This window comes from Plantactinospora mayteni (genome assembly GCF_016862935.1).
Taxonomy (GTDB): domain Bacteria; phylum Actinomycetota; class Actinomycetes; order Mycobacteriales; family Micromonosporaceae; genus Plantactinospora; species Plantactinospora mayteni.
In genome coordinates, this window is record NZ_BONX01000031.1 from 55,906 (window position 1) to 113,456 (window position 57,551).

General features: G+C 72.2%; 54 protein-coding genes and 1 pseudogene (2 of these 55 only partly in view). 29 read left to right on the forward strand and 26 right to left on the reverse strand.

Going from position 1 to position 57,551, the window contains the following annotated elements:
• On the forward strand, positions 1-569 hold the 3' end of the coding sequence (locus Pma05_RS22490; protein WP_203859431.1) for an ABC transporter substrate-binding protein. Its footprint begins 643 nt before the window's first position; only the last 569 of its 1,212 coding nucleotides appear in the window; its start codon lies beyond the left edge, outside the window; the stop codon is at positions 567-569.
• Between the two features lie 30 nt (positions 570-599).
• On the opposite strand, the gene ddaH is transcribed toward Pma05_RS22490, so the two are convergent.
• Positions 600-1,424: a dimethylargininase gene (gene ddaH, locus Pma05_RS22495; RefSeq protein WP_203859432.1), complete on the reverse strand. Its 825-nt coding sequence runs from the start codon at positions 1,422-1,424 to the stop codon at positions 600-602.
• Positions 1,425-1,491: 67 nt separating this feature from the next.
• Here ddaH and Pma05_RS22500 point away from each other — a divergent pair, with 67 nt between their 5' ends.
• Entirely contained in the window at positions 1,492-1,950 is a 459-nt protein-coding gene (locus Pma05_RS22500) for an Lrp/AsnC family transcriptional regulator (RefSeq protein WP_203859531.1), read from the forward strand.
• Between the two features lie 194 nt (positions 1,951-2,144).
• On the forward strand, positions 2,145-4,178 hold the full coding sequence (locus Pma05_RS22505) for a beta-propeller domain-containing protein (protein WP_203859433.1): 2,034 nt from the start codon (positions 2,145-2,147) through the stop codon (positions 4,176-4,178).
• A gap of 13 nt (positions 4,179-4,191) precedes the next feature.
• Here Pma05_RS22505 and Pma05_RS22510 read toward each other — a convergent pair whose 3' ends face one another.
• A complete protein-coding gene (locus Pma05_RS22510; RefSeq protein WP_203859434.1) occupies positions 4,192-5,298 on the reverse strand; it encodes a T3SS (YopN, CesT) and YbjN peptide-binding chaperone 1 in 1,107 nt (368 codons plus the stop codon).
• Between the two features lie 131 nt (positions 5,299-5,429).
• Complete coding sequence (locus tag Pma05_RS22515) at positions 5,430-6,326, reverse strand: extracellular catalytic domain type 1 short-chain-length polyhydroxyalkanoate depolymerase (protein ID WP_203859435.1); 897 nt, start codon at positions 6,324-6,326, stop codon at positions 5,430-5,432.
• A gap of 82 nt (positions 6,327-6,408) precedes the next feature.
• Here Pma05_RS22515 and Pma05_RS22520 point away from each other — a divergent pair, with 82 nt between their 5' ends.
• Both Pma05_RS22520 and Pma05_RS22525 read left to right on the forward strand, forming a co-directional pair.
• The gene (locus Pma05_RS22520) at positions 6,409-7,032 is read left to right on the forward strand and encodes a PadR family transcriptional regulator (protein ID WP_203859436.1); all 624 of its coding nucleotides are present in this window, start codon (positions 6,409-6,411) and stop codon (positions 7,030-7,032) included.
• A 310-nt stretch (positions 7,033-7,342) separates the two neighbouring features.
• Entirely contained in the window at positions 7,343-8,560 is a 1,218-nt protein-coding gene (locus tag Pma05_RS22525) for an MFS transporter (protein WP_203859437.1), read from the forward strand.
• On the opposite strand, the gene Pma05_RS22530 is transcribed toward Pma05_RS22525, so the two are convergent.
• Both Pma05_RS22530 and mobA read right to left on the reverse strand, forming a co-directional pair.
• Entirely contained in the window at positions 8,557-8,850 is a 294-nt protein-coding gene (locus Pma05_RS22530; protein ID WP_203859438.1) for a DUF6457 domain-containing protein, read from the reverse strand. The genes Pma05_RS22525 and Pma05_RS22530 overlap by 4 nt on opposite strands.
• A complete protein-coding gene (mobA, locus tag Pma05_RS22535) occupies positions 8,847-9,626 on the reverse strand; it encodes a molybdenum cofactor guanylyltransferase (RefSeq protein ID WP_203859439.1) in 780 nt (259 codons plus the stop codon). The genes Pma05_RS22530 and mobA overlap by 4 nt, the downstream gene beginning before the upstream one ends.
• Before the next feature lie 60 nt (positions 9,627-9,686).
• Here mobA and fdhD point away from each other — a divergent pair, with 60 nt between their 5' ends.
• Complete coding sequence (gene fdhD, locus Pma05_RS22540) at positions 9,687-10,544, forward strand: formate dehydrogenase accessory sulfurtransferase FdhD (protein WP_203859440.1); 858 nt, start codon at positions 9,687-9,689, stop codon at positions 10,542-10,544.
• A 180-nt stretch (positions 10,545-10,724) separates the two neighbouring features.
• Positions 10,725-11,159: a nuclear transport factor 2 family protein gene (locus tag Pma05_RS22545; RefSeq protein ID WP_203859441.1), complete on the forward strand. Its 435-nt coding sequence runs from the start codon at positions 10,725-10,727 to the stop codon at positions 11,157-11,159.
• Between the two features lie 38 nt (positions 11,160-11,197).
• Here the strand turns inward: Pma05_RS22545 and Pma05_RS22550 are convergent, their stop codons facing one another.
• Together Pma05_RS22550 and Pma05_RS22555 are read right to left on the reverse strand one after the other, a co-directional pair.
• A complete protein-coding gene (locus tag Pma05_RS22550; protein WP_203859442.1) occupies positions 11,198-12,310 on the reverse strand; it encodes a DUF4192 domain-containing protein in 1,113 nt (370 codons plus the stop codon).
• 82 nt (positions 12,311-12,392) lie between these two features.
• On the reverse strand, positions 12,393-12,854 hold the full coding sequence (locus Pma05_RS22555; RefSeq protein WP_239312876.1) for a hypothetical protein: 462 nt from the start codon (positions 12,852-12,854) through the stop codon (positions 12,393-12,395).
• Positions 12,855-13,124: 270 nt separating this feature from the next.
• Here Pma05_RS22555 and Pma05_RS22560 point away from each other — a divergent pair.
• Positions 13,125-13,903 (forward strand): annotated as a pseudogene (locus Pma05_RS22560) (helix-turn-helix domain-containing protein).
• Complete coding sequence (locus Pma05_RS22565; protein ID WP_203859444.1) at positions 13,894-14,085, forward strand: DUF397 domain-containing protein; 192 nt, start codon at positions 13,894-13,896, stop codon at positions 14,083-14,085. Before Pma05_RS22560 ends, Pma05_RS22565 begins: the two are co-directional and overlap by 10 nt.
• Positions 14,086-14,110: 25 nt before the next feature.
• Here the strand turns inward: Pma05_RS22565 and Pma05_RS22570 are convergent, their stop codons facing one another.
• Positions 14,111-14,428, reverse strand: a complete 318-nt coding sequence (locus tag Pma05_RS22570) for a type II toxin-antitoxin system PemK/MazF family toxin (protein ID WP_307836879.1) — start codon at positions 14,426-14,428, stop codon at positions 14,111-14,113.
• 29 nt (positions 14,429-14,457) lie between these two features.
• A complete protein-coding gene (locus Pma05_RS22575; protein ID WP_239312881.1) occupies positions 14,458-14,967 on the reverse strand; it encodes a GNAT family N-acetyltransferase in 510 nt (169 codons plus the stop codon).
• Between the two features lie 79 nt (positions 14,968-15,046).
• Between Pma05_RS22575 and Pma05_RS22580 the strand changes: the two genes are divergently transcribed.
• From Pma05_RS22580 to Pma05_RS22600, 5 genes are all read left to right on the forward strand, one after another.
• A complete protein-coding gene (locus Pma05_RS22580) occupies positions 15,047-15,937 on the forward strand; it encodes a fructosamine kinase family protein (RefSeq protein WP_203859446.1) in 891 nt (296 codons plus the stop codon).
• A 17-nt stretch (positions 15,938-15,954) separates the two neighbouring features.
• On the forward strand, positions 15,955-17,040 hold the full coding sequence (moaA, locus tag Pma05_RS22585) for a GTP 3',8-cyclase MoaA (RefSeq protein ID WP_203859447.1): 1,086 nt from the start codon (positions 15,955-15,957) through the stop codon (positions 17,038-17,040).
• 2 nt (positions 17,041-17,042) lie between these two features.
• A complete protein-coding gene (locus Pma05_RS22590; protein ID WP_203859448.1) occupies positions 17,043-17,300 on the forward strand; it encodes a MoaD/ThiS family protein in 258 nt (85 codons plus the stop codon).
• Positions 17,301-17,311: 11 nt separating this feature from the next.
• Positions 17,312-18,595, forward strand: a complete 1,284-nt coding sequence (locus tag Pma05_RS22595) for a metallophosphoesterase (protein WP_203859449.1) — start codon at positions 17,312-17,314, stop codon at positions 18,593-18,595.
• Between the two features lie 186 nt (positions 18,596-18,781).
• Complete coding sequence (locus tag Pma05_RS22600) at positions 18,782-22,048, forward strand: UvrD-helicase domain-containing protein (RefSeq protein WP_203859450.1); 3,267 nt, start codon at positions 18,782-18,784, stop codon at positions 22,046-22,048.
• Between the two features lie 33 nt (positions 22,049-22,081).
• Here the strand turns inward: Pma05_RS22600 and Pma05_RS22605 are convergent, their stop codons facing one another.
• A complete protein-coding gene (locus Pma05_RS22605) occupies positions 22,082-22,975 on the reverse strand; it encodes a prepilin peptidase (RefSeq protein ID WP_203859451.1) in 894 nt (297 codons plus the stop codon).
• Positions 22,972-23,958, reverse strand: a complete 987-nt coding sequence (locus tag Pma05_RS22610; protein ID WP_239312883.1) for an EamA family transporter — start codon at positions 23,956-23,958, stop codon at positions 22,972-22,974. The genes Pma05_RS22605 and Pma05_RS22610 overlap by 4 nt, the downstream gene beginning before the upstream one ends.
• Positions 23,959-24,211: 253 nt before the next feature.
• Here Pma05_RS22610 and Pma05_RS22615 point away from each other — a divergent pair, with 253 nt between their 5' ends.
• From Pma05_RS22615 to Pma05_RS22625, 3 genes are all read left to right on the forward strand, one after another.
• The gene (locus Pma05_RS22615) at positions 24,212-25,123 is read left to right on the forward strand and encodes an LppU/SCO3897 family protein (protein WP_203859453.1); all 912 of its coding nucleotides are present in this window, start codon (positions 24,212-24,214) and stop codon (positions 25,121-25,123) included.
• A gap of 856 nt (positions 25,124-25,979) precedes the next feature.
• Positions 25,980-26,378: an LppU/SCO3897 family protein gene (locus Pma05_RS22620; RefSeq protein WP_239312885.1), complete on the forward strand. Its 399-nt coding sequence runs from the start codon at positions 25,980-25,982 to the stop codon at positions 26,376-26,378.
• 284 nt (positions 26,379-26,662) lie between these two features.
• Positions 26,663-27,925 carry an ATP-binding protein gene (locus Pma05_RS22625; RefSeq protein WP_203859454.1) on the forward strand — a complete coding sequence of 421 codons (1,263 nt, stop codon included), beginning with the start codon at positions 26,663-26,665 and terminating at the stop codon, positions 27,923-27,925.
• A 53-nt stretch (positions 27,926-27,978) separates the two neighbouring features.
• On the opposite strand, the gene Pma05_RS22630 is transcribed toward Pma05_RS22625, so the two are convergent.
• On the reverse strand, positions 27,979-28,518 hold the full coding sequence (locus tag Pma05_RS22630) for a GNAT family N-acetyltransferase (RefSeq protein WP_203859455.1): 540 nt from the start codon (positions 28,516-28,518) through the stop codon (positions 27,979-27,981).
• An 83-nt stretch (positions 28,519-28,601) separates the two neighbouring features.
• Here Pma05_RS22630 and Pma05_RS22635 point away from each other — a divergent pair, with 83 nt between their 5' ends.
• Complete coding sequence (locus Pma05_RS22635) at positions 28,602-29,147, forward strand: DoxX family membrane protein (protein WP_203859456.1); 546 nt, start codon at positions 28,602-28,604, stop codon at positions 29,145-29,147.
• A gap of 295 nt (positions 29,148-29,442) precedes the next feature.
• Positions 29,443-30,888, forward strand: a complete 1,446-nt coding sequence (locus tag Pma05_RS22640; RefSeq protein ID WP_203859457.1) for a glycosyltransferase 87 family protein — start codon at positions 29,443-29,445, stop codon at positions 30,886-30,888.
• A gap of 80 nt (positions 30,889-30,968) precedes the next feature.
• On the opposite strand, the gene Pma05_RS22645 is transcribed toward Pma05_RS22640, so the two are convergent.
• The 7 genes from Pma05_RS22645 to Pma05_RS22675 all read right to left on the reverse strand — a co-directional run bounded on the left by Pma05_RS22645 (position 30,969) and on the right by Pma05_RS22675 (position 36,707).
• The gene (locus Pma05_RS22645; RefSeq protein ID WP_203859458.1) at positions 30,969-31,484 is read right to left on the reverse strand and encodes a molybdenum cofactor biosynthesis protein MoaE; all 516 of its coding nucleotides are present in this window, start codon (positions 31,482-31,484) and stop codon (positions 30,969-30,971) included.
• Between the two features lies 1 nt (position 31,485).
• Positions 31,486-32,754, reverse strand: a complete 1,269-nt coding sequence (locus Pma05_RS22650; protein WP_203859459.1) for a molybdopterin molybdotransferase MoeA — start codon at positions 32,752-32,754, stop codon at positions 31,486-31,488.
• A gap of 133 nt (positions 32,755-32,887) precedes the next feature.
• Entirely contained in the window at positions 32,888-33,370 is a 483-nt protein-coding gene (locus Pma05_RS22655; protein ID WP_203859460.1) for a MogA/MoaB family molybdenum cofactor biosynthesis protein, read from the reverse strand.
• Entirely contained in the window at positions 33,367-33,882 is a 516-nt protein-coding gene (gene moaC, locus Pma05_RS22660) for a cyclic pyranopterin monophosphate synthase MoaC (RefSeq protein WP_275414736.1), read from the reverse strand. Before moaC ends, Pma05_RS22655 begins: the two co-directional genes overlap by 4 nt.
• A 208-nt stretch (positions 33,883-34,090) precedes the next feature.
• Entirely contained in the window at positions 34,091-34,735 is a 645-nt protein-coding gene (locus Pma05_RS22665; RefSeq protein WP_203859461.1) for a hypothetical protein, read from the reverse strand.
• Positions 34,732-35,988: a hypothetical protein gene (locus tag Pma05_RS22670; RefSeq protein WP_203859462.1), complete on the reverse strand. Its 1,257-nt coding sequence runs from the start codon at positions 35,986-35,988 to the stop codon at positions 34,732-34,734. Before Pma05_RS22670 ends, Pma05_RS22665 begins: the two co-directional genes overlap by 4 nt.
• Positions 35,985-36,707 carry an ATP-binding cassette domain-containing protein gene (locus Pma05_RS22675; RefSeq protein ID WP_203859463.1) on the reverse strand — a complete coding sequence of 241 codons (723 nt, stop codon included), beginning with the start codon at positions 36,705-36,707 and terminating at the stop codon, positions 35,985-35,987. Before Pma05_RS22675 ends, Pma05_RS22670 begins: the two co-directional genes overlap by 4 nt.
• Positions 36,708-37,651: 944 nt before the next feature.
• Between Pma05_RS22675 and Pma05_RS22680 the strand changes: the two genes are divergently transcribed.
• From Pma05_RS22680 to Pma05_RS22710, 7 genes are all read left to right on the forward strand, one after another.
• Positions 37,652-40,174, forward strand: coding sequence for a putative bifunctional diguanylate cyclase/phosphodiesterase (locus Pma05_RS22680; RefSeq protein WP_203859464.1), 2,523 nt, complete (start codon positions 37,652-37,654; stop codon positions 40,172-40,174).
• Between the two features lie 205 nt (positions 40,175-40,379).
• Positions 40,380-41,795 carry a glycosyltransferase 87 family protein gene (locus Pma05_RS22685; RefSeq protein WP_372441530.1) on the forward strand — a complete coding sequence of 472 codons (1,416 nt, stop codon included), beginning with the start codon at positions 40,380-40,382 and terminating at the stop codon, positions 41,793-41,795.
• A complete protein-coding gene (crcB, locus tag Pma05_RS22690; RefSeq protein ID WP_203859465.1) occupies positions 41,792-42,268 on the forward strand; it encodes a fluoride efflux transporter CrcB in 477 nt (158 codons plus the stop codon). The genes Pma05_RS22685 and crcB (Pma05_RS22690) overlap by 4 nt, the downstream gene beginning before the upstream one ends.
• A 19-nt stretch (positions 42,269-42,287) precedes the next feature.
• Entirely contained in the window at positions 42,288-42,656 is a 369-nt protein-coding gene (gene crcB, locus Pma05_RS22695; protein WP_203859466.1) for a fluoride efflux transporter CrcB, read from the forward strand.
• Between the two features lie 341 nt (positions 42,657-42,997).
• Positions 42,998-43,633, forward strand: a complete 636-nt coding sequence (locus tag Pma05_RS22700; RefSeq protein WP_203859467.1) for a phosphoribosyltransferase — start codon at positions 42,998-43,000, stop codon at positions 43,631-43,633.
• A gap of 19 nt (positions 43,634-43,652) precedes the next feature.
• On the forward strand, positions 43,653-44,060 hold the full coding sequence (locus Pma05_RS22705; protein WP_203859468.1) for a TFIIB-type zinc ribbon-containing protein: 408 nt from the start codon (positions 43,653-43,655) through the stop codon (positions 44,058-44,060).
• 169 nt (positions 44,061-44,229) lie between these two features.
• Positions 44,230-44,946 (forward strand): maleylpyruvate isomerase N-terminal domain-containing protein, encoded by a 717-nt coding sequence (locus Pma05_RS22710; protein ID WP_239312901.1) that lies wholly within the window; start codon positions 44,230-44,232, stop codon positions 44,944-44,946.
• 32 nt (positions 44,947-44,978) lie between these two features.
• On the opposite strand, the gene dnaB is transcribed toward Pma05_RS22710, so the two are convergent.
• Positions 44,979-46,409, reverse strand: a complete 1,431-nt coding sequence (gene dnaB / locus Pma05_RS22715; protein ID WP_203859538.1) for a replicative DNA helicase — start codon at positions 46,407-46,409, stop codon at positions 44,979-44,981.
• Positions 46,410-46,948: 539 nt separating this feature from the next.
• On the opposite strand from dnaB, the gene Pma05_RS22720 reads away from it, so the two are divergent.
• Positions 46,949-49,348 (forward strand): hypothetical protein, encoded by a 2,400-nt coding sequence (locus Pma05_RS22720; RefSeq protein ID WP_203859469.1) that lies wholly within the window; start codon positions 46,949-46,951, stop codon positions 49,346-49,348.
• An 86-nt stretch (positions 49,349-49,434) separates the two neighbouring features.
• Here the strand turns inward: Pma05_RS22720 and rplI are convergent, their stop codons facing one another.
• The 4 genes from rplI to rpsF all read right to left on the reverse strand — a co-directional run bounded on the left by rplI (position 49,435) and on the right by rpsF (position 51,101).
• Complete coding sequence (gene rplI / locus Pma05_RS22725) at positions 49,435-49,884, reverse strand: 50S ribosomal protein L9 (protein WP_203859470.1); 450 nt, start codon at positions 49,882-49,884, stop codon at positions 49,435-49,437.
• A 14-nt stretch (positions 49,885-49,898) separates the two neighbouring features.
• Positions 49,899-50,138 carry a 30S ribosomal protein S18 gene (gene rpsR, locus Pma05_RS22730; protein WP_007073789.1) on the reverse strand — a complete coding sequence of 80 codons (240 nt, stop codon included), beginning with the start codon at positions 50,136-50,138 and terminating at the stop codon, positions 49,899-49,901.
• Positions 50,139-50,182: 44 nt separating this feature from the next.
• Positions 50,183-50,737 carry a single-stranded DNA-binding protein gene (locus Pma05_RS22735; RefSeq protein WP_203859471.1) on the reverse strand — a complete coding sequence of 185 codons (555 nt, stop codon included), beginning with the start codon at positions 50,735-50,737 and terminating at the stop codon, positions 50,183-50,185.
• 73 nt (positions 50,738-50,810) lie between these two features.
• The gene (gene rpsF / locus Pma05_RS22740) at positions 50,811-51,101 is read right to left on the reverse strand and encodes a 30S ribosomal protein S6 (protein ID WP_101368798.1); all 291 of its coding nucleotides are present in this window, start codon (positions 51,099-51,101) and stop codon (positions 50,811-50,813) included.
• A gap of 1,043 nt (positions 51,102-52,144) precedes the next feature.
• Between rpsF and Pma05_RS22745 the strand changes: the two genes are divergently transcribed.
• Both Pma05_RS22745 and Pma05_RS22750 read left to right on the forward strand, forming a co-directional pair.
• On the forward strand, positions 52,145-52,924 hold the full coding sequence (locus Pma05_RS22745; RefSeq protein ID WP_203859472.1) for a deoxyribonuclease IV: 780 nt from the start codon (positions 52,145-52,147) through the stop codon (positions 52,922-52,924).
• A 13-nt stretch (positions 52,925-52,937) separates the two neighbouring features.
• Positions 52,938-55,181, forward strand: coding sequence for a hypothetical protein (locus Pma05_RS22750; RefSeq protein WP_203859473.1), 2,244 nt, complete (start codon positions 52,938-52,940; stop codon positions 55,179-55,181).
• Between the two features lie 43 nt (positions 55,182-55,224).
• Here Pma05_RS22750 and Pma05_RS22755 read toward each other — a convergent pair whose 3' ends face one another.
• The gene (locus tag Pma05_RS22755; protein WP_203859474.1) at positions 55,225-56,727 is read right to left on the reverse strand and encodes a glycosyltransferase family 87 protein; all 1,503 of its coding nucleotides are present in this window, start codon (positions 56,725-56,727) and stop codon (positions 55,225-55,227) included.
• A 164-nt stretch (positions 56,728-56,891) separates the two neighbouring features.
• Positions 56,892-57,551 carry the 3' portion of a transglycosylase domain-containing protein gene (locus tag Pma05_RS22760; RefSeq protein WP_203859475.1) on the reverse strand. The gene runs 2,208 nt beyond the window's last position, so 660 of the gene's 2,868 nt are visible here — the last part of the coding sequence; the start codon falls outside the window, past its right edge; it ends in the stop codon at positions 56,892-56,894.

Genomic DNA, 57,551 nt, shown 5'->3' on the forward strand with positions numbered 1-57,551 from the left:
CCGAGTACTTCCCCGGCAAGCCGGCCCGGAACGCGTTCGCCCCATACATCAGCCAACTGGTCGACCGCGATCCCGCCGCGATCTACTGCTTCTTCTCCGGCGAATCGGCGATCGAGTTCCTCAAGAAGCTGCGCCAGGCCGGCTACCGCAAGCCGATCTACGCGCCGGGTTTCCTCACCGAGGGGCCGGTGCTCGGGCAGCTCAGGTCGCGCGAGGCCGAGGGGATCGTCACCTCGCTCAACTACTCCGCCGACCTGAACAACGCGGCCAACCGCCGGTTCGCCTCCGCCTTCCGCAAGGCGCACGGCTCGACCCCGACCACCTACGCGATGGCCTCGTACGACGCGGCACAGGTGCTCGGCAAGGCGATCCGGATCGCCGGCAAGGACCTCAGCCCGTTGCAGCTCAACCTGGCGCTCGGCCGGATCGGGCAGATCGACAGCCCGCGTGGCCCGTGGCAGTTCAACCAGCCGCGTACCCCGCAGCAGAAGTGGTATCTGCGCGAGGTGCAGCTGGACGGGCAGGTGCTGTCCAACGTACTGGTCAGCGAGCTGGCGACGCTCGGCTGAGCCACCCGGCAGGGTCAAGCGGCCGTCGACTCAGTCGCGTAGTTCGGCGACGCAGCACTTGACGCTGCCGCCGCCCTTCTTCAGCTCGGAGAGTTCGACCGGGACCGGCAGGTAGCCGGCGGCGGCGACCTTGGCAGCCATCCCGCTGGCCTCAGCGTTCAGCACCACGTGCCGGCCGTCGCTGACGAGGTTCAGCCCGAACCCGAACGCGTCGACCTCGTCCGCCCGGACCGCGTCGGGGAAGAGCTGGGCCAGTACCCGCTGGGCGGCGACCGAGAACGCCTCCGGGAAGTACGCGATGTTGCCGTCGTCGAGCGGGGCCAGCGCGGTGTCCAGGTGGTAGAAGCGCGGGTCCACCAGGCGCAGCGAGACGACCGGTCGGCCGAGTACCTCCTGCGCCTCGGCGTGTGCGGCCGGCTCGGTCCGGAAGCCGTACCCGGCCAGGATCAGGCCGCCGTGCGCCGCCGGCAGGTAGGTGAAGTCGCCCTCGCCCTCGTTGGTCTCGGCGGGCGCGACGAACCGCCAGCCGTGCGACTCGTAGAAGGCCCGGTGCGCCGCCGCCTCGGCGGTCCGCTGCGGGTGCCGGAACCGGGCGCCGTAGACGGTGCCGTCGACCACGAAGGCGCCGTTGGCCGCGTAGACCATGTCCGGCAGGCCGGGTTCCGGGCCGAGTTCGTGCACCGTGTGACCGAGGCCGAGCAGGGTCTCCCGCAACCCGTGCCACTGCTTGACCGCCAACTCCCGGTCGACCGGGGTGGCGGTGTCCATCCACGGGTTGATCGCGTACTCCACGGTGAAGTACTCCGGCGGACACAGAAGATATGTCCGCTTTCTTGGGATCCTCGGCTGGTTCACGGATCCAAGGGTAGGTACGGTACAGGTTTACTAACAGCCAGAACCATTGCCTGAGAGAGGCGGAACGTTGCAGATCGACGGCGTAGACCAGCGAATCATTGCGTCGCTCGTCGCCGACGCCCGAGCCTCGTACGCCGAGATCGGCGCCCGGGTCTCGCTCTCCGCCCCGGCGGTGAAGCGGCGGGTCGACCGGTTGCGGGCGGCCGGGGTGATCCGGGGATTCACCACCGTCATCGACCCGGCGGCGGTCGGCTGGAGCACCGAGGCGTTCGTGGAGCTCTTCTGCACCGGCCGGACCACCCCGGCCCAGATCACCGTGGCGACCCGGCGGCACCCGGAGGTGGTCGCCGCCTACACGGTCTCCGGCGAGGCCGACGCGCTGGTGCACCTCCGGGCGGCCGACATCGCCCACCTGGAGCAGGCCCTCGAACGGCTCCGGGCCGAGCCCTTCGTCACCTCGACCCGCAGCATGATCGTGCTGTCCCGGCTGGTCGACTCGCCGACCGTCGTACCCGCCCCGACCTGACCGCGACCGCCCTCTCCGGACGGACCCCCTGCCGCCGGGGACCGACGACGCGCCGCCGCCCCCGCCCGTCCGGACGGATCCCCTGCCGCCGGGACCGACAACGCGCCGAAGTCCCGGCCCGTCCGGGGCACCGGGCGGCAGCGCCGTGCACCGGGGCGGGAACCGTGGGCGCGGGTCGGCGCGTCGAACCGCGCATGACACCCGCACGGGGAACTCGATCCGGCGCCACCGTCGGTACGGCGTTCGTGGCCGGCCTGGCGCTGACCGGCACGCTGCTCACCGGCTGCACCTCCGAGCCGGATCCCACTCCGTCGCCGCCGCCACGCGACTCCGGGGTACCCGCCAGCGGGCTGCGGCTGGTCGCCTTCGACTCCTGCGCGAGCGCGCTGTCCGGGCTCCGCTCCGCCACCAAGGCGTACGTCGGGCCGTACGGCCTCGCGGGCGGTGGCTGGGGCCGCCCGGAGTTCCAGGCCACCGACGGTGGAGCCGAGCGGGCCGCCGGTGCCGACGCGCCGGCCGCACGCGACAACGCCGGCGCGTCCGGAGCCGGATCCGGCTACTCGGGGACCAACACCCACGAGGCCGGGGTGGACGAGCCGGACCTGGTGAAGACCGACGGCCGGCGCATCGTGACGGTCAGCCAGGGCACGCTGCGGGTGGTCGATCCGGCGAGCCGGCGGTTGACCGGCAGCCTGAAGCTCGACTCCGGCCCGGACGTCGGCTGGGCCGAGACCAACCTGCTGCTGCACGGCGACCGGGCGCTGGTACTGGCCCGGGAGTTCCGCAGCCCGATGCCCGGGACGAGCCGGCGGGACCGGCCCGGCGTACCGCCGATCGACGAGCAGGCCATCGTCGGTCCCCGGCTGATCCTGGTCGACCTGGCCGGCGCCCCGAAGATCGTCGGCGACTACCGGACCGACGGTGCCCTGGTCGACGCCCGCCAGGTCGGCCCGACCGCCCGGGTGGTGGTCCGCTCCGGGCCCCGGCTCGACTTCCCGATGTACAAGGGAGCGGGGCCGGCCGACGAGAAGAAGAGCCTCGCCGCCAACCGGAAGATCGTCGACCAGGCACCGATCGACGCCTGGCTGCCCCGCTACGAGACCAGCACCGGTGGGCAGACCAGCACCGGGCGGGTCGGCTGCGACCGGCTGAGCCGGCCGGCGGTCTACTCCGGCACCTCGCTGGTCACCGTGCTCAGCTTCGATCTCGGCGCCGCCACCCTCGGCGACGGCGACCCGGTGACGGTCGCCGCCGACGGCGACACCGTCTACAGCAACGGCTCGCGGCTCTATCTCGCCAACGACCAGCGCTGGCGGGTGCTGCCGGGGCTGACCGCCGGCGACCGGGCGCCCGACCCGAAGGACGAGCAGACCGACATCTACCAGTTCGACACCGCCGGCCCGGGCCGCCCCCGCTACGTCACCGCCGCCACCGTGCCCGGCTGGCTGGTCAACCAGTACGCGCTCTCGGAGTGGGACGGGCACCTGCGGGTGGCCACCACCACCGGGCGTACCTGGGGGCAGAACCCGAAGTCCAGTTCCGCCGTGTACGTGCTGCGCGCCGACGGGCAGACGCTGACCGAGACCGGCCGGGTCACCGGGCTGGGCAAGGGCGAGCGCATCTACAGCGTGCGGTTCGCCGAGGGGACCGGCTACGTGGTGACCTTCCGGCAGACCGATCCGCTCTACACCGTCGACCTGCGCGATCCCGGGAAGCCGAAGGTCACCGGCGAGCTGAAGATCACCGGGTACTCGTCGTACCTGCACCCGATCGGGGGCGGGCGGCTGATCGGGGTCGGTCAGGAGGCGAACCGGCAGGGGCGGACCGAGGGCAGTCAGGTCTCCCTCTTCGACGTCTCCGACCTGACCAAGCCGACCCGGATCGCCCAGCACCACGTCCGGTACGGCCACTCCGAGGCCGAGTTCGACCCGCACGCCTTCCTCTACTGGCCGGCCACCAACACGCTGGTGGTGCCGTTGACCACGTACGAGCCGGCCGGGATCGACGGCAGGGGCACCTCCGGCAGCGGCGCACTGGTGCTGCGGGTGGGCGACGGCGGTTTCACCGAGGCGGGGCTGGTGGAGCACGCCGAGGCGCGGACCAACGAGTCGAGCGGGATGATCCGCCGCTCGCTGATGGTCGACGGGGTGCTCTGGACCGTCTCCGACGGCGCCATCAAGGCGACCGACCTCGGCACCCTGAACACTCTCGGCGTGATCCGGATCTAGCCCTCGGCAGGGGTCACAGGTACATCCCGGTCCGGTGTTCGCCCGCGTCCCGGTGCTGCGGCTTGTCGCCCTCGCCGAAGAACCGCCGACCGCCGAACTCGCCGTGCAGCCGGTCGTCCAGCTCGTCGGCGAGCCCGGTCATCACCTGTACGGCCAGCATCAGGTGGGTCGCCTGGAAGTTCCGCCCGAAGACCGGGATCGACGCCCAGACGGTGTCGTTGGTGCAGTAGAGCCGGCCGATCGGCATCCGGTTGGTCAACTCGGAGAGCTTGACGTAGAGCTGCTCGGTCGGCTCGACCTCGGTGAGCACCGGGGAGAAGACGTCGACCAGCGGCGGGTTGTCCCGGACCCGGACGAAGACCATCGCCGAGCCGGCCCGAATGCCGATGTCGCCGTCGGAGTCGACCTGGAGCTGGTCCGCCGACGACTTCAGCATCGCCGAGACCACCGTCCGGACCCGCTCCTCCAGGGCCAGCGCGTCGTTGCCGCTCTGCGCCGCCCGGGCCGCCGCCAGCGCCTCGTCGAGGTCGAGGTCGGCGGTCGGATCCTCGGCGACCTCGGGCCGGGCCGTGCCGAGCGGTTCGACCGGGAGCGGCTCGTCTTCCTCGTCGTGGACCAGGAAGACGAGGAAGGCCGGGTGTGGTGCGCCGTACACGTCGCGCAGGGTCCGCGACACGGTGGTGGCGAGCCGGACCGCCTCGGTGGTGTTGGCCCGCATCCCGAAGTGCCCGCCGGAGCCCTCGACCACGCCGGGCGGCGACCAGCCGAGCGCGATCATGTCGGCGATCGCGGCCCGATCCAGCCGGTACCCCTGGGGCAGGGCCGCGTTGCCCACCGCCCGCAGATCGATCTGGCCGTCCTCGCCGACCTCGATGCTCACCGAGTAGACGGCGTCCCCGGTGCCGGATGCGGTGGGGTCGAGGGTCAGCGCGATCTGCGTACCGGTCGGCTGGCTGCGCAGTTGGCCGGCGAGGGCCCGGGCGAACTCCTGCCACGCCTCGGTCACCTTCACCCGGAGGTCCGCGGTGGTCGGTTCGTCGAGAAGGATCGACTCGTAGTGCTCGGCCGGGTTCCCCTCGGTCACTTCATCCCCCGGCGCCTCAGGGTTGTCAGCCGCCATAATCGCCTCCGTCCGTAGGGCACCGCACACCCTACCCAGCCGACCGGTAGGCCGGGATAGTGCGGACCCCGATCAGACAGTAGAGGGGTTGCCCCGGGTACCCGGGGCAGAGCCTTTCGGCGGGATCGTCACTAACGGCGGGGATTCGCCACGAAGAACTCCCACATCGCGGCGGTGGCGTCGACGGCGGTCCGGTAGCCGGTCGCCGACGGCCAGGCGTGACCCATCCCGTTGACCGTGTAGTCGACGACCTGGCTGCCGTCCGGGCAGGTGCTGGCCGTGCGGTTCACCGTCCGGTCCGCGTCGACCCAGACCGGCTTCCCGACGGTGCAGCCCAGGTTCTTCTGCCAGCGGGACAGCCCGCCGTACATCCGGGAGGAGCTGCGGTCCTCCCGGCCGATGAAGGTGATCAACGAGACCGGTCGGCTCGGCTTGTAGTTGGGGTCACTGGCGGCCGGGCTACCGGCGAAGGCCCCGCTGACCGGCGCGATCGCCGCGAACACCTCGGGTGCCTCGACCCCGAGCGCGTACGTCATCTCGGCGCCGGAGGAGAAGCCCGTCGCGTAGACCCGGGCCGGGTCGACCGACCACTCCTTGACCAACGTGTCGACCAGCGCCCGGACGAAGTTGACGTCGTCGCCCTGCTCGGCCGCCCGGCTGAACTCGTTGTTCAGCGACTTCGGATAGGCGACCAGGAAGCCTTCGGTGTCCGCGAGGGTGTCGAGCCCGCTGATGTCCCGCAGCCGCTCGGGGCTCTGGCCGGTGCCGTGCACGGCGACCACCAGCGGGATGGGCGTGCCGGGGCGGTACCCGGGCGGGGCGTGCAGCGCCCAGGTCCGTTCCTTGCCGGCCCGGTCGATCGCCAGGGTGTGGTCGCCGGGGGCCGGGGAGACCGCCGGCCGGGCGGCCCGGGACGCACCCGGGTCGGTCTCCGTACCGGTGTCGTCTTCCGCGCCGCAGGCCGTGGTCGTGCCGATGACCGCCGTCAACGCGATCGCTGCCAGGATGGATCGTCCAATGCTGCGCATCAGTTCCCCGTTCGATGTGCGGCTGCTCGTCGGGAGACTATGTCAACATAGACATAGTCGGGCCGCTCCGGGAGATAACAGTTTGGCTACCGTCAGTGCGCTGGGTTACGCCCTGCTCTGCGCCCTCCACCGTGGCCCGCTCACCGGCTACGAGCTGGTCCAGCGGATGCGCAAGCCGATCGGCTACTACTGGACCGCCCAGCAGAGCCAGATCTATCCCGAGCTGGCCCGGCTGTCGGCGAGCGGGCTGATCGAGCACGACGCCGAGGCCGGGCCGGGCCCACGGCAGCGCAAGACCCACCGCCTCACCGCCGCCGGCCGGGAGGCGCTGGCCGCCTGGCTGGTCGAGCCGCCCGCACTCCGGGCCTTCCGGGACGAGGCGATCCTCAAGACGTACGCGCTGGCCGCCGCCGATCCGGACGGGATGCGCGAGTTCTATCTCGCCGAGGCCGAGACGTACCAGCGCCGGCTGGACGACTTCCAGGCACAGCACGCCGACCTGCTCTCCGGGCACGCGGACGATCCACTCCATCCGCAGTTCGGCGCCTTCGCGACCCTGGAACTGGCGCTGGCCGGCACGCCGCCCCGGATCCGCTGGTGCCGGTGGATGGCCGAGCGGATGACCGAACTCGCCCGGCTCCGGCGCGAGTCGACCCCGGCGGAAGGGTCCACGCCGGCGTCGCGGACGAGCCCGCCGGACGGGTAGCCGGCGAGGTCGGCTGCTGGTCGCGGTCGAGGAGGTGGACTTCCGCGCGACGAACACCGGCGGCGGCCGCGACAGGTCGGCGACAGCGGAATGAAAGCGCACTCGCCTTAATCTCGTGCTGCCCTGGCCGACCGGCAGGGCCCGTACGAGGAGGTTGGTATGCGCACCAAGGACCAGTGAGGTACGGCTTCATCCGACTCTGATCCGCAGGAGCCTGGTTCCGGTCCTGGTCGGCCGTTGGTCGCCCAGGACCGGACCGGCCCGCGACATCGACGATGGGACCAGATTGCTTGAGGTTTCGTCGCCCCGGGTGACCTTTCGCGAGGTCCTCCGCATTCCGGAATTCCGGGCGGTGTGGCTCGCGGAACTGCTGTCGGTCTGTGGCGACCAGTTCGCGCGCGTGGCGTTGTCGGTCATGGTCTTCCAGAGCACCCGCTCCGCCGCACTCACCGCCCTGACCTACGGACTCAGCTATGCGCCGTCCCTGATCGGCGGGATTCTCCTGACCGGCATCGCGGATCGGGCGCCACGCCGCAGGGTGATGGTGGTGGTCGATCTGCTCCGGGCCGGCCTGATCCTGCTGGTGGCGATCCCGGGGCTGCCGTTCTGGGCGTTGTGCGTACTGGTGGGCTCGGTCTCGCTGCTGAACCCGGTCTTCAAGGCGGCGCAGTTGTCGCTGCTGCCGCACGTACTGTCCGGCGATCGCTTCGCGGTCGGCATGGCGATCCGCAGCATGACCGGACAGACGGCGCAGTTGCTCGGCTTCGCCGGTGGGGGATTCCTGCTCGCCGTGGTGACACCGTCGACAGCGCTCGTGCTGGACGCGGTGACGTTCGCGGCCTCGGCCCTGTTCGTGCGGATCGGCGTGCGGCACCGGCCCGCCGCCTCGGGAGAGGGCGATGCGCGGGTTCCGCGCGGATGGCTGGCCGCACTGCGCAGCGGCGGCCGGATGGCCTTCGCCGACCGAGGCGTCCGGACGCTTACGCTGCTGATCTGGCTGATGGCGTTCCTCACCGTCTACGAGGGCCTGGCCGCCCCGTACGCGGCGGCGCTCGGCGGGGACTCGACGACCGTCGGGTTGCTGCTGGCCAGCGATCCACTCGGCGGAGTGGTCGGCGCCTACCTGTTCGGCCGATGGGTACCAGCCCACCTGCGTGCCCGCCTGGTCGGCCCGCTCGCGGTGGCCGCCGCCGCGCTGCTGCTGCTCTGCCTGTTCCGTCCGGGACTCGTCGCGTCGATCGCGGTGTTCGTCGTCTCCGGCGGGCTCGGCACGATCGTGGTCATGCAGGCGACCACGTTCCTCGCGGCGGCCGTTCCGGATGCCAGCCGCGGGCAACTGCTGGGTCTGTCGAACACCGGGCTCACCGCGGCGACCGGGCTGAGCCCGGTGCTGGCCGGGGTCGTCGCCGAACGCATCGGAGCCGTACCGGCGGTCGGCTGGTCCGGGCTGGTGTGCCTGCTACTCACGCTCCCCCTCGCCGTGGCCTGGCGGCGGGTGCTCAGCCACGAGCCGGGGCGATGGGACTAGGAGCCGGTCTCGCCGTTCCCGGTGCCGCCGTTCCCGGTGCCGCCGTTCCCGGTGCCGCCGTTTTCCGGCCAGTGGGCGGCGAGGGCGGTGAGGGCGGCAGCCGCGACCGCCGGGTCCGCGCCCCGACCGACCGCGAGCCCGAGCAGGTACGCGGTGACCGGTGCGCCGGGCCGGAGGACGTTGTGCGCCACGTCACGGGCCAGGTCGAGTACCTGGGACACGTCGACCTGCGCGGGATCGACATCGAGTTCGGCACAGGCCGCCGCCACCCAGCGGTCCATCGCGTTCATCTGATCCACTCCTCCGCCCGGCGTACGTCGTCCTCAGTGTCGCAGTCGAACCAGGGTGGCGGCCCCGACCCCTGCCACGCCACCTCGGTCACGGTCAGTTCGGCGATCAGGGCCCGCATCGACGTACCGGTGAGGACGCCGTTCCGGCCGGCGGCCAGTCGGGTCAGCGCGGCCCGCAGCGGAGCGACCCGCCACACGCCGCAGAGAAACTGCGCCCGTCCGGCGTCGTCGACGTAGACCACCCCATCGGCGCTGGTAGCCCCGGACAACGCGGTACGGAGCTGGCGTACCGCGTCGGCGGTCAGCAGCGGCAGGTCGGCGGCGAGCAGCGCGACGGTGCCGCCGTCGGACAGGGCGGGCGCGTCGGACAGGGCGGGCGTCGCGTCGAACGGGGTGGGCGGGGCTGCGCGGGAGGTGTCAGCCGGGAGTGTGTCCGGTAGCAGAGCAAGGCCGGCGGCGACCGCCGCGACGGGGCCGCCACCGGGCGGCTGCTCCCTGGTCGCCCGTACTCCGGCCGGTAGGTCGCCGGTCGGGCCGACCACGACCCGGAGGTCGGCGTCGGCGACCGCCGCGAGCACCCGGTCCACCATCGGGCGACCGCCCACCGGCAGCGCAGGCTTGTCCGCACCACCCATCCGGCGGGCCGCCCCACCAGCCAGCACCACCGCCGCAAACCCGGCCTGGTCGGGCTCGGCCTGTTCAGGTTCTGCCTGTTGGGGCTCGGCCCGGTCGGGCTCGGCCCGGTCGGGCTCGGTGGACGGTCCCGTTCCGGTCATCGGGTAACGGTAACCGGGGCTTGCGGCCGTGGGCGGCGGGCCGCGAGGCAGGATTGGGGCATGGGACGAGCCAGTGGTCGGCGGGGTGTACTGCGGATAGACCTGGACGCCGCCGAGGCGGGTGGTCGGGTCTCGGTGCGCCGGCAGGACCACCTCGCCGCCGAGGAGCCGTTGGAGATCCGGGTGGGTCCGGCCGGGCCGAACCGGCGTACCCCGCTGGCGGTCACCATGCGTACCCCCGGGGACGACATCGACCTGGCGATCGGGTTCCTGCTCACCGAGGGGATCATCCGGACCGCCGACGACGTACGCACCGCGCAACTCTGCGCCGGTACCGACACCCCGAACACCTACAACGTGGTGGACATCGTCCTCGCCGACGACGTACCGGCGCCGGCCACCGATCCGGCGCGGAACTTCTACACCACCAGTTCGTGCGGGGTGTGCGGCAAGGCCAGCATCGACGCCGTCCGGACCCGGTCCCGGCACGACGTGTCGACGGACCCGGTCACCGTGCCGGCACGTACCCTCGCCGAGCTGCCGGACCAGCTCCGGGCCGCCCAGCGCGGCTTCGACCGTACCGGTGGGCTGCACGCCGCCGGGCTGTTCAGCGCCGACGGGAAACTCGTGGTGCTCCGTGAGGACGTGGGCCGACACAACGCCGTCGACAAGGTGATCGGCTGGGCGGTCCGGGAACAGCGGCTGCCGTTGCGTGGGCATCTGCTGCTGGTCTCCGGCCGGGCCAGCTTCGAGCTCACCCAGAAGGCATGGATGGCCGGCATCCCGCTGCTCGCCGCCGTCTCCGCGCCGAGCACCCTCGCCGCCGAGCTGGCGACCGAGGCCGGCATGACCCTGGTGGGCTTCCTCCGGGGCGGCACCATGAACGTGTACGCCGGAGACACCCGGATCACCGTCTGACCCGCGCACCTGTGCCCGCCTCCGGCGAGGGCGGGGTGTCCCGGGTACGGACTGTCGAGCTGCCCCGCCTGTGCGCCCACCCGGCTCCCGGAACTCCTGCCCTACCTGTGAGGTAATCGCCGGGGCGCGGGGGTGCTGGCAGGCTAGACGGGCAAACGTGATCAGCACTGGAGGCACGTCATGGACACCCGAGCCACCGTCGAGGAACTGCTGCGCCGGATCGGTGCCGGCGACCCGGACCGGACCGCCGCGCTCTATGCCGAGACGGTCGACTGGAAGGTCAACTGGCCCGAGCAGACCCACCCGGCGGTGCCGTGGATCCGCCCCCGGGCCAGTCGGGCGGACGTCGTCGACCACCATCGGACCCTGGCGGCGAACAGCGTGCCGGGGCAGGGCTCCGCCGCGATCGACAGGATCCTGGTGGACGGCCGGGACGCAGTGGTGATCGGCGAGACCGCGCAGACCGTACGGGCCACCGGGAAGCGGTTCAGCACCCGATTCGCCCTGCACCTCACCGTCGAGGAGGGGCTGATCGTCCGGCACCACGTCTACGAGGACAGCCTCGCCGTCGCGCTCGCCTGCGACCCGGCTCCCGCCACAGACACCGCTGGCTAGCCCTCTCATCGGCCCGGGACCGCGCGCCACCCCGGCCGTCATCGCCGCCCGTCCCCGGGAGAGAGCGACTCGTCCTCGGGAGGGGGTGACTCGTCGCCAGGAGGGGGTGATTCCTCCTCGGGAGGGGGCGACGACTCGTCGGGGTCGGCTTCGGGCCAGTCGTCGAGTACGGAGGGGCCGATCCCGGCCTGCAATGCCTCGGCCAGGAGTTGGGCGAACGAGTAGTCGGGCTGCGCCTCCAGCGCACGTTCCACCGCCACGCTGGCCAGAGCACCCTGCCCCGCCCGCCAGGCGGCGAAGCCGAGCAGGGCCGCCGGCGCGGGCACCAGCTCGGGTGCCGCTCGGCGGAGCACGTCCGTCCAGAGCGCCAGGTGCCACTCCTCGCCACCGGTCCGCTGCCAGGCGTCGTCCCGGACCGGCAGGTGCACCAGGAGCAGACTGAGCCAGGCCACCTCGTCGTCGGTGAGCTGACCGCCCGTACGGTGCCGGTGCAGCGCCCGGCGTACCGCCGTGCGGCCGGCTGGGCGGAGTGCCCGGCGGCCCTGCGGATCCCCGGGCGGGGCCGTGTCGAGCAGGGTGCCGAGGCGGGACTCCGCCCTGCTGGCCGCCTCCCGCAGCGCGTCCCGGGCCGGGCCGTCGACCGGGGCGATCCGCCGGACCAGGGCGTCCCGGTCAGGCAGCGCGACCTGACCGGCGAAGGTGGCCGCAGCGGCGAGCTGACTGGTCGAGGAGTCGAACCGCCGACCCTCGGCCGGACAGCAGTCGGCGTCTCCGCAGACGTACGACCAGTAGCGGTCGCCGGTCACCCGGAGCGCTTCGAGCACCGGCAGTCCGACCCGATCGAGGGCGGCGTTCACCGCGTCCACCGCCGGGGTGACCCGGGCCGGCTCGCCGTACCCGATCACGGTCGTGGTCTCGACGCGCTGCCGGGCGACGACGGCCGCGACCTGCGCGGCGGCCTCGCCGACCTCGACGGTGGCCGCCGGTCCGGCGCCGGGCAGGTCGCCACGGGCGACGAAGACGACCCGGTTGCCGCGCAGCGCGATCACCACCACGCTGTCGGCCGGGTGGAAACCCAGCAGGTACGGCACGGCGGCGAGCAGGTCGGTGGTCGAGCGGACGGCGAGGACGGCTCGATCGATCGGGGTCATGGCAGGCAGAGTGGCGAGCCGGCATCGACGATCGGGTACCCGCCGTCGGCAACCTGTGGACGACACGCCCGGCTATCCACAGCTACTCCGGGTAGTCGCGCTGCTCGGCCGGGAACCGCGCCCCGCTGCCGAACGCATCGGATGTCGGCGGAGCCGGCGGGAGCCAGCCGAGAAACCGTGCGGCGAGGTCGATCGGTTGCCGGTTGGGCTGGTCCTCGATCGCGGCCAGCAGCCGACCGGCCAGGAAGACAGCCAGTCGGTGCCGGTCGTCCTGATACATCGCCAGCAGCACCAGCCGGGCGGGCTGACACGGCCAGGGTGCGCCGCACTCCCGGCAGCGGAACAGCGGGCGGGTCGGGGTGTGCGGCCGGAACCCGGCGTACGGCCGGCGGCTCACCACCGGGAGTTCCTGGCCCGAAGGCGCGGCGTCGGGGAGGGCGCGGCAGCGGTCGAGGCGGGGCATCGCCAGCGGAGTCCGCAGCGGCAGCAGCGCCACAATCGGCGCCAGTCCCGGCGGTGTACCGGATTTGATCGTGATCGCCATTCCATGATGCCGTCCTTCGTCCGCCGCGATGCGATGGATGCGGGGGTGGCGTCGGTGGCGTACACCCCGATGCCACCCCCGCGCACATCCGCCCGTCCTTTGGGGGAATCGTGTGGGTGGGTCCGGACGAATGCGCCTGCCTTCCACTCTGGACGCGACAGAACCGACCCGGGAAGATGGGCGGCGGCCAGGTGGAGTCGCCGGCTGCGGAGGTATTCGGGCGTAGAGAATCCAGCACCCCTCGTAGAGAGTCGGAGAGTGCGAATGGGCATGTCAGCCAGCGAGTTTCTGCTATGGGAATTGGGCCGCCGGAGGGCGGTCGAGGGGCTCAGCCAGCACGAGTGGGGATCACGGGTCCACTTCTCGGCGCAGCACGTCAGCGCCGTCGAGCGGGGCACCCGACCGGCGAAGATCGACTATCTCCAGGCCGTCGACAACAAGTTCGGTACCTCGCTGGCGGTCTTCTACGAGAGCTTCGTCAAGCAGGAACTCGCCCCGGTCTGGTTACGCCCCTGGCTGGAGTACGAGGAGAAGGCCGCCGCCCTACGGCTCTACGGCGCACTGGTGATCCCCGGACTCTTCCAGACCGAGCGGTACGCACGAATGGTCCTCTCGTGTAGTCCGCTTCAACCCGAGGAGTTGGAACGCAAGGTCCAGCTCCGGCTGAGCCGGCAGGCCATTCTTGATCGCGCCGATCCACCTCGCATCTCGGCCATCACCGAAGAGCTGGCGCTTCGGCGCGGCGAGCCGGAGATCATGTCGGAGCAGGTCCGACACCTCGTCACGCTCGCGGAGCGGCCCATATCACCATCCGCGTCATTCCGGCTGACGCCCCGGCCCACCTTGGCTGGGGTGGTCCGCTGGCGCTCGCCAGTTTCACCGATTCCGAGGACGTCGGCTACCTGGACAACCACCTGGAAGGGCAGACGGTGACCAGCCCAAACCAGGTGGCCACGCTGCACGAGGTCTGGGATAGTGTCAGCGCAGTTGCACTGCCAGCTCGCCAATCCCTGGACCTCCTCACGGAAGTGGCAAAGTCATGGACTTGACCGACGCCGCCTGGCGTAAGAGCACCCGTTCCACCCCGAACGGCGGGGACTGCGTCGAGGTCGCCGACAACCTGCCAGGACACGTACTCGTCCGGGACAGCAAGGATCCCGACGGCGGCAATCTCACCTTCACCCCGACCGCCTGGCACGCCTTCGTCACCGATCTGGCTGGACGCCGCTGAGAGGCGTCGCGAGACGTCCCCGCTGCTACGGCAGCTCGAGGAACTCCCGCAACGCGGTTTCGATAGTGCTCATCGTGCTGTGCGAGACGAAGCCGTGGTTGTCGCGGAGCGTGCTCCGGTCCAGGATCTGCATGACGCTGTGGATCCTGACGTACGCTCCGGCGAGCGGGTCGTCGTCATCCAGGCGTACCACCAGATGGTTTGGATGCGGCACGTCCCGGACGATGGTCAGCGCCCAGATGGCGAGTTCTTCGACGCTGTTGTACTCGTCGTTGCTGATCACCAACACTCGATGCCGGCTACCACCACGCAGCAGGGTCCAGATCTGCCCGCGCCTCACCACTGCGAGTCACGCAGGGCGAGAGCCGCTGCTCAGGTGTGGAACTGCTGCCCGTGCAGCTCGATCGGGTCACGTCGGGCTCCCGAACCCGGCCGCAGTTCGACGGTCAGCTCGATCGCCGACAGCACGTCGTAGCCGGCGCCGCGCAGGCAGCGCAGCGCCTCCACGTTGCGGGACTGCGGCTTCACGGTGAGCCGGGCCAGGCCGCGCCGCCGGGCCTCCTCGGCCACCTGGTCGAGCAGCGCCCGGCCGATCCCCTGGCCCCGGAGTGGGGCGGTCACCACCACCGGTTCGATCCGGCCGTCCGGGCCGTCCATGATCAGCCCGACCAGGCCGACCACCCCGGCGTCCTTCCGCTCCGCCACCCACACCCCGGAGAGGTCCAGCCGGGTCAGGTACTCCTCGAACGCCGCGCCCGGGTCGGCACCGCCGAAGGTCGGATCCTCGTACAGCTCGCGGTGCTGCTCGGCCAGCTCGGCCCAGAGCCGCCGGCCGGCCCGATGGTCGGCCGGCCGGTACGGTCGGATCGCGGTGGCGGCCACGTTCTCATATCTACTCCCGATCGCCGCCCCGCGACACCTGGTTGGCAAAGAGCAACCGACGAACAGTTACCTTGCCCAGATGGACCTGGCGTACCTGCGGGCGCATCCCGGGCAGCTTCCGCTCTTCCTCACCCACCAGCGGATCCGGGAGACGCCGGTGTCCGGGGGCGACATCTGCACCGCCACCCGACTCACCCTGGACGACGGCAACTCCGTCTTCACCAAGTCGTGGCCGGAGGGGGCGGCGGAGCGGGTACCCGAGAATTTCTTCGCCACCGAGGCGGCCGGGCTGCGCTGGCTGCGCGCGGCCGGCGCGGTGCCGGTGCCGGAGGTGATCGCGGCGCTGCCGGAGCTGCTGGCCCTGGAGTGGGTGGAGCCGGGCGACCCGACCCCGGCGGCGGCCCGGAGGTTCGGCGCCGCGCTGGCCGCGCTGCACCGGGCCGGCGCGGACACCTTCGGCGCGGACTGGCCGGGCTTCGTGGGAGCGCTGCCGCAAGACAACACCCCGTCCGCCGGCCCGTGGCCGGTCTGGTTCGGCGAGCACCGGCTCAGGCCCTACCTGCGGCAGTCGGTCGACAACGGCGCACTCGCCGCGGCCGAGGTCACCCTGGTGGAGCGGGTGATCTCCCGGATCGAGGAGTACGGCGGCGCCGAGCCGCCCGCAAGGATCCACGGCGACCTGTGGCCGGGCAACCTGCTGTGGGGCGCCGACGGACGGGTCTGGCTGGTCGACCCGGCGGCGCACGGCGGGCACCGGGAGACCGACCTCGCCCAGCTCGCCCTCTTCGGCGGCGCCCCACACCTGGACACGATCGTGGACGCCTACCGGGAGGTGTGGCCGCTCGCCGACGGCTGGCGGGGACGGGTCCCGGTGCACCAACTCCACCTGCTGCTGGTGCACACCGCGCTCTTCGGGGCGGCATACCGGGATGCGGTAGCTACGGCGGCTCGGGCCGCGCTGTCGGTCTGACGCGCTACGGTCGAGCGATGACCATTCCCGTTCGATCCGGCCCCGTCCGATCCGGGGGAGCGCCGGACCGGACGTCGGCGGACCGGCCGGACGTCGGAGGGCTTGTCGACCGGTACGGCCGGGTCGCGACCGACCTCCGTGTCTCGCTCACCGACCGGTGCAACCTGCGATGCACCTACTGCATGCCGGCCGAGGGGCTGCCCTGGCTGCCCAAGTCGGAGGTGCTGACCGACGACGAGATCATCCGCCTGGTCGGCATCGCGGTACGCCTGCTCGGGGTGACCGAGGTCCGGTTCACCGGCGGCGAGCCGCTGATCCGCCCCGGGCTGCCGGAGATCGTCGCCGCCGTCGGCGCGCTCTCGCCCCGGCCGGTACTCTCGCTGACCACCAACGGGATCGGGCTGGACCGGCTCGCCGGGCCGCTGCGCGAGGCCGGGCTCGACCGGGTCAACGTCTCGCTGGACACCCTCGACCCGACCCGGTTCACCGAGCTGACCCGGCGCCCCCGGCTGGACGCCGTACTGGCCGGGTTGGCCGGGGCGGTGGCCGCCGGGCTGGCCCCGGTGAAAATCAACTCGGTACTGATGCGCGGGGTCAACGACGACGAGGCGCCGGAACTGCTCCGCTTCGCGCTCAGCCACGGCTACCAACTGCGCTTCATCGAGCAGATGCCGCTGGACGCCCAGCACGGCTGGGACCGGTCGACGATGGTCACCGCCGAGGAGATCCTCGCCGCGCTGCGGGCCGAGTTCACCCTGCTGCCCGACCCCGCCGAGCGGGGCGGGGCGCCGGCCGAGACCTGGTTGGTGCGGGGCTGGACGGACACCGTCGGCCGACCGGCCCGGGTGGGTGTGATCGGCAGCGTCACCCGGCCGTTCTGCGGGGACTGCGACCGTACCCGGCTCACCGCCGACGGGCAGGTCCGGAACTGCCTCTTCGCCACCGAGGAGTCCGACCTGCGGGCCGCGCTGCGGGGCGGCGCCTCCGACGACGAACTCGCCGACCGGTGGCGGGTGGCGATGTGGGGCAAGCGGGCCGGGCACGGCATCGACGACCCGACGTTCCTGCAACCGGCCCGGCCGATGTCCGCGATCGGCGGCTGACGATGGACTCCACATCGACTCTGGTAGTGCGCTACTTCGCCGCCGCGCGGGCCGCTGCTGGCGTACCCGAGGAGACCGTGCCGGGCGGCGGCAGCCTCGACCAGCTCGCCGGTGAGCTGGCCGACCGGCACGGTGAGCGGCTGGCCAGCGTACTCAAGATGGCGAGCTTCCTGGTCGACGGTGTCGCCTGGCACGACCGGCGGGCGCCGCTGCCGGTCGGCGCGACGGTCGACGTCCTGCCGCCGTTCGCCGGCGGCTGAGGAGGGCACGGTTGTTCGGAGTGCTCGGCTTCGCGGGGGCGTTGACGCTGGTCACCGGCCTGATCCACCTCTACCTGTGGAAGCGGCTGGTCCGGGACACCACCCGGCCGGGGCGCTGGCGCCGGGCTGGCGGCGTGACTGTGCTGATCCTGGCCCTGCTCGCCCCGGCGACGCTGGTCGGCACCCGCCAGGGCTTCTACTGGCTGGCCTGGCCGGGCTACCTCTGGCTGGCCGTGATGTTCTACCTGCTCGTCCTGCTGGCCGTGCTGGAGATCCCGATGCTGGCGACCCGGCTGGCGCTACGCCGCCGCACCCGGGCGGTCGTACCGGCAGCCGCCCCGGCCGCCACGCCCGCCCCGGAAGCCGCCCCGGCCGCCACGCCCGCCTCGGCCGACGCGCCGGCAGTCGCGCCCGCCCCGGAAGCCGTCCAGGCCGACGCGCCGGCACCGGGCCACGACCCGGGGAGGCGGCTGCTGCTCGCCCGGGGCGCCGCCATCTTCGCCGGGCTCACCGCGACCGGGATCGTCGGGTACGGCGTCCGCACCGCCCTCGGCCCGCCGCAGCTCGACCGGGTGCAGATCCCGCTCGCCAAGCTCCCCCGGAGCATGGACGGGCTGCGGATCGCCACCGTCTCCGACATCCACATCGGACCGCTGGCCGGCCGGGCGCACACCGAACGGATCGTGGCGACCATCAACCGGCTCGACGCCGACCTGGTGGCGGTGGTCGGCGACCTCGTCGACGGTACCGTCGGCGAACTCGGTCCCGCCGCCGCACCCCTGCGCGACCTCCGGTCCCGGTACGGCAGCTTCTTCGTCACCGGCAACCACGAGTACTACTCCGGGGTCGAGGAGTGGGTGGTGGAGTTGGACCGGCTCGGACTGCGGGTGTTGCAGAACCGGCGTACGGAGATCCTGGCCCGGGGCGGCGTCCTCGACCTCGCCGGGGTGAACGATCCGGCCGGCGAGGGGCTGGGCTTCGCCCAGGGACCGGACTTCGATGCGGCGCTCGGTGGTCGGGACCCGAGCCGGCCGGTGGTACTGCTCGCGCACCAGCCGGTCAACGTGCACGAGGCGGCGAAACACGGCGTCGACCTGCAACTCTCCGGGCACACCCACGGTGGCCAGATCGTGCCGTTCAACCTGCTGGTCGGGTTGCAGCAGCCGGTCGTCTCCGGGCACGCCACCATCGACGGTACCCAGCTCTACGTCACCAACGGCGCCGGCTTCTGGGGCCCACCCGTCCGGGTCGGCGCCCCACCCCAGGTAACCCTGGTCGAACTCCGCTCGCCCTGACCCACCACCGCCACGAAGGGTCACACTGTTTCCCTGATGGAGTGGCTTCGGGCGCGGGGTGGGACCACTACTTCAGGGAAACAGTGGTCTCACCCGGCGCGACGCGTCGGCACGGCGGGACGGGTGCGGAATCACACTCTCGCGTGGCGACACGCGTCCAGAGGTGAGGGCGTGACAGGATGCGGCGTGTCTCCGTTGCGCGCCGCACCCGCTGACGGCTCCCCCTCCGCCGCCGTGCCCTTCGTCGCGGACCTGCACATCCACTCGAAATACTCCCGCGCGTGCAGCCGTGACCTCACCATGCCGAACCTCGCCTGGTGGGCCCGGCGCAAGGGGATCAGCCTGCTCGGCACCGGTGACTTCACCCACCCCGCCTGGTACGAACACCTGCGCGAGTCCCTGCACCCGGCCGAGCCGGGGCTCTATCGACTCAGCCCGGAGGCGGAGCGGGACATCGCCCGGCGACTGCCGCCCCGGCTGTCGAGCGTCGCCGAGGCGAGCCCGATGCGCTACATGCTCAGTGTGGAGATCTCCACCATCTACAAGCGGGACGACCGGACCCGCAAGGTGCACCACCTGATCTACCTGCCCGACCTGGACGCGGTGGCCCGGTTCAACAGCACGCTCGGACGGATCGGCAACATCGGCTCGGACGGGCGGCCGATCCTCGGCCTGGACTCCCGGGACCTGCTGGAAATCACCCTGGAGGCCAGCCCGGACGGCTATCTCGTCCCGGCACACATCTGGACACCGTGGTTCTCCGCGCTCGGCTCGAAGTCCGGCTTCGACGCGATCGCGGACTGCTACGCCGACCTCGCCGAGCACATCTTCGCGGTCGAGACCGGGCTATCCTCCGACCCCGAGATGAACTGGCGGGTGTCCAGCCTGGACCGCTATCGGCTGGTCTCCAACTCGGACGCGCACTCCCCGCCGGCCCTGGCCCGGGAGGCGACCGTCTTCGCCACCGAACTCGACTACTACGCCGTACGGGCGGCGCTGCGCAGCGGGGACGGGCTGGCCGGGACGATCGAGTTCTTCCCGGAGGAGGGGAAGTACCACGCGGACGGGCACCGGCTGTGCGGGGTCAACTGGGAACCGCAGCGGACCCGGGAGGCGGGCGGGCGCTGCCCGGAGTGCGGCAAGCCGCTCACGGTCGGGGTGTTGAGCCGGGTCGAGGATCTGGCCGACCGGCCGGACGGGCACCGGCCGGCGAACGCGCCGCAGGTCACCCACCTGATCCAGCTCGCCGAGATCCTCGGTGAGATCAACAAGGTGGGGCCGAAGTCGAAGACGGTGGAGGGGCAGCTCAACACCCTGGTCGCCGGTCTCGGTGCCGAGCTGGACATCCTCACCGTCACGCCGGTCGACGAGATCCGCCGGGTCGGCGGCGAACTGCTCGCCGAGGCGATCACCCGACTCCGGCGCGGCCAGGTACGCCGGGTCCCCGGCTACGACGGCGAGTACGGCGTGATCACCCTCTTCGAGCCCGGTGAGCTGTCCTCCGGCTCCGGCGGTGCTGGCCGGGGTGGCGCTGGGCAGGCGGAAACGCTCTTCGCGGACGCGCTCTTCGACGTGCCCGTGCCGCGACAGCGACCGCCCGCGGAGCCGAAGGCGCCGGCCCGGGCCGGCCGGCCCGGGCCGCCGGCGCCCGACGCCGCGGCCGAGCCGCGCCGCCGCCCCCGGGTCGCCACCCCGCCGGCCGAGCCGGCACCGCCGCTCGCCCCGCCGCCATCCCCGCACGAGCCCTTCGAGCCGATGCTCGCCGGCATGGAGGAGGTCGGCACCGGACTGCTCGACCGGCTCGACGCGATGCAGCGGGTCGCCGCCTCCGCCCCGGGCGGGCCGCTGCTGATCGTCGCCGGCCCCGGCACCGGCAAGACCCGCACCCTCACCCACCGGATCGCGTACCTCTGCGCCGAGCTGAACGTCTATCCGGAGCACTGCCTGGCGATCACGTTCACCCGGCGAGCCGCCGAGGAGCTGCGGCACCGGCTCGACGGGCTGCTCGGGCCGGTCGCCGAGGACGTCACCGTCGGTACCTTCCACTCGCTCGGCCTGACCGTCCTGCGGGAGAACGCCCGGGCCGCCGGGCTGCCGGACGACTTCCGGATCGCCGACGACACCGAGCGGGCGACCGCGCGGGCCGAGGCCGGTGACGACGACGCCACGTATGTGAAACTGCTGCGCGGCCAGGACCTGGTGGACCTGGACGAGCTGGTCAGCCTGCCGGTGACGCTGCTGCGCGACGACCCGGAGCTGGTCGCGCGCTACCGGGACCGGTGGCGGTGGATCTTCGTCGACGAGTACCAGGACGTGGACGCCACGCAATACGAACTGCTCCGGCTGCTCAGCCCGGCCGACGGCAACCTCTGCGCGATCGGCGACCCGGACCAGGCGATCTACTCGTTCCGGGGCGCCGACGTGGCGTACTTCCTGCGATTCTCGGAGGACTTCGTCGACGCCCGGCTGGTCCGGCTGACCCGCAACTACCGGTCGTCGGCGCCGATCCTGGCCGCCGCCGGGCAGGCGATCGCGCCGTCCACGCTGGTCCGGGGCCGCCGGCTGGACCCGGCCCGGCTCGACCCGGAAGCCCCGCTGGTCGGCCGCTACCCGGCGGCGTCCGTCGCGGACGAGGCCGATTTCGTGGTACGCACCGTCGACGAACTCGTCGGCGGGCTGTCACACCGTTCCTTCGACTCCGGTCGGATCGACGGCCGGACCAGCAACGTGTCGTTCTCCGACATCGCGGTGCTGTACCGTACCGACGCCCAGGCGGCCCCGATCCTGGACGCGCTGGCCCGGGCGAACATCCCGGTGCAGAAGCGCTCGCACAACCGGCTGCGGGACCGGCCCGGCGTCTCGGTGATCGCCCGCGAACTACGGCACGCCGACGGCCTCGGCGGCTCGATCGCCGCCCGGGTACGCCTGGCCGGGCAGGTACTCGCCGAGCGGCACGCCACCCCGACCCTGGACGCCACCGGCGGGATCGGCCCGGACGACATCTGGACGGCTGCCGACCTGCTCACCCCGCTGGCCCGGCGCTGCGGCGACGACCTGGAGCTGTTCCTCTCCCAGTTGGCCACCGGCGCCGAGGTCGACGCGCTCGACCCGCGCGCCGAGGCGGTCACCCTGCTCACCCTGCACGCCGCCAAGGGTCTGGAGTTCCCGGTGGTCTTCCTGCCCGGCTGCGAGGACGGGCTGCTGCCGCTGCGCTGGCCCGGCTCGACGCCGACGGACGAGGAGGTGGCGGAGGAACGCCGGCTCTTCTTCGTCGGGCTGACCCGGGCACAGGACCGGCTCTACCTCAGCCATGTCGCCCGGCGGCTGCGACACGGCCAGGAGCGGGACTGCGTACCATCGCCGTTCTTCGACGCGATCGATGCCGGACTCTTCGAGCGGCTCGGCGACAACGCACCCCGACGCCCGAAGGACCGCCAACTCCGGCTGCTCTGAGCGCCATCGTGGACGTGCGGTGTCGTTCCTGGTTCAGGCGGCGAGGAGCACGGCGCCGAGCGTGCCGGTGAGCATCGCCGGGCCGTGCGGCAGGTGGTCGCGGCGGCCGATCCGGCGCAGCCGGAGCAGCACGGCGGCGTACCCGCTGGCGAGCAGCAGGCCGGCCAGTGCGCCGGAGAGCGCGGTGTTCCCGCCGTACCAGCCGGTGGCGAAGCCGAGCCCGAGTGCGAGTTTGGCATCCCCCGGCCCCAGCCCGCCGGGGGAGAGCAGGACCAGCCCGAGGTACGCCCCGGCCAGCGCCAGCGCGCAGGCCGCCGCCACCGCGTACCGGCCGAACTGGCCGGAGGTGAGCGTGGCGGCGCCGAGCAGCCCGGCGAGACCGGCCGCCGCCGGCAGGGTCAGCCGGTCGGGGAGCCGTCGCACCGCCACGTCCACGAAGCCGAGCACGATGCCGAAGCCGGCGACCCAGGCGTAGGCGAGCAACGGGAGTACCCCGTCGATCCGGGCGGCGAGCGCGGCGAACACGGCTGCGGCGACGGCCTCGACCAGCCCGGCGCGTGGGCCGACCGCTCCCCGGCAGCGCGGACAGCGCCCGGTCGGCCGCAGTACGCCGAGCGGGTTGCGCCGGCTCGGCGTGCCGAGCGCCGCCGCGCAGTGCGGACAGTTCCGCCGGCCGGCCCGCCCGACACGATCCTCCGGCCCCCCGAAGTCGGCACCGTCCCCCCGACCGGCGAGGTCGACACCGTCGTCTCTACGGGCGAGGTGGGCGCCGTGCTCGGGAGCGGCGAGGTCGGACCGGGCCGGGCGGGGTTCCGGAGCCGGCCGCGCGGCGGGTGCGGGTACGGCGTACCGGAAGACCTGTCGGCGCAGCAGCGGTCCGAGCAGGACTCCGAGGAGTCCGGCCGCCGCCACCACGCCCGGCGTCACGTCTCGTCCTGCCCCCGGGTCGCGCCGGTCCGTGCCCGGGGCGCGGGGCGGGTGCGTGGGCGTTCGGTGGAGACCACCAGGGCGACCCCGAGCACGATCACCGCACCGCCGAGCAGCACCTGCCCGGTCACCGACTCGTCGAGCAGCAGCGCGCCGAGGGTGACCGCGACGACCGGGTTGACGTAGGCGTACGTCGCCACCAGCGAGATCGGCGCGTGGTGCAGCAACCAGACGTACGCGGTGAACGCCACCAGTGAGCCGGCCAGGGCGAGGTAGCCGAGCGCCAGCCACGAGCGGGTGGTGACCGCGCCGAGGTCGAGGCCCTGCGTCTCGCCCCGGGCGACGCCGACAACGGCCAGCGCCGCCGAGCCGGCGAGCATCTCGTAGACGGTGGCCACGAACGGGTCCCCGGGCATGCGGAGCCGGCCGGAGAGGAACGAGCCGACGGACCAGGAGACGGCGCTACCGACCACGGTCAGCGCCCCGACGATCGGGGCCGCGCCGGCGCCTCCGGCCGGCAGTACCAGCAGCACCAGACCGGCGAAGCCGGCACTCACCCCGAGCAGGGTGGCCAGCCTGGGCCGGTCGCCGGTGCTGGCCCGGAGCACCACCACCAGCAGCGGCACCACGGCTACGAGCAGCGCCGCGACCCCGCTGGAGACCGCGACCGACGGCGGCCCCGACTCGGCCAGCACCAGCAGCCCGTTCCCGCCGGCCAGCAGCAGTACGCCGACCAGCCCGGCGTTGCCCAGTTGCCGCCAGGTCACCCGCAGTACGCCGGGTCCCCGCCACAGCCGCAGTACCACGGCCAGCACCCCGGCGGCGACCGCGAACCGGGCAGCCGCCGACAACAGCGGTGGCAGCGTCTCCACGGTGACCCGGATGCCGAGGTAGGTGGACCCCCAGACCAGGTAGACGATGCCCAGCGCGATCCAGATCAGCGCCGAGCGGGTCGGCGGGCCCGGAGCGGGTCCGGTCGACACGGCGGGCTGGTCCACCGGACCGAAAGCCGTCTCCGACCGGTCGCCTGGAGTGGCGCGTTCCGAGTCGCCTGGAGTAACGCGTTCCGAGCCGACCGGGGTGGCGCGCTCCGGGCCGATCGGGGCGGCCCCGGTCGGCGAGGTTGGCGCACTTCCGGGAGGTGGACTCATCGGGGGGTCACGCTACGGTGGCCACAGCAGGCTCGTCCCAGGCGAGTGTCGAGCCTCTCACCGATCCGTACCAGGAGGACAGTCGATGGCCAACTACGGACCGCCCGGCGGACCGTACCCCGGTCCGTCGCAGCCGTGGAACGACCCGGACCGGCAGACCACCGACGAGTACGGCCAGCCCGTCGACCCCTGGGGCGATCAGGACCCGGCGGGCGGCGCGGGGCACTGGGGCGGCGCGCAGCCGTCGGCGCCGCCCGGCGGCCCCGGTTCCCCGGTCAGCCACCCCGGCTATCCGGCCGGATATCCCGAGCCGGCCGGTCCCGGCGCGGCGCCGACCTCGGGCGCGCCCGGCGCCGGCTATCCACCGACCCGGCGACACGACGTCGGCCACGCTCCGGCACCGCACCACTCCGGCGGGCCCACGCCGTACGCCGCGCCGGCCGGCGGCTGGACCACGTCCGACGCCGACCCGGTGTGGGCGACGCCGGCCCCGGACCCGTCGTGGTCCACCTCGACACCGGACCCGATGCCGAAGGGTGGCGGCAACCGGGCGTTCGTCGCCGTCCTGGTCGGGCTGGCGGTGCTGGTCCTCGGCGGCGCGGCGGTCGGCGTCTACCTCTTCGGCCGCGACGAGACGCCGTCGGACGCCCAGCCACCGGCCACCGAACAGACCGAAGAGCCGACCGGCCAGGCCAACGTGCCGGACGAGCAGGCGCCGACGACCGCGCCCGCGACACCGGACTCGCCGTCCACCGACGCGCGGTTCGTCAAGGCCGGTCAGTGCGTCCGAAACGAGGGTACGGAGGCGGCGCCGAAGCTGGCGATCACGAGTTGTGCGCCGCAGACCTACGAGGTACTCGCCCGCTACAACGGCGTCACCACCGGTGCCCCGGACGCGAAGGCCAAATGCGCCCAGGTGCAGAACTACACGAACTTCTACTTCTTCAATAGCGAGCTGGACGAACTGGACTTCGTGCTCTGTCTTCGGAAACGATAGCTTTCGGGGTGCCGCCACCCGGTACTCCGACGAGATGAGCGGAGGTTCGAGCGACCTACCGCGTACGACCCGCGCCCACCCCGACCCCTGCGCCAGCCATCCCAGGTTCCGTACCGCAGTCGGAGCGCGCGCCCGACCCTGGAGAAGTATGTCGATCTACGGAACGCCTGCCGGACGGCAGCCCGAAGACCCGGACCGGTCCCCCTCGTCCGGCCCGCCGGCCGGTGGCAATCCGCCTCCACCACCGGGAACCCCGCCCCCGGGCCCCGGCTATCCGCCGCCCCCGGACACCGGCTATCCGCCGCCGCCATCGCCGCCATCGCCATCGCCGACTCCGGGCTACCCGCCTGCCGGCTATCCGCCGCCGGTCGGCACGGGGCACGGACAGCCGAGCGACGCGCCGAATCCGGCGTGGGGCCAACCGCCGTCCAGCGGCGGACCGAGTCCCGAGTGGGGGCAGACACCGTCGAGCGGCGGACCGAATCCGGCATGGGGACAGCCGCCCTCCACCGGCGGTGCGGGTCCGGAGTGGGGACAGCCGCCATCCAGCGGCGGACCGAATCCGGCATGGGGCCAACCGCCATCCAGCGGCGGACCGAGCCCCGAGTGGGGGCAGCCGCCGTCCAGCGGTGGGGCGGCCCACCAGCCCGGGTACCCGGGCGCGACCGACCAACCGCAGTCGGGCCCACCCGGCGCCCCGTACGGCGGCGGTCCGTACCAGCCCCCAGGCACTTCGTACGGGACTCCCGGTGCGCCCGGTGCGCCGTACGGACCGCCGGGTGCGCCGCTCGGCCCGCCCGGTGCCCCGCCGAAGTCCGGTGGTGGGCTGAAGATCGCCCTCATCGTCGGCGGCATCGTGTTGCTGCTGCTCTGCGTGTGCGTGGGTGGCGGGATCTGGTGGCTGGTCGACCAGTCCGGCGACGACTCCGGCCCGGACATCGGGGCTCCCGGTCCGGCTCCGACCAGTTCGGTGCAGTCGACCCCGAGTGGCCCCGCCAGCACGCCGTCGAGTTCGTCGGACCGGTTCGTCAAGGGTGACTGCGTGGTCAACGACGGTACCGACGACGACCCGGAGCTCCGCAAGGTGCCGTGTGGACCGAACACCTACGAGGTGCTGTCCCGGATCCCGTTCACCACCGACCCGAAGCAGTGCAAGGACGACCCGATCTTCGGCTCGCCGGAGGCGGACGCCAACTACGTCGAGGACGGCCCGGTGGACCTGGGCGACTTCGTACTCTGCCTGAAGCGGCGCTGACCAGCACCGATCGGCTTCGGTAGGCAAAACTAGGACTGTCTAGCATCCACGCTAGACAGTCCTAGTTTCTGCTCGACGGCCCACGACCAGCAAACAACGACCCACGACCAGCAAACAACGACCCACAACCAGCCACGACGACCCGCGACGGACGACTCAGCCGAACCCCGGCCCCGCGACCACGACAGCGCCACCAGTCCGCCTCCGCCACCGGGGCGCGACACGAATACACCGGTCTACGGATGTCTAGCGCCCTGGCTAGAAGGCCCGATAGCGTGCGATACGTGGATCCGGTCCGCAACCCGTACGCGCCGGGAGCCGGCCAGCGCCCGCCCGAACTCGCCGGGCGGGGGCGCGAACTCGAGGTCTTCGACATCGTGCTGGAGCGGATCGCCCGAGGTCGCCCGGAACGCAGTCTCGTCCTCACCGGCCTGCGCGGAGTCGGCAAGACCGTACTGCTCAACACGCTCCGCTCCCAGGCGATCAACCGGCTGTGGGGTACCGGCAAGATCGAGGCCCGGCCGGACCAGTCGATCCGCCGCCCGGTGGCCGCCGCCCTGCACATGGCGATCCGGGAGCTGGCGCCCCGGCACCGGGCACCCGACCGGATCGACGACTTCCTCGGCGTACTCAAGGCGTTCGCGCTGCGCTCGGCGCCGGCCGGAGCGGGGCGGGGCGCCGGGGCGACCCGGCTGCGGGACCGCTGGCAACCCGGCATCGACGTACCGGCGGCGAGCGGGCGGGCGGACTCCGGCGACATCGAGATCGACCTGGTCGAACTCTTCACCGACGCGGCCGAGGTCGCCGCCGATGTCGGCACCGGGGTCGCGGTCTTCCTCGACGAGATGCAGGATCTCGGCCCCGAGGACGTCTCCGGGCTCTGCGCGGCCTGCCACGAGTTGTCCCAGCTCGGCGCGCCGCTGATCGTGGTCGGCGCCGGGCTGCCGCACCTGCCGGCCGTACTCTCCGCCGCCAAGTCCTACTCGGAGCGGCTCTTCCGCTACCAGCGGATCGACCGGCTGGACCGGATCGCCGCCGACCAGGCGCTCTGCGCCCCCGCCGCCCGCGAGCAGGTCGACTACGAGCCGAAGGCGCTCGACCTGCTCTACGAGAAGTCGGGCGGCTATCCGTACTTCGTCCAGGCGTACGGGAAGGCCACCTGGGACTCGGCGCCCCGGTCACCGGTGACCGCCGCCGACGTCCGGGTCGCCGCGCCCGAGGCAGAGGCCGAGTTGGCGGTCGGGTTCTTCGGTTCCCGCTTCGAGCGGGCGACTCCGGCCGAGCGGGAATACATGCGGGCGATGGCCGCGCTCTCCCTGGTCGAGGCGCCGGACGGCGACGACGGCACCGGGGGCGGTCCCCGGGACGACATGGACGCCGCCGTCTCCACCGCCGAGATCGCCCGCTCGCTCGGGCGCAAGCCGGCCAGCCTCTCGCCGGCCCGGGACGCGCTGATCAAGAAGGGGCTGATCTACTCGGGCGAGCGCGGCACGGTGGCCTTCACGGTCCCGCACTTCGGCCGGTACCTGCGCACCCAGCCGGCCTGACCGGCACCGCTCGACACCCCGCGACCGGCACCACCCACGGGGCCGGCGGGGCCTCAAACCTGTGACCAGGGCGCCGGGAAGGTCACCTCGCCGCTCGGCACCGGGTCGTCGGAGCCGTCCACCGACGACAGCACCAGCGCCTGCCACGGAGCGCCCAGCCCGGACCAGGGGCTGGTCAGCCCGAACCGGGCGGCCGGCTCGAAGCCGAACCGGCGGTAGTAGGCGGGATTGCCGAGCACCACCACCAGGCGCTCGCCGAGTTCGGCGGCGGCGTCGAGCGCGGCCCGGACGACGTCCTGGCCGTAGCCTCGGCGCTGCCGGGCCGGCCGCACCGCCACCGGGCCGAGCGCCAGCGCAGGGACTCCGCCCGGCCACACTTCGACCCGGCTCAGCAGGGCGTAACCGACCAGCTCGCCGTCGACTTCGGCCACCATGGACAGCTCGGGCAGCCAGGCATCGCTGACCCGGAGCGCCTCGACGAGCTGCACCTCCGGGGGCAGCCGGGTGTCCGGGCTGGCGAACGCCTCGGCCACGACTTGGCGGATCGCCACGGCGTCGGCGGGGCCCTCTGCGCGGAGCCGCACAGTCGTCACAGCTCGCGACGGTACCGCGACCGCGCCGTCCAGTCTCTCACTTCGACGGGTGAAAGACGGCGCGAACGGGTAAGACTTGACCCATGAGACCCGTACGCACCGTGGCCCGTACCCTGTTGAGCACGATGTTCGTGGTCAGCGGCGCCCGCGCCGTGGCGAACCCCGAACCGTACGTGGACCGGGCGAAGCCGGTGACGGACCGGGTCGCGCCGCTGTTGCGAAGCATCCACGAGGACATCCCCACCGATCCGGCGAGTCTGGTCCGGGCCAACGGGGCCGCCCAGCTCCTCGGTGGGCTGCTGCTGGCCACCGGGCACTTCACCCGGCCGGCCGCGGCGCTGCTGGCCGGTACGCTGGTGCCGACCACCATCGCCGGGCACCCGTTCTGGGATCAGGACGACCCGGCGCAGCGGCAGGCACACCAGATCCATTTCATGAAGAATCTCGGGCTGATGGGCGGGTTGCTGCTCGCGGCGGCCGACACCGAGGGCCGGCCCGGCCTGGGCTGGCGGACCAGCCGCGCCGTGGGCGGCGGCCGTCGACGGGTACGCCGGGCGGTGCGCAGCGCCCGCCGGGACGCGCGGATTGCCGTACGCTCCGCGACGGCGGCTCGGAAACTGCCTGGTTGAGTCGCTGATCGGCCCCGCTGGGCGCGGTCGGGGAGGGTCGGTTCCGGGGTTGCGGGGCGGTGTCGGGATCGCCGATCGGCCCACGGTCCATGCCGGACATATGCTAGTTTCACCTGACTGAGCGGCTGTGAATCACCTGAACCGCACTCCCTGCGTTAACGCGGTGGAAATGTCGCGAACCAGTGTGGGATCGGACACGGTCGCATAACGCAGGAGGCATTCGAGTGACCCACCGTTCTAGGCTCCTCGGAGGACCTGGGCGGAAGACCGACATTGGTACGGGGGTGGCCACGCCATGCCGGCGACCGTCGAAAGACGGCTAGGCCGCCTCGCCCCAGTCCGCCGCTTTGCTCGTGGAATCGACCGTCGAGCAGTCGTACGGATCGGCATTGTCGCCGTCGTCTGCTACGCCGCGTGGCTTGCCATCGCCACGTTCGGACGGCCGTACAACTTCTTCGACATGAAGATCTACCACGGCGCGGTGGTCTGGTGGGCGGGCGGACACGAGCTATACGACTTCATCGCACCCAGGACCACCCTCGGCTTCACCTATCCACCGTTCGCCGGCCTGGTCATGTTGCCGATGGCGGCCATCCCGCTCGGCCTCGCCGGCTGGCTCAACATCGTCGCCAGCGTCGCGACCCTGGCGATCGTGCTCGCCGCGCTACTCAAGCCGATCACCGACCGGCTCGGCTGGTCGCTCTGGTTCACCCTGGGCCTCGCCGTACCGATGGCGGTCGCCCTCGAGCCGGCCCGGGAGACGCTCGGCTACGGCCAGGTCAACCTGCTGCTCTTCGGTCTCGTCATGGCCGACCTGGTGGCGCTGCGCTGGCGGGCCCGGCGCGGCAGCCGGATCACCGCCGGTGACGGGCCGCTGCGCCGGCTCTTCTTCAGCGGCGCCTGGGCCGGAGTCGGGATCGGCCTGGCCACCTCGATCAAGCTCACTCCGGCGCTCTTCGTCGTCTACCTGCTGATCACCCGGCAGTGGCGGGCCGCGATGACCGCGGTGGGCACCGGCATCGCCGTCACCGTCGGCACCTTCGCGATCGCCGGTCGCGAGTCGACCACCTACTTCATGTCGGTGCTCTGGCAGACCGAGCGGGTCGGCGCGGCCGACATGACGCCGAACCAGTCGCTGGCCGGGGTGCTCGCCCGACTGTACGACTCGATCGAGACCCCCACCCTGCTCTGGCTCGCGTTCGCGATGCTGCTGCTGGCGCTCGGGCTCTCCCGCGCCTCGCACTCGCACGCCGACGGCGACGAGCTGACCGCCTTCACCCTGGTCGGGCTCACCACCAGCGTGATCAGTCCGATCTCCTGGTCGCACCACCTGGTCTGGGTGATCCCGGCGATCGTGATCCTCGCCGACGCCGCGAGTCGACGCCGGGCGGCCAGCCGGGGGCCGGGGCCACGCGGTCCACTCTCGACGGCCGGCGCCGGCCCGATCGGGACGAGCGGGCTGCGCACGCCGATCTGGTTCCCCACCCTGACCGGTCTGCGGCACGGCGTAGCGGCGGTCGGGCTCTACCTGCTCTTCCTGATCTCACCGATCTGGCCGTACGAGCACCAGTTGCCGGAGGTGTCGCACTACCAGGACGGCTTCTTCGGCGCCCTGATGGAGAACTCCCTGGCCCTGGCGATCATCCTGCTGGTCGCCGCACTTCCGTGGCGGCCCGGTGCGGAGCCGGCGTTCTACGTCGAACACACCCGGTTCGACCGCCGGCTCGCCAGCCAGCGCTGACGGAGCGGTCCGTCGGTCGTCCGAGTGACGGCCGGCGGGCCGCCACGGCGTTCTCGCGCCGCAACCGCCCCCGCCCCCGGTCAGGGGCAGTTCACCCACTCCTCGGTACCGTCGGCGAAGAGCTGCCGCTTCCACACCGGTAGCCGGGCCTTGACCTCGTCGACCAGTCGCGCGCAGGCCGCGAAGGCCGCCGCCCGGTGCGCGGTACTCACCGCCGCCACCAGGGCCACGTCGCCGATCTCCAGCGGGCCGAGCCGGTGCGAGACCGCCACCGCGTGTACGTCCGGATCGGCCGCGATCTCGGCGGCCACCTCCCGGAGCACCTCGGCCGCGCTCGGGTGGCCCTCGTATTCCAGCCGGAGCACCGAGCGACCGTGGTCGTGGTCGCGTACGACGCCCTGGAAGGAGACCACCGCACCGGCGGCGGCGTCGGCGACCACGGACTCGTGGAAGGCCACGTCCAGCGGGGCGGTGCCGACCGCGGTGTGCAGCCGGCCGGTGGGCGGCACGACTCCGCCGTCGACGGGCGACACAGTTCCGCTGTCCACGGCCGGCACGACTCCGCTGTCCACGGCCGGCTCGCTGCGTACGCTCATCTCACACTCCTCGCTGGGGGCGCTCGCCGGGCAGCAACGGCAGCGGTACGACCGGCACCCGGTCCCCCGGCTCGCCCTTGCCGCCCGGGGCGATCACGGCGAACCCAGCCGCCCCGGCGAGCCCGCGCAGCATCGCCGAGCCGACGTGCCGGACCGGGGTGGCGGTGTTGTCGGCGGGGTCGACCCGGACCAGCGCCAGATGGGTGTAGTCGCCCCGCCCGGCCACCGGCTCGGCGAGCGTCACCCGGGGCAGCTCCGGCATCACCCGGCCGCGCAGCCCGGCCAGCAGCGGGGCGACCAGCGAGACGATCGCGACGATCGCCGACTGTGGATTACCCGGCAGCCCGGCGACGAACCGGACCCGGCCGTCCGGCCCGGTCACCCGGGCGAGCAGCATCGGAAAGCCCGGGCGTACGGCCACGGTGTTGACGACGTATTCGGCGCCCAACTCGCGCAGCGCCGGGTGCAGGTGGTCGACCGGTCCGTGCATGGTGCCGCCGGTGGTGCAGACCAGGTCGGCGGTGCCGAGCCCCTGGCGGAGCGCCTCGACGTGCGCCTCCAGGGTGTCGGCCACCGGCCCGACCACGTCGGCGGCGCTGATGGTGCAGCCGTACCGGCGCAGCCAGGCGGGGACGGCCGGGCCGAGCGAGTCGCGTACCCGGCCGGCGCCGGGACGGCCGGCGGTGAGCAGCTCGTCACCGAAGATGATCAGAGCGGCCCGGGGCGCCCGCTGGACCCGTAGGGCGTCATAGCCGCAGGACGCGGCCAGCCCGAGCACACCGGGGTCGACCGGGGTACCGGCCGGCAACAGTTCCTCACCGGCCCGCGCCTCCTCGCCCGGGGCACGCCACTCCGGCGCCGCCCGCAGCGTGCCGGCGACCAACCCGTCGGCGGTACGCGTCGACTCCTCCACCCGGAGCACCCCGGCCGCACCCTCCGGCAGCATGGCGCCGGTGGCGATCTCGACGGCGGTGCCGTCCCCGGTGAGCGGCGGTGGCGTGCTCCCGGCGAGGACCCGGCCGACGATCCGCCACGGCCCGGCGCCGCGTACGGCCCAGCCGTCCACGCTCGACGTCGGAAAGGCGGGCAGGTCGGTGAGGGTGGTCAACGGCTCGGCCAGGGTCTGGCCGTCCGCCTCGGAGACCGGTAGCTCGACGGGCTCGGGTGCGGCGGCCACGCCGGCCTCGTAGACCCGGGACCGGGCCTGCACCCAGCCCAGCGTCGGCGGTACGGTCGACGAATCGGTCGCCACGACGGTCTCGGTGCTCACGTCGACCCACCCGCCGCGCGTCCGGCCCGCTGCTGCACGCTCCTCACGTTCACCATACGAGCCTATCGTCGCGACCCGACGCTCCGCCGTGCAGTTCAGCCGGTACGCGTCCCTCGCCGCTCAGTCGGTGCGCTCAGTCGGTGCGCGGGTGGTCGCCACCGCGGAGCTGGTCGACCGCGTGCCCCAGGATCGGCCCGAGTACGGCGAGTCCGTCCCTGGCGCCGCCGGTGGAGCCGGGCAGATTGACCACCAGCATCCGGCCGAGTACGCCGGCCAGGCCACGGGAGAGCGCCGCCGTCGGCACCTTGTCCCGGCTGTGCGCCCGGATCGCCTCGGCGATGCCCGGGATCTCGTAGTCGAGCAGTGCCCGGGTCACCTCGGGAGTCCGGTCGGTCGGGTTGATGCCCGTACCGCCGCTGGTCAGTACCACGTCGACGCCCTCGGCCGCCGCGCGGCGCAGCTCGGCGCCGACCGGGTCGCCGTCGGGTACCACCACCGGCTCGTCGACCTGGCAGCCGAGCTTCGTCAGGCCCTCGACCAGCAGCGGGCCACTGGTGTCGGCGTAGACGCCGGTGGCCGCCCGGTTGGAGGCGACCACCACCCTCGCCCGGATCACGGCCGGTCCGCCGGTCGGGTCCAGTCGCCGGTCTTGCCGCCTTCCTTGCGCAGCACGCGTACCCCCTCGATCGAGGCCGCCGGGTCGACGGCCTTGACCATGTCGATCAGCGCGAGCCCGGCGGTGGCCACGGCGGTCAGCGCCTCCATCTCGACGCCGGTCCGGTCGGCGGTCCGGACCGTCGCGGTGATCTCGACGGTGTCGTCGCCGGGCGCCAGGTCGACGGTCACCCCGTGCAGGGCGATCGGATGGCAGAGCGGAATCAGGTCCGGGGTGCGTTTCGCGCCCATGATGCCGGCGATCCGGCCGACGGCCAGGGCGTCGCCCTTGGGCAGCCCGTCCCGGCGCAACAACTCGACCACCTCGGCCGTGGTACGCAGCCGGCCGGCGGCGACGGCCCGGCGCACCGAGACCGGCTTGGCGGAGACGTCGACCATCCGGGCCGCCCCGGCAGAGTCGACGTGGGTGAGGTGCGCGGGGTCGGCGCGCGTATCAGGTGCGGGGTCGGTCACCTCCGCGAGCCTAGCGGGCAGTGCACCGGGGCGCGGTGAAGGGCGCCCGCACCGGCGGTACGCACGCAGACATGCCGGCGAGGAACCAGCCCGAAACGCGTCTCCCCGCCGACGTAGCCGCGAGCCGGAGTGGCCGGTACGACGGTCTGCGCGATCCCCATCCGCCGGGACACCGGCCGTGGCACGCCAGACCATCAGCCGGGCACGGTCACCCGCGCCCCACGCGGACGGCAGCCCGGGGCAGGGCCGACGAAAGGCCGCCAGGTCGGGGGAGCAGGTAGGTCAACAGCCCCACGGAGAAAACGCAACCGACCCCGACCAGTTGCCCGACGGTCGCATGCTCTTGCATGACCACCGCCCACCAGTAGTAGCGCGGTTCGCCGGACGGGTAGCCGAACACCATGCACACGACGGTGTACGCCACGACGGGGAGCCAGATCAGGTGCGCCCGCCCGAACCGGATCATCGCCAGCCCCACGGCCAGGTAGAGCAGGGCGTTCCGGGTCACCGCCGACCACTGCGCGTCCGCGCCGGCGAACTGGCCGAGGTTCGCGGCCAGGATCGCGAGCCCCGCCCAGCCGACCGCCCACGTCAGGCGGGCCGCCACCGCCCGGGGCGGATCGGGCAGCGGGAGCTGGGCGGCGTTGACGCAGCCAATCGCGGCGCCGACTGCGGCGATCGCTGGCAGCAGCAGCATCACCGACACCGGGGTGAGCAGCCGGATCAGCCCGAAATCCTCGATCGTCGTACGGGCGAAGAAGATCGAGGCCGATGCCACGAGGACCGTAACCCCCGACGCGGGTCGGGTGCGGTGCACCGCCGCCCAGGCCCGTACCGCCAGCCAACTGCTCACGTCAACGGCACCACCTCACACCGTTCAAACGCCGCCAAGGCGGTCCGCACCTCCTCGGGGCTGAGGATCCGGTGCTCGACGGGGACGTAGTCGAGTTTGTCACCCGCGATGTGCAGCCAGGTATCGAGCAGGGAGAAGAAGACCTCCCAGAAGCCTTCGGGCGTGAGTCCCCCGGTCATCCACTCGCAGTGTCCGGGCTCGATGAGGAAATAGGCCGCATCCTCGATCGAGTACCGCCCCTTTTCGTAGATATCGGCCGGCAACCACAACGACCTGACACCCCCGCCGCTCGCTCGATAGCTCTGGCTCTGCTCCACGATCCGCTCCGGGACGTACGCCGGATACCCGCTGCGTAACGCGGCCTGGGTGAGGGTGCGGATGCGGGAGTTGACAAGGTCGGCGTATCGGCGGTGCTCGTCGTACATGCAGACCTGCGGCCCGGTGCCCTCGCAGAGCGTGGGCGGCTGTGCGTCAGCCAGTTTCCGGTTCGCCGGCAGCACTGTCGGCGCTACCGCGATCATTACCACCGCCACCGCTGCGGCGGTTGCGCCGACTCCGGTCGGCCGACGCCATCCGGAGCGCATCGTCACAGGCACGACCAGGAACAGCAGCGCCGTTGCCAGCAGTACGACCGCCTGACCGCTGAGGTAGTCGGGGTTGTAGACCCGGCCGAGCTGGGTCACAGTGGCACCACCCAGAGCCAGCAACCGGAACCTCGGCTCGGCGTCGAAGGCATTACTGACCACGTAGTTCAGTACGTAGCCGGCGCCGGCACCGGCGATTCCCGCGAGGAGCGGGGTGGAGAAGCGCCCGATCGCCGAGCCGATCGCGGTGAACCACAGAATCGCGGCGCACTGCACCAACGCGGCTCCGACCAGCGCCATCCAACCGGTACTGGGCCGCCATACCTCCCCTATCAGGATGCCGATGACGATCACCAGCAGGTGCAGGGCGATCAGCGGACCCGCACACCAGAGAGCGGTCCGCAGGTAAACCCGCTCCGGCCGCGGAACCGAGACCACCAGATGGATGTTGCCGGGGCGGGACAACCGCGCGGCGTCCACGGCCGCCGCGCCGGCTGCGAGTGGCCCGAGAAGAAACAGCGAGATAGCGAACCAGTCAACCGTCCACAGGCCCTCGCCCCGCCAGGGCACGCCCCGCATGAGAAAGATGGCCACCTCAAGACCAATCGCCGGAAGCAGCAACCACGGCCCGACGAGCGTACGCAGGGCGTACCTCACGTTGGCTGTCATTCCGAGTCCCCCATCAGGCCCGCGATCGCCCGTTCCAGGTCGGTGTCGCCCGCGGCGTCCGGCTCGGCCAACCGCTCCAACCCGGGTACGTCGCCGTCGTACACCACGGCACCCTCGTTGAGCACGATCACCCGGTCGGCCAGCCCACGTACGTCCTCCACCAGATGTGTCGCGACAAGGACGATCCTGTTCTGACTGACCTGGCCGACGGTCTGACGCAGCCCGATCCGCTGCTTCGGGTCGAGGCCGACGGTCGGTTCGTCCAGCAGCACGAGCGCCGGACCGTGCACGAGGGCGTGCCCGATGCCGAGCCTGCGACGCATGCCGCCGGACAATTCACGTATCCGGCTGGACCGGCGATCACTGAGCCCGACCTGGTCGAGCACGAGTTCCACCGCCTCGGATCGGCGCTGCCGGGGGATCCGTTGCAGCCATGCCACGTAGTGCAGGAACTCCTCGCAGGTCGCAGAGCCGGGTAACTGCGGCTCCTGCGGCAGGTATCCCAGTCCCTGCCCAGCATCGTCGGTCTCCAGCCTGACCGACCCCGATGTCGGCCGATCCACGCCGGCCGCCAGCCGGAACAGCGTCGACTTTCCGGCTCCGTTGGGACCGACCAGGCAGGTCACGCCCTCGGTCACGGTCAGGGAGATCGGGCCGAGCGTGAACGCCCGCCGGTAGGTCTTGCACATGTCGGCAAGGACCAGACGAGTAGCACCCATGTGGAGAGTCTCCAGACATGTTCACGTCAGCGCCGACTGCCGCGCCGCAGGGGGCGACGACGGCCGATCGGCGCCGACAGGCCACGGAGGAGGGCAGGAGCAGACCGCAGGTTCGCAGACCGTACAGCCTGGCCCGTGCCGTCGAACCGACTAGTAGATGGTGCTGGCGGTGCCGAGCGGCACCGGCACCCCGCCGGTGAGTACCTGCATCGGCCCCAGAAGCCGAACCTCGATCATCTACGACCCCAAGATGTACAAAAAGGACGAGTTGAGCAGGTCACCCCTCGCAGTGTATCGACGGACGCAGGGATACATTCACCGACGTCATTCGGAACCACGCTGGTCGAGCTGCACATGGTTCGTCGGTAATGACGCAATTTTCCGAGATCACCGATGCGTCGCAGCAACCGAAAACCCAGGGTCAGCAGGTCGACACGAAGCGAGTTCTACCAGGTCATCCGATGGATTAAGGCACCCAGTACACCAAGACTGGCCCTGATCGAGTCGGCGGAACTCCTTCAGCCAATCGCAGCACAGTCATATCCGGAGGCGGTCTGCCGATCGCGGCCCAGAGCAATGCAACCAGGCCCGGCACCAGCGCCGGGAGCACCAGGCCATCGGCCCTGAACCGCAGGCAAGCATGTCGATCATCGCCACTCAGTTTCCATACATGGACAGAACGTAGCGAATGTGTCGACCCTTGGCTAATAGTGAGCATAGCGACATTTTTTGTCTCTATCTGCACCACTCTCCGCTTAAGCTCCTTCCATCAAGCAAACGGGATTGGCAGCAACGGATTACCGGAGGCCGGTAGCCCAGAAGCAGCCACGGGCTGAATGGAGAGCGATCATGCGCGGGCACAGCTGGGAGTGACACAGGTGTCGCCGGAAGGCGACTCACCGTAGTCTGGCGAGACGCACCCTCCGCATACCCTGGGAACGGTTGTGACTCGTCCTGATGAACATGACACTGGGACCGACCGGCTGTGGCTGGCTGTCGGTCCCGTCGTCGTCTTCGCGGCCGTCTCGGCTGCGGTCTGCGTACATGCGATCATCCGTAGTGGCTCCACGACGGGCTCCAACCTTCAGATGGCAGCGACCCTGGTCGCACTGGTCGCGGTCGGCACCGCCGCCTCGGTGAAGATCCGCATCCGGTCGACCACGCACGGCTTCACCTGGATCGAGAGCGCCTTCATGGTCGGCCTGGCGGTGGCTCCCGCTCCGTGGGTCGTGCTGAGTACGGGGCTCGGCGTCGGCATCACCTGCGCCATCGTCAAGCGAGCCAAGATCAGGAGCGTGTTCTCGGTCGCGAAGGAGATGGTCCTGGTCAGCGCCAGCGCGTTGACGTTGCTCCTCCTCGGCCACCATGGAGGATCATCACTCTCCGTCGCCGACCTGATCGGTCCACTCGCGGTTGCGTACCTGGTGAACGTGGTGTTGGACGAGCTGCTGACGCTGCCGATCATCGGCCTGGCCACGGGCACGAAGGTCAGCTACCTCTTCAGGGAGAACTGGAATCTGCGTTTGGCCACCGTTGTCGCCCGTTTTTTCCTGATCCTGGGCACCCTGGTGATCCTCCAGGCGGACAGCCGGCTGCTCGCGGCGATCCCACCACTGATCCTCAGTCTCCACCTGGCGTACTCGGGACGCATCCGGGCACGTACCGAGCAGCAGGCATGGCAGCGCCTGGCCCGGGCGACCGACGCCCTCAACGCCGTGGACCTCAACACCGTACTGAGGACAGCGGTGACGGGCGGCGCGGAACTCTTCTCCGCCGACGAGGTGGAGATCGAGTTGACCGGGACGGGTCGGCTGGTCAGGGGAACGGCCAAGGCGCTCAGCTACGACGGACCGCCCGGCGCGGTCGCCGACGGTGCCGGCCTGGTCATCCCGGTACCCCTCGAGGGACACAACACGGGCGATATCGGGATGCTGCGGTTGCGCTTCCGGGGGCCGGTCAAGCTTTCCGAGCGGGAGCAGTACACCCTGCGTACCTTTGCCTCGGCGCTCTGCACGGCGGTCCGCAACGCGTCCGCGTACGCCGAGTTGAACCGGGTGGCCGAGGAGCACGCGCACGCTGCCGCGCACGACGCGCTGACCGGCCTGGCCAACCGGCGACACCTGCTCGACCGGGGCGCCGAGCAGCTCGGCCAGCGCCGCACCGAGGGGGTGGTCGCACTGCTGCTGATCGACCTCAACCACTTCAAGGAGGTCAACGACACTCTCGGCCACGCGGCCGGTGACCGGGTGTTGATCCAGGTGGCCGAGCGGCTGCGCGGTGCCGTACACGGCGAGGACCTGGTCGCCCGGCTCGGCGGGGACGAGTTCGCGGTGCTCTTCCACGGCCTGCCCGCCCCGGCGGTCGCCGCGCACCGGGCCGAGGCGCTGCTCACCGCACTGCACGAGCCGATCGAACTGGACGGGATGCGGATCAGTGTCGAGGCCAGCGGCGGCATCGCGGTCGCGCCCAGCAGCGGCGGGATGACCGAGCTGCTGCGCCGCGCCGACGTGGCGATGTACCAGGCCAAGCGGGCCGGACGGCGGATCTCCACGTACGCCCCGGCCCGGGACACCGCCGACCTCGGGCGGCTCTCGCTCGGCGGCGACCTGCCCCGGGCGGTGGCCGACCACGAGTTCACGGTCAACTTCCAGCCGATCGTGGACCTCGGCAGTGGCGAGGTGGTGGCCGCCGAGGCGCTGGCCCGGTGGCGGCATCCGGCCCGGGGCACCATCGATCCGCTCCGGTTCCTGGAGACGGTGGAGCGGTCCGGGCTGCTGCCGGCGTTCGCCGAGGCCGTACTCGACCAGTCGCTGATCGCCGTCAACACCTGGCGGGAGGCCGGCTTCGACCTGCCGGTGGCGGTCAACGTCTCGCCGCGCAGCCTGCTGGACGCCCGGTTCCCCGGCTCCGTACTGGCCCGGCTGCGGGCGCACGATCTGCCGCCAGACCGACTGGTGCTGGAGCTGACCGAGACGCTGACGCTCAGCCAGCTCGAGGTGGTCGACCAGGTGCTCGGGCAGCTCCGGGACGCGGGGATCCAGCTCGCGCTGGACGACTTCGGCACCGGTTACTCGTCGCTGTCGGTGCTGTCCCGGATCCCCGTACACGAATTGAAGATCGACCGGGGTTTTGTCACCGCGATGGAGACCTCGGCCGAGGCGGCTGCGGTGATCCGGTCCACCGTCGACCTGGGCCGCAGCCTCAACCTGAGCGTGGTGGCCGAGGGTGTGGAGAGCGAACCGCAGCGCCGCGCGCTCTGGGAACTGGGCTGCGCCGCCGGGCAGGGCCACCTCTTCGCCCGACCGATGCCGGCCGCCCGGCTGCTCGCCGCCCTGCACCAGGGCGCGGGCGGTCGCCCCGGCACGCTGGCCCCGGCGTTGCACGACGAGGGCGCCGTGGTCCGGCTCTCCCCCGGCCGCCGGCCCGGCCCGCGCCGCGCCGAGCGCCTGCCACATCTGCCCGCATAGAACGCCAGGCACGGCACGGCACGGCACGGCACGGAGCCGCTGCCGCACCTGCCAGCGCAATAGACGCACCCATCGCCGAGAGCATGCCGGCGTAACGGACGTACCCATCGCCGAGAGCATGCCGGAGTAACGGACGTACCCATCGCCGAGCGCCTGCCGGAGTAACGGACGCACCCGCCTCAGGCCGTCTGCCACACTTGCCCGCGTGAGTGCCACGGACGAACTGGAGACCTCCTCGGCCAACGGCCGGAGATACTGGCGCCGGGCCGACCGGGCCGCCGGTGGTCTCGCCGCCGACCTGGTGCTCTATCTCCTCTCCACCGGCTTCGCCGCCGTCACCGCCGCCACCTCCACTCTGCTGCCGCACCGGGCCTGGGGCAGCGTCGCCGCCGTCGGCTACCTGCTCGGCACGATTGTGGTGCTCGGTCAACTCCTGGTCCGGCGCCGCCGGCCCGACTCCCGGCTGGCCGGTACCGCCGCCCGGGGCGGGTTGACCGTCGTCACCTGGGCCGCCACCGCGCTGCTGCCGCTGGTCTGGCAGGCGGTCGAGCGGGTCGGCGGGCGGCTCGACCGGGCCCAGGAGGAGGTGGTGGTGGTCGAGCACTCCGGCGCCCGGCTGCTCGACCACGGCACGCCGTACCTGACCCGGGACGCCATCGCCGCACTGCCCGGCGGAGAGCAACTGCTCGGCTACACCCCGTACCAGCCGGGCATGGCGCTCTTCGGGCTGCCCCGCGCCGTCGCCGGCACCGTGTGGTGGACGGACGCCCGGATCTGGTTCGCCGTCGCCACCGCCGTCGCACTCGGCCTGGCCGTGCTGCTGCTCCGCCGCCCGGCGGCGACGATCGCCGCTGCCGACCGGTCCGGCGCGGCCGTCTCCGGTGTCGACCGGGCCGGCGCGGTGTCGGCGCGGTGGGCCGGTGCCCGGGACGCGGCGCTGGTCCGGGCGGTGCAGCTTGCGACGGTACTGCCGGTCTGCGCGCTGACCCTGGCGACCGGCGGCGACGACCTGCCGGTCCTCGCCCTCTGCCTGCTCGCCCTCGCCTGCGCCGCCCGGGACCGCTTCGTCGCCGCCGGGCTGGCGGTCGGGCTGGCGGCGGCACTGAAACTCTTCGCCTGGCCGGTCGCGCTGGTCCTGCTGGTGCACGCCGTCGTCCGGGGGCGCCGGACCGGGCTGCGGCTGGCCGCCGGGGCGGTCGGCCTGCCACTCGTCGCGCTCGTCCCGGCCCAACTCGTCGACTCGGCGGCGCTGGTCGAGAACGTGCTGCGCTTCCCGCTCGGCCACGGCCTGGTCAGCAGCCCGGCCGCGTCACCGTTCCCCGGATACCTGATCGCGCAGGCGCTGCCGGCCGGCCGGGTGGTCGCCGCCGCGCTGCTGGTCGCGGCCGGACTGCTGATCGCCGTCCTGCTGCTGCGCCGCCCGCCCCGCACGGCCGCCTCCGCCGCGCTGTTCTGCGGGTACGGGCTGCTCGCCGCGATCCTGCTGATGCCGTCGACCCGGTTCGGGTACCTGCTCTATCCGGTCGCCTTCCTGGCCTGGGTCCCCGCGCTCCGGCTCGCCCGTACCCCGCACGACACCCCCGAATCCGATCGCGCACCGGTGCCGACGGCCATCCCGTGAACGCCGACGGCGATCCGGTGAACCCGCCCCGCTCCGTCGAGCCCCACGAGCCCGACGAACCCGACGAGCCCCCTGCGCTGCCGGGCCGGCCCGGCTGGGACGTCTTCGCCGTGGTCGCCCTCGGCGGGGCGCTCGGCTCGGCCGGCCGGTACGGGCTGGCGGTGCTCTGGCCTCACGCCGCGACCGGCGTACCGTGGGCGACCCTGGTCACCAACCTCTCCGGCTGTGCCCTGATCGGCCTGCTGATGCGGCTGGTCACCACCGCCGTCGCCCCGCACCGGCTGGTCCGGCCGTTCCTCGGCACCGGGATCCTCGGCGGCTTCACCACGTTCTCCACCTACGCGGTGGAGACCCGGGGACTGCTCGCCGCCGGGCGCCCGGGTGTCGCCGTCGGCTACCTGCTCGGCACGCTCGCCGGAGCACTGGTCGCGGTACGCCTGGGAATGTGGGCGGCGGATCGGGTGCGGTCGTGACCGGACGTGCGGGCCGACGATGCTGACCTGGGCGGCGATACTCGGCGGCGGTGCCGTCGGCGCGGTCTGCCGGTTCACGGTCAACTGGCTGGTCGAGCGCCGGTCCGGCCCCGCGCCGTGGGCGACGTTCATGGTCAACGTCGCCGGCTCACTGGTGCTGGGCCTGCTCGCCGGCGCGGGTGCCGCCCTGCCGGGCTGGGTCGGCGCGCTGGTCGGCACCGGCTTCTGCGGCGCCCTGACCACGTACTCGACGTTCGGCTACGAGACCGTGCAGTTGCTCCGGAGCGGGCCGGGCGGGCGTGGCTGGGCGGTGCTGAACGTGCTGGCCAGCCTCGTCGTCGGGCTCGGCGCCGCCGCCCTGGGCTGGCAGCTCGGGAGCCTCCGATGACCCAGTCACCGCCCGTGCCGTTGCCGCGGGTGGACGGCCGCCCGGTCGGGCGCGTCGGCCCGGTCGCCCCCGACAGGCCGAGACGGTGACGCACCGGGATCGTCGGCCTCCCCGGGGCACGAGCCCATACTGACGGGGCCCGCCCGGCGGACATGTCGCGCTCTCCTGACCGCTTTCTGCGGCATCTGCCGAGCAGAGTCGGCCGACGGGGCGTAAACCTGAGGCGTGGCTCCTCCGATGCCTGAAGGCACCAGCATCCGGCATCACACAACCAACGGTGAAGGGAGGGAGCGCGGGATTCCCCGACGCCGAGAGACGCCGGTCCCCTCCGCGCAAATCTGATGGACGCGACCTATCGGGATCGGGCGGAGGCCGGCGCCGTACTCGCCGACCGGCTCGCCACGATCGCCGGCGACCCCGACGTGGTCGTCCTCGGGCTGGTCCGGGGCGGCGTACCGGTGGCGGCGGCGGTGGCGGAACGGCTCGGCGCCCCGCTGGACGTACTGGTGGTCCGGAAACTGGGCCTGCCGGAGGCGCCCGAGGTGGCCTTCGGCGCCGTCGGACCGGGCGGGCTGCGGGTACTCAACGAGGAGATCGCCGGCACGCTGGCCCCGGAAGAGGTGGACACGGTGGTCCGGGCCGAGACCGCCGAGTTGGAGCGGCGCGAGTCGCTCTACCGGGAGGGCCGGCCGCCGTTGCGGCTGGACGGCCGGATCGCGGTGATCGTCGACGACGGGCTGGCCACCGGCGCCACCGCGCGGGCCGCCGTGGGGGTCGCCCGGCAACTGGGCGCCCGGCGGGTGGTGGTCGCCGTGCCGGTCGGCGCGCCACAGTCGTACGACCTGCTCAGCCGCGCCGCCGACGAGGTGGTCTGCCCAGAGCGCCCGGCCGACTTCGGCGCCGTCAGCCGCTACTACGACGACTTCCATGAGGTGTCGGATGCCGAAGTGGTGGCCGCGCTGACAGGAACTCGGTGATTCGACCGGGTACCGTCGAGTGATGCAGATGACCTGTCCCAAGTGTCGTGGCGACATGCGCCAGTACGAGCGCAGCGGCGTCACGGTTGACCAGTGCACCGAATGCCGTGGCATCTTCCTCGACCGGGGCGAGTTGGAGAAGCTGTTCGAGGCCGAGGCCAACTGGAGCCAGCAGCAGTCGTCGGCGTCGCAGCATGCCCCCGCCCCGGGTGCCGGATACGCGCCGCCTCCGCCTCCGCCGGCACCGCACCAGCCCGCCTACGGGGGCCCGAGCCACGTACCGCCACCGCCGCCGCCACCGCCCGGACACGGCTACCCGCCGGCACCGGCCCCGGCGTACGGGCATCACGGGCAGCCGCACCACGGCTACCACGGGCACTACCGGCACAAGAAGCGGAAGGGCTTCCTGAACGACTTCTTCGACTGATCGGCCCCGTCGGCAGGACGGCACCGGTCCCCGCTGCGAGACCGGTTACCGGATCGGCCGGCTGACCGGAGTCTTCGCGGATCCCCGTGCCCGGCAACGAACCTCCGCGCGTCGTCGACGGGCGGGCGTACGTACGGTGCTGAGCGCGGGGATCTTGCCATTGGCGGAGGTGGGTCGGCTGGACGGCGTACACGCGTACCGGCCTGCGGGCGGCCCGGCTTCCCGGGCGGCGGAGCCGCGGCGTGCGCTCGGTGCGGCGTACGACCGGATCACCGCGACCGTCGACGGCCTCGCCGACGCCGACCTGCTCCGGCCGACCCGCTGCCGGGGTTGGCTCGTCGTCGACCTGCTCCTGCATCTCGTCCTCGACGCCCAGCGGGCCCTGGTCACGCTCGCCAGCCCGGCGGTCGGGCCGGCCGACGTGGACGGCGTCAGCTACTGGCTGTCGCCGAGCGGTCCGGAAGAGGGGCTCCACGCCGGCTGGGTACGCCGGTCCGCGGCCGCCTTCGACCGGCCGCGCGGGGTGGTCCGGCTCTGGACCGACACCGCACCGGCGGCGGTGCGGGCCGCCGCCGCGGCCGACCCGCTCGGGTACGTCACCACCCAGGGCCACGTGCTGGCGGTGCCGGAGTTCCTCGCCACCCTGGTCACCGAGGCGGTCGTGCACCATCTCGACCTGACGGTGGACCTTCCCGGCGGGCCGGAGCGGGGCGGCGTCGCCATCGCGGTGGCGACCCTGGACGGGCTGCTCAGCGACGAGGCGATCCGCCCGGCCGACTGGTCGGACACCGACTATCTGCTGAAGGGGACCGGGCGGCTCCCGCTGACCGCGCACGACCGGTTGGTACTCGGCGAGGCCGCCGGCTGGTTCCCACTGCTCGGCTGAGCCGACCGCGCCGGGGCCGCGCGGGGTGGGGCTCAGACGATGGCCATGTCCACGAACCGGGACAGGTGGAGTTGGGCGGCGACAGTGACGGTGTCCGTCGGCCCATTCCTGTGCTTGGCAACAATGAAATCCGCCTCGCCGGCCCGGGGCGACTCCTTGTCGTAGTAGTCGTCGCGGTGCAGCAATATGACAACGTCCGCATCTTGCTCAATTGACCCAGATTCACGCAAGTCGGACAGTTGGGGGCGCTTGTCGGTACGTTGCTCCGGGCCACGGTTCAGCTGGCTGACCGCGATCACCGGGCACTCGACCTCCTTGGCCAGCAGCTTCAGCCCCCGGGACAGCTCGGCGACCTCCTGCTGGCGGCTCTCGGTGCGCTTCGGCGAACTCATCAGCTGGAGATAGTCCACCACGATCATCTTGAGGTCGTGCCGCTGCTTGAGCCGGCGGGCCTTGGCCCGGATCTCCATTAGGTTCATGTTGGGGGTGTCGTCGACGAAGAGTGGCGCCTCGCTGATCTCGCCCATCCGGCGGGCCAGCTTGGTCCAGTCGTCGTCCGAGAGCTGCCCGCTGCGCAGCACGTGCAGCGGCACCCGGGCCTCGGCCGAGAGGAGCCGCATCACGATCTCGACCTTGCTCATTTCCAGCGAGAAGATGGCGCTCGCACAGTTGTGGCGAATTGCGGCATTTCTGGCGAAATCCATGGAAGCTGTTGATTTTCCCAAACCAGGTCTGCCGGCCACGATAACCAACTGCCCCGGGTGCAGCCCGTTGAGCAGCCGGTCCAGGTCGGTGAAGCCGGTCGGTACCCCGGTCATCACGCCGCCCTGCGCACCGACCGCCTCGATCTCGTCCAGCGTCGGCTGGAGCATGTCGGCGAGCACCGCGAAGTCCTCGCTGACCCGCTTCTCGGTGACGTCGTAGACCGCCTGCTGGGCCAGGTCCACCACGTCGTCGACGTCCCGCCCGCCGCCACCGGCCGAGCCGTAGCCGAGCTGGACGATCCGGGTACCCGCCTCGACCAGGCGGCGCAGCACCGCGCGCTCGCCGACGATCCGGGCGTAGTAGGCGGCGTTGGCGGCCGTCGGCACGCTGGCGATCAGCGTGTGCAGATAGGGTGCGCCGCCGACCCGGGCCAGGTCGCCGGAGTCGGCGAGCGCGGCGGCGACGGTGATCGCGTCGGCCGGCTCACCCCGACCGTAGAGATCCAGGATCGCGTCGAAGACCGTCGAGTGCACCGGCCGGTAGAAGTCGTTGGTCCGGAGGATCTCGACGACGTCGGCGATCGCGTCCTTGGAGAGCAGCATCCCGCCGAGCACGCACTGCTCGGCCGCGATGTCCTGCGGCGGGGTCTTGTCGAACTGCCCGTCGCGCGGCGCCGGGACGTCCGTCGACGGCGCCGACGGTCGCGACTCTCCACGCGGCGGGCGCGGCTCCCCACGGACGTCGTCGGTGACCGACACGGGCATCCCCCTCCGCCACACCGGCTGGCTCCCAGCGAACCGCCGACGTACGACATTTCTCGGCTGACCCACGGCTCCGGTCGGCCGTCGGGCCGGACCGGCCCTGGCCAGCCGGCTTGACCGGGGGATGTCGGCACGGGTGGCAGGGTCAGGGCGCAACGATACGGACGTCGAGGTCGGGGACTCAAGCACGGCGGTGGACGGAGTTCGGGACAACCTGTGGACGGTTCCCGACGGGGTGTGTGCGGCCCTGTGCACAGGCTGTGGATAACGATTGGGGAAGATAGCCTGGAGCGCGGCTGACCTGCGCCGACTCGATCCCCACCTTGTGGAGGAAAGAAACAGGCCAAATTCGGGCTACCGGGACGGCGTATCATCGGGCGACGGCAATCTTGCGTACGGCTACTCGCGAACGACCTACCAGATCCTCTCGATCGACCAACCAGAAAGGTCACGCCTCGGCTGTGGACCATCGGGATCGGGGGCGGGGTGAGCTCGCCCGAGATGAGTGGCAGGACAGCGCCGGCCGGAGCGACCCGGTGACGCCCTGGCCGGATGATCCTTATTCGCGTCCGGACGGCGGTTATCGCACCCCGAGTCGGCAGCGGGCCCGGCACCGTGGCGCGCCGGACCCGGTCGACAGCTACACGCCGTCCTGGGCCCGGGAGTCCACCGAGCCGCTCCAGTCCAGCGCCCCCGTGGCATACTCCGACTCCTCCGGCTGGACCTCCGACCCCGAGCCGGACCGTGCCGACGGGGGCCGGCACCATCGTGCCGATGCGGCAGCCGGGCCGGCCAGCGGGAGCGACCGGCCCGGGCGTCGGCGGGTCGCCCCGGAGGTGACCTGGGACAGCACCGGGGAATACTGGCGCGGCCCGGGCGGCGCGGCCGACGAGGCAGCGGGCGGCGAGAGCAGCGACGACGGCTGGCGCAGTGCCGGCGGCACCGCCGGTTGGCGGCGCGACGACGCGACCGGGGGCACACGGAGCGGAGGCACGCGGAGCGGGGCCACCGACACCGGGGCGACCGGCGGGCGCGGCAGGCGTCGCGCCGCCGACCGGCACTCGGACGAGGTCGACGACTGGGCCGCCGCCGCGCCGACCAGCGGTTGGGTCGGTGCCGCACCCACCAGTGGCTGGATCGGCGCGGCACCCACCACCGGGGCCGGCGCCGCCCCGACCAGCGGCGGATGGATCTCCGAGGCACCCACCTCGGGCGGTTGGGCCGCCGCCGCGCCCACCACCGGGGCCGGCGCCAACAGCGGGCTGCTCGGCGACCGTTCCACGACGTCCAGGCAGGGCCGACGGCGTCGCGCCGACCCGGACGACGACCCGACCGCGACACCCCGCTCGGGCTGGGGCGTCGGAGCCGCCGATGCGCCGTCCGGCGAGACCGGCCGGTGGGGCCGGGCCGACACCCCGGTCGGTTGGCGGGAGCGGGCCGACGAGGCGGGGTCCGGCCGATGGGGCCGGGCCGACGACCGGGAGCCCGGCCCGCCGGTCGACCCGCCGCAGCGTGCGCCGGGCCGTCGACGCCGCGCCGAGCCGGCCGGATGGGAGCCCGGCGATCCGAGCGGCTCGGTGCCGCCCGCCGGGCGGCGGCGCTCCCGGCACAGCGCCGCGGAGGACCCGACGGAGGTCGCGGAGCGGCCGGACGCCATCCCGTCGAGCGGGCCGGGCCAGGGGACCGAACAGTCGGGAGCGACGGCCCGCTGGGTACGGTCGCCCGGCGAGGCCGACTCCGGCGGCGGTACCGGCCGCCGGTCCCGGAGCGCCGACCCGCTGCCGGGTCCGGCCGGCCCCGGTGCCCGCCGACGGCAACGCGAGCCGGACGCCGAGCCCGTGCGCCGCTCCCGGGACGCCGGTCCGGTACGCCGGGTCGGCGAGGAGCGGGGTGCCCCGGGTCGACACTCCGATCCGGGACCGGAGCGGCGCGGAGACGCCGGCAGCGCCGGTTGGCATGCCGATGCCGGGCCGTGGGACCGGCTCACCGACACCGGGATGCTGGACCGGGTCACCGACTCCGAGCCGCCGGGCGGTCCCGCCACCGGCCGTCGCCGCGACCGGAGTACCGACACCGGTCAGTGGGACGGGTTCACGGACACCGGCCAGTGGGACAGGTTCACCGACACCACCGAGTGGCGGCACGGCGAACTCGCCGGGTTGGCCCGGGGCGCCGAAACCGGGCGCGACGACCCGACCGACGGCGGTTCCCGGGACCCGGGCCGTACCGAGGCGGACGGTGCCGACACGTTCTGGTCCGGCACCCGGCTGGCCGGCGACGACCCTCGCTGGATGGGCATCCCGGACTCGGCTCCGCGTTCTCCGGCAGTCGCGTACCCGCCACCGGCCCGACCGGTGTCGCCGGCACGCTCGGCACCCACCCGACGGCCGGCAGCGGCGCCGGGTGGCGGTCGCGCCGGTACGACGAACCCCGCCCGCAGTGCCGGTACGGCGGGCTCCGCCCGCAGTGTCAGCGGAGCGGGTATGCCCACCCGACGCGCACCGAGCGGCACCCTGCTGACCTCGGCGACCAGGACAGGCCGACCGAGCCCGCTGAGTCGACGACTCGAAGACGACCTGCTCGATCCGCAGCCCAGCGGCCCGCTCACCGCCGTCCTCTACACCGCCGCCTGGTACGCGGTCGCCGTACTGGCCGTCTTCGTCTGGATACTCACGCTCGACGCCAGTGTGCCGGTCGACTGCGTACCCGGGGTCTCCGGCGCCTGCGAGTCGGAGCGCGGTCAGGCGATGTCCGCGCTGCTGGCCGCGGTGCCCCGGTTCCTCGCCGCGCTGGCGACCGGCCTGGTGGTCGCCGCTCTGATGCGCTGGTTCAACCGCACCTGGCGGGCGGTGACCATCGGGCTCTCGGCCGCGGTCGTCGGTGGTGGGCTCTCCACCGTCATCTTCAGCGCGCTCAGTGGTCAACCGATCGGCTGAGTTCTGGTCCGCTGCCGGACACCTGACGACTCCGGGGTGCCGTCCGATCGGACGGCACCCCGGAACTCTCTATGTCGCCTGGCCGGCTACTTGCCCGGTACGACCTTCAGGTCGAACCGCGCGGTGACCTCCGGGTGCAGCTTGACCCGCACCTGGTGGCTGCCGATCGACTTGATGGCGCCCGGCAGTTCCAGCCGACGCCGGTCGAGGGACGGCCCACCGGCCGCCTTCACCGCGTCCACCACGTCGCCGGGGGTCACCGAGCCGAAGAGCCGCCCGCCGTTACCGGCGCGCGCGGTCAGGTTGACCTTGAGGCCCTCGATCTGGGCCTTCACCTCGTTGGCGTGACCGAGGTCCCGGATCTCCCGGGCCGCGCGGGCCCGCCGGATGACCGTGACCTGCTTCTCCGCGCCCTTGGTCCAGCTGATCGCGAAGCCCTGCGGCAGCAGGTAGTTACGGCCGTAGCCGTCCTTCACCTCGACGATGTCGCCGGGGCCGCCGAGGCCCGACACCTCCTGGGTCAGGATGATCTTCATGTCGGTGCCTCCTCTCAGCGGGCCGTGGCCGTGTATGGCAGCAGTGCCATCTCGCGGGCGTTCTTGACCGCACGTGCGATCTGCCGCTGCTGCTGGGAGGTGACCCCGGTCACCCGCCGAGCGCGGATCTTGCCGCGGTCGGAGATGAACTTGCGCAGCAGCGCCGTGTCCTTGTAGTCGATGTAGGTGATCCCGTCCTTGTCGAGCGGGTTCACCTTCTTCTTCGGCTTGCGCAGTGCCGCAGCCTTTGCCATTGCTCTTGCTCCTGGTTTGCGATCCCGGGTGCTCCGCACCCGAATCAGAACGGGGGCTCGTCGTCGAAGTTGCCGCCGCCCGAACCGGACGAACGCGAGGAGGCCGGAGCCGCCGTGGCCCACGGGTCGTCGAAGTTGCCTCCGCCACCACCCTGGCCGCCGCCGCCACCGCCACCGCCACCGCCACCGGAGGCGCCGAACCCGCCGCCGCCGGAGCGCGACATCTTCTGCACCTTCGCCGTGGCATACCGCAGCGACGGGCCGATCTCGTCGACCTCCAGCTCGATGACGGTGCGCTTCTCGCCCTCACGGGTCTCGTAGGACCGCTGCCGGAGCCGGCCCGACACGATCACCCGAGCACCGCGCTGCAACGACTCGGCGACGTGCTCGGCTGCCTGGCGCCACACGGTGCACGCGAGGAAGAGCGGCTCGCCGTCCTTCCACTCGTTCGTCGTCCGGTCCATGAACCGGGGCGTCGAGGCGACCCGGAACTTGGCGACCGCAGCGCCGGACGGGGTGAAACGCAACTCGGGGTCGTCGGTCAGGTTGCCGATGACCGTGATGGTGGTATCTCCTGCCATGACCATCTCCTCGCGCACTCATCAGTCCCTGAAGACTGCCAGAGCAGTACGACAGGGCGGATGAGGCTGATCCGGGCGTGCCGGAAACGCGTCAGCGCGTCTCCGGCCGGATGACCTTGGTGCGCAGCACGGACTCGTTGAGTCGGAGCTGCCGGTCCAGCTCGGCCACCGCCGCAGGCGTCGCCTGTAGGTCGATGACGGCGTAGATTCCCTCGGCCTTCTTGTCGATCTCGAACGCGAGGCGCCGACGACCCCACACGTCGAGCTTCTCCACCGAGCCACCCGCGGTCCGGATCACGTTGAGGTACGTGTCGAGCGACGGGGCGACGGTGCGCTCCTCGAGGCTTGGGTCGAGGATGACCATGATCTCGTAATGACGCAAGACGTGCTCACCTCCTCTGGGCTAGCGGCCACGGTCCTTCCGTGGCAGGAGGTCATGCGTCGTTGCCGCGCGGTCTCGGGAGGGATCCCGTCGCGCTCACGGACAACCTGAGCAGGATACCCGGTCCACCGGCGTCGGGCGTCGTCGGACCCCGTCCCCGGACCGGCACCCAAGAGCCTCCTCCGGTCACGGCGACCGGAGGAGGCTCTTGGACGTAGAGCCGCGGGGCGCATCCCGTCCGCATTCTTTGGGTGGGACCTGGGGAGGAACGACCACACCGATGAGTTGGACGGAAGGCGCCCCGCGGAGCCTATTGTATTGTCATCTTACGCGATAACAGTCTGTGTTGTGCGTTGAGCGAGAATTGCCCGAATTGCTCCTGCCGAGACGCCGACCACACAGACTGTGGCCACCAGCGCCAGCAGCGATACCTGCCCGGCGGGCCGGACCGGGTCGACCGGACGTACCTGGACGGCGGCAGCCCCGCCGAGTCGGTCGGGCGGCGGAGGGTAGCTGCCCGGCGCCGCGTCCTGCGGCGCCCTGGCGCTCCGTGGGCCGGCCACATCGGGACCATGCGGCACCGACCCCACCTCGACTCGCCCGACCGACCCGGCGAGGAAAACCCGGACCGGCGTTTCACCGGCCCCGGAGAGTGAATCTTTCTCAACCTCCCCTTGCGGTCCGGCGGACCGTAGGGTCGGAGGCGGTGCGTGAGCGCCGCGCCATTCAGGTTGAAAAAGGTTCAGTGGTCCCGACACCTCGACCGCGACGCCCGACAGCAGCGGCGGTGCGCCCGCGACAAGCGCGGCGACCGCCACGGTGGCTCGGCGGCGACGGAGCGACAGGGCCACGTCTTCCCTCTTCCGGCACAATTCGTGGATCGATCCGGCCCGGACGCCGGGCGAACGGATCTCACCTGGAGAAACGATCCATCCGCCGCGCGGTGACGCGTACCGCCCGGAGACCGTACGGCGCCGACCGGCCGGCCCGGAGGGGTACGCCCGTCCCCGCCCGACCGGCCGGCGCGACGTAGGCTCGCCTTCATGCGTATCGGAGCCCATGTCGACCCCACGGATCCGTTGGACGAGGCGGCCCTCCGGAAAGCGGACGCGGTCCAGTTCTTCCTCGCCGATCCACAGAAGGACTGGAACACCCCGCAGCCACGGGCCGACGCGGCCAGGCTGCGCGAATCCGAGGTGGACATCTACATCCACGCGCCGTACGTCATCAACCTCGCCACCACCAACAACCGGATCCGCATCCCCAGCCGGAAGCTGTTGCTCGGGCACGCCACCGCCGCCGCCGCGGTCGGTGCCAAGGGCCTGATCGTGCACGGCGGGCACGTGAACGCGGGCGACGACATCGCCAGGGGCTTCGACAACTGGCGCAAAGCGTTCGCCCAGGCCGCCGAGTCCGGCGGGCACGACGTCCCTGTGCTGATCGAGAACACGGCCGGCGGCGACAACGCCTGCGCCCGCCGGTTCGACAACCTGGCCCGGCTCTGGGACGCGGTGGGGGAATACGACGTGGGCTTCTGTCTGGACACCTGCCACGCGCACGCGGGCGGCGAGGACCTGCTGGACATCGTCGACCGGGTACTGGCGATCACCGGCCGGATCGACCTGATCCACGCCAACGGCTCCAAGGACGCCTTCGGCTCCGGCCGGGACCGCCACGAGAACCTGGCCAGCGGCACCATCGATCCGCAACTGGTGGTGGCGGTGGTCCGGGCGGCCGGCGCGCCGGTCATCGTCGAGACACCTGGCGGGGTCGACGGCCAGGCCACGGATATCGGCTATCTCCGCGACCACGTAGGCCGGTAGGGGCGAGGACCCGATGTCGACGGACCAGTCCAACGCCAACGAGACCACCCGGTCCAGCGCGCCGACCGGCACCGCCGCCCCGGACCCGACCCCGGACGCCGCGGCCACGACCGGGCCGGCGGCCACGCCGGCCGCATCGGGTGCCCCCACCAGCTCGGATTCCGGCGCCACCGGCCCGGGACCGAGCGCGGACCGGACCGAGACCTCCGACCCGGTGCCGGCCGGCAAGACCGACACCGGGCCCGAGCAGCCGCCGGAGTCCGGCAGCGCCGGAGGCGACGACGCCGAGGGCGGCAAGACCGAGGGCGGCGAGGGCGGGCCGGCGAAGGACGGGGCGGCGAAGGACGGCCCGGAGCAGAACGGCAAGGACGGCGGCCCGGAGCAGAACGGCAAGGACGGGAAGGACGGCGGCGCGGAGCAGGAGAGCGGCAAGGACGGGAAGGACAAGGCGGCCGGTGACGCGAAGCCGGCGAAGCCCGCCGACCCGTTCGCCGCGTTCGCGCCGGCTCCCGAGGTGGTACCGGGGCGGGCCCGACGGATCGGCCGGGCGGTCGGTCGTCGGCTGGTACACGAGTGGACCCTGGCCGGACTCGGCGCGCTGGCCCTGGCGGTCCTGATGACCTGGCCGACCCTGCGCTATCCACGGCACACCCTGCCGCAGGACACCTGGGACCCGACGCTACAGGCCTGGCAGGTCGCCTGGTCCGGGCACATCCTGCTGACCAAGCCGGCCCAGCTCTGGCAGAGCAACGCCTTCTTCCCGGAGACCTGGACCTTCGCCTTCTCCGACACGCTGCTCGGGTACGCCCCGGCGGGCATGATCGGTCAGGGCCCGGAGGCGGCGATCCTCCGCTACAACATCCTCTTCGTGCTGGCCCACGCGCTCGCCACGGTCGGGGCGTACGCGCTGGTGCGGCAGCTCGGGGCGGGACGGATCGGCGCCGTGGTGGCGGGGATCAGCTTCGCGTACGCGCCGTGGCTGCTCGGCCAGGCCGGCCACCTGCACGTACTCTCCAACGGCGGCATCCCGCTCGCGCTGGCCATGCTGGCACGGGGACACGGCTGGTCGCTGCGGCACGGCTACCGCCCCGAACGTCGACGTTCCGGCTGGGCGTTCGCCGGCTGGCTGGTCGCCGCCTGGCAGCTCAGCCTCGGCTTCGGCATCGGCCTCGTCTTCGCGTACGTGCTGGGTCTGATCGCGGTCGTGGTGCTGCTGGGCTGGCTGGTCCGGCGGATCCTGCGCCGGCCACGGCAGCAGTGGTTCGGGTTCCGGCTGTTGCTGGCCGACTTCTGGGGCGGCGCGGTCTTCGCGGCGACCGGTGCCCTGCTGGCGATCCCGTACTTCAAGGTCGCCGAGTTGCACCCGGGCGCCCGGCGCACCGCCGAGGAGCTACAGAACTACTCCCCGCCGCCGGGTGGGTTCCTCACCGCACCGCCGGAGTCGCTGATCTGGGGCGACCTGCACGAGCCGGTCCGGTCCGGGTTGCCCGGGCTGCCGGAGACCACCCTGCTGCCGGGGTACGTCCTCTTCGCGCTCGCCCTGGCCGGCCTCTTCCTCTCGATCTGGACGGTACGCCAGCGCCTGGCGCTGCTGGCGGCCGTACTCGCCGCCGGGGTGCTGGCGATGGGCAGCCGGTTCTTCGGCGGCACCTGGACCTATCTCCCGCTCTTCGAGCACCTGCCCGGCTGGGAAGCCCTGCGTACGCCGGGCCGGCTGATGATCTGGGTCACCCTGCTGCTCGGCGTCCTCGCCGCCGGCTCGGTCAGCGCGTACACGGAACGGGCCCGGCAGATCTCGGCCGCCGAACGGGTGCCGCCCCGCCCCGGGCCGTTCCTCCGGCTGGTCACGCTGCTGCCGATCGTGCTGGTACTGGCCGAGGGACTCAACACCACACCGCACCCGGTGGTACCGGTGCAGCCGGTGTCGATGCGGGTCGCCAACGGCCCGATCCTCGTGCTCCCGTCGGACCAGAAGACCGACCAGAACGTGATGCTCTGGTCGACCAGCCGGTTCCAGGACATCGTCAACGGCGGCAGCGGGTTCACCCCGGACCGGCTCGCCGAGGTACGCGAGGCCACCGCGAACTTCCCCGACCAGGCGAGCATCGACTTCCTGCGCAACATGGGCGTACGTACGGTGATCGTGCTCCGGGACCGGGTGGCCGGTACCCCGTTGCAGGCCACCGTCGACCTGCCGGTCGACACCCTGGGGATCAGCCGGGAGGACGTTGGGGAAACGATCGTCTACCGGCTCTGACATCCCCGCCGCCCGTCGGCGGTTCCGGCTCCCGCCGGGCGGGTCAGGTCGTGGCCGGCACCGGTTCGACCGGTGCCGGCCGGCCGCGGAGTCGGGAGAGCCAGGAGGCGTCCGGGGCGCCGTCGTAGATCCCGCCGTCGGGGTCGTCGAGGTAGGTGCTCCGGACCGGGTCGCCCTCGGGCCGCAGGATGTCCCGGACGACCAGCACGCAGAGCAGCACGACCGTGCTCAGCCGCAGCGTGGCGGCGAGCACGAAGACGCCCTCCGGGACGACCTGCTTGCCGCCGGCCAGGAGCAGTTCGCCGTAGAACGCGACGAAGTAGCCGACCTCGGCGAACTGCCAGGCGAGGAAGGCACCCCAGCGCGGTCGGGCCAGCACCAGCAGCGGCAGCAGCCAGAGGTTGAACTGCTGCGACCACACCTTGCTGAAGATCAGGAACGCCGCGACCATCAGGAAGACCAGCGCGGCCAGCCGGGGCCGACGCTTGGCGAACAGCGCCAGCGCGCCGATGGCGAGGAACGCGACGGTGATCAGGGCGTACGACAGGGTGTTCAGGGTCGGGATGTTGTCGCTGAGCCACTGGAACGGCCCCTGGTCGCCGGGGCTGCCACTGTTCCACTTGCCGTCCAGGTAGCGGCCGATATACCAGAGCGTGCCCCAGTCGACCGCCCGCTCGCTGTTCAGGTCGAAGAAGCGTCGCCAGTTGTCCGGATAGAGGATCGCGACCGGTAGGTTCACCGCCACGATGGTGACGATGGCCGAGCCGATCGTCACCAGCATCTCCTTCACCCGTGCGGTACGCAGCCCGAGCAGGAAGAGCGGCCAGAGCACGAAGAGCGGCCAGAGTTTCGCGGAGGTGGCCAGCCCGAGCAGGATCCCGGCGGCCAGGGGTTGTCGTTTCGCCCAGGCGTACATGCCGATCGCGGCCAGCCCGATGGCGAGCAGGTCCCAGTTGACGGTGGCGGTGACCAGCAGCGCGGGGGAGAGCGCGAACATCGCCGCGTCCCACGGTCGGCGGCGGCGCAGCGCCAGGATCATCGCCACGGTGGCCACCGCGAGCGCCCCGAGGACCAGCGCGTTGAGGTTGTAGAACCACTGCGCCTGGTTGATCTCGGGCCGGTCCACCCCGATGTTGTGCACCGGCAGACCGAGCGCGCCCATGAAGTATCCGGTGACCACCGGGTATTCCACCGGGTGGTCCCGGTAGGGGACCTTGCCCTCGTTGAGCCCCTCGGCGTAGTAGAGGGCGAGCACGTCGGTATAGCAGAACCGGGTGTACTGGATGTTGTTCTGCCAGGCGCCGTCCTGGCAGGGCGACTTCTGCACCCAGTGCAGCGCCAGGGTGAGGCAGGTCAGCGCCAGCACGATCCGGGCGGCCGTCCAGAACCGGCCGCTGGCCTGGGTGCCCCGGCGTTCGACGCCGCTGGCGTGTGCGCCGATCGGGCCGCCGATGGCCTCGGAGAGCCCTCGGACGAAGCCGTCCGACCGGGAGGGGTGGTCGGCCTTCTCAGGTTCGTCGATGCCAGCCGGCGACTGCGCGCTCATGAACAGGCATCCTGCCGTACCGGGCCGGGTTACGTCCGGCCCGGTCCACCCGTGTCGGCGGATGGCGTCGAAAACGCGGCCGGCGGCCGGGTCGTGGGACCCGGCCGCCGACCGAATAAATCGATGATTCTCAGTGCCCTGAGGTCACGGGCGCGGGTCGGCGGCTAGCCGCCACCGCCGCCTCGACCGTTTCCGCCGCCACCGCCGTCGTCCGGCGGAAGGTCCGGATCACCACCAGTACCGGGGTCACCACCGGCCGGCGGGCAGATCAGCGGGGGCGGGTTCGGCCCCTGGCAGATGGGGTTGCCCCCGCCGTTGTTGCCGCCGCCGTTGTTGCCGCCGCCCTGATCCGGGAAGGTCGGCGGAGGCAGCTCCTTCTTCTTGCCGTTGCCGGCCTCCTTGTCACCGATGTCCTTGGAGTCCGGCAGGGACATCGCCGTCTTGCCGGCAAGGGCCTTGCTCATGTACTGCTGCCAGATCTCGGCCGGCAGTCCGCTACCGCCGATGTTGCCGCCATCCTTGGTCTTGATCTCGGGCTTCTTCGAGTCCTTGCTGCCCACCCAGACCGCGGTGGCGTACTGCGGGGTGTAGCCGACCATCCAGGCATGGGCGTTGAACTCGGTCTTGGCGTATTCCCAGGTGCCGGTCTTGCCGGCCTCTTCGCGGCCCTCGATGTTGCCGTTGTTCTCCTTGGGAATGTTCTTCAGCACCGAGGTGACCTCGTCGGCCACGTCCTTCCGGATCCGCTGCTTCGGATCGGCCTTGGCGCCGCCGATCTTCTTCCACTGACCCGTCTCCGGGTCCTGCTGCTCGATCAACTCGAT

Bases quoted from the DNA above. Each gene is read 5' to 3' on its own strand.
- Pma05_RS22510 (WP_203859434.1), bottom strand. From the start codon at position 5,298: ATGGCGGCTGACAACCCTGAGGCGCCGGGGGATGAAGTGACCGAGGGG.
- Pma05_RS22670 (WP_203859462.1), bottom strand. From the start codon at position 35,988: ATGACAGCCAACGTGAGGTACGCCCTGCGTACGCTCGTCGGGCCGTGG.
- rpsR (WP_007073789.1), bottom strand. From the start codon at position 50,138: ATGGCAAAGGCTGCGGCACTGCGCAAGCCGAAGAAGAAGGTGAACCCG.
- mobA (WP_203859439.1), bottom strand. From the start codon at position 9,626: ATGACCGGAACGGGACCGTCCACCGAGCCCGACCGGGCCGAGCCCGAC.
- Pma05_RS22745 (WP_203859472.1), top strand. From the start codon at position 52,145: ATGCGTATCGGAGCCCATGTCGACCCCACGGATCCGTTGGACGAGGCG.
- Pma05_RS22700 (WP_203859467.1), top strand. From the start codon at position 42,998: ATGGACGCGACCTATCGGGATCGGGCGGAGGCCGGCGCCGTACTCGCC.
- Pma05_RS22640 (WP_203859457.1), top strand. From the start codon at position 29,443: ATGCCGGCGACCGTCGAAAGACGGCTAGGCCGCCTCGCCCCAGTCCGC.
- Pma05_RS22645 (WP_203859458.1), bottom strand. From the start codon at position 31,484: ATGAGCGTACGCAGCGAGCCGGCCGTGGACAGCGGAGTCGTGCCGGCC.
- crcB (WP_203859466.1), top strand. From the start codon at position 42,288: ATGCTGACCTGGGCGGCGATACTCGGCGGCGGTGCCGTCGGCGCGGTC.
- Pma05_RS22755 (WP_203859474.1), bottom strand. From the start codon at position 56,727: ATGAGCGCGCAGTCGCCGGCTGGCATCGACGAACCTGAGAAGGCCGAC.
- Pma05_RS22550 (WP_203859442.1), bottom strand. From the start codon at position 12,310: ATGACCCCGATCGATCGAGCCGTCCTCGCCGTCCGCTCGACCACCGAC.
- Pma05_RS22515 (WP_203859435.1), bottom strand. From the start codon at position 6,326: ATGCGCAGCATTGGACGATCCATCCTGGCAGCGATCGCGTTGACGGCG.
- Pma05_RS22615 (WP_203859453.1), top strand. From the start codon at position 24,212: ATGGCCAACTACGGACCGCCCGGCGGACCGTACCCCGGTCCGTCGCAG.
- Pma05_RS22505 (WP_203859433.1), top strand. From the start codon at position 2,145: ATGACACCCGCACGGGGAACTCGATCCGGCGCCACCGTCGGTACGGCG.
- Pma05_RS22545 (WP_203859441.1), top strand. From the start codon at position 10,725: ATGGACACCCGAGCCACCGTCGAGGAACTGCTGCGCCGGATCGGTGCC.
- Pma05_RS22565 (WP_203859444.1), top strand. From the start codon at position 13,894: ATGGACTTGACCGACGCCGCCTGGCGTAAGAGCACCCGTTCCACCCCG.
- Pma05_RS22750 (WP_203859473.1), top strand. From the start codon at position 52,938: ATGTCGACGGACCAGTCCAACGCCAACGAGACCACCCGGTCCAGCGCG.
- Pma05_RS22590 (WP_203859448.1), top strand. From the start codon at position 17,043: ATGGACTCCACATCGACTCTGGTAGTGCGCTACTTCGCCGCCGCGCGG.
- Pma05_RS22635 (WP_203859456.1), top strand. From the start codon at position 28,602: ATGAGACCCGTACGCACCGTGGCCCGTACCCTGTTGAGCACGATGTTC.
- moaA (WP_203859447.1), top strand. From the start codon at position 15,955: ATGACCATTCCCGTTCGATCCGGCCCCGTCCGATCCGGGGGAGCGCCG.
- fdhD (WP_203859440.1), top strand. From the start codon at position 9,687: ATGGGACGAGCCAGTGGTCGGCGGGGTGTACTGCGGATAGACCTGGAC.
- rplI (WP_203859470.1), bottom strand. From the start codon at position 49,884: ATGAAGATCATCCTGACCCAGGAGGTGTCGGGCCTCGGCGGCCCCGGC.
- Pma05_RS22530 (WP_203859438.1), bottom strand. From the start codon at position 8,850: ATGAACGCGATGGACCGCTGGGTGGCGGCGGCCTGTGCCGAACTCGAT.
- Pma05_RS22555 (WP_239312876.1), bottom strand. From the start codon at position 12,854: ATGGCGATCACGATCAAATCCGGTACACCGCCGGGACTGGCGCCGATT.
- Pma05_RS22675 (WP_203859463.1), bottom strand. From the start codon at position 36,707: ATGGGTGCTACTCGTCTGGTCCTTGCCGACATGTGCAAGACCTACCGG.
- Pma05_RS22580 (WP_203859446.1), top strand. From the start codon at position 15,047: ATGGACCTGGCGTACCTGCGGGCGCATCCCGGGCAGCTTCCGCTCTTC.